A 53,857-nucleotide genomic window follows, 5' to 3' on the forward strand; every position below is an offset into this window, starting at 1 on the left:
CACCTGATCCCTTCCCGAACTCAGAAGTGAAACCTCTTAGCGCTGATGGTAGTGTGGGATTACCCATGTGAGAGTAAGTCATCGCCAGCTCATTATTCTAAAAAGCCCCCTCTAATGAGGGGGCTTTTTTTATGCGTGGAGTTTTATTAAAAAGAAGAATGATTTAAAAAGAACAATTCAATTTTACTTTCCTGGCCCCCAATTCAGCATTGTCAATTTAAAAATGGTTAAAAACTAAACTCAAGGGTCTAGAATTCTGGTCATTTTTAATACTTTAGTAGAGTGTTTACTCGAAAATGGCTGTGTTCAACTGAGTCTGTTACGAAAGCATACTGCTATAAATCATCGAAAATAATAAAAAGATTACAGATCATGTGCTGTGTCGTAGTAATAACAATTAATTAAAACTCACAATTGGAGGTGAGAAAAAAATGGCAGCAAACACGGTTAGTGTGAATGATGTGATTGATCAGGCAAAATTCACTAAATTTCACTTGAGCATTGTATTATGGTGTTTATTCATTGTTCTATTTGACGGATATGATTTAGCGATCAATGGTGTGGTTCTGCCTCTGCTGATGCAGGAGTGGGGCATGAGTGCTGTTCAAGCCGGTATGCTGGCAAGTACAGCACTCGCTGGCATGATGTTTGGAGCAATGCTGTTTGGTATGCTTGCAGACAAAATTGGTCGTAAAAAAGTTATTTTAATTTGCGTCTCTTTATTTAGTGGTTTTACATTTTTAGGTGGATTTGCAACGAATCCAACAGAGTTTGGTATTTTACGTTTTATTGCAGGTTTAGGGATTGGTGGCGTATTACCGAATCTCGTTGCTTTAACATCTGAATATGCGCCTAAACGTTTAAAAAGTACACTTGTAACCACAATGTTTAGTGGTTATGCCGTAGGCGGTATTATGGCTGCATTATGTGGTTCCTGGTTTGCACCAAGCTTTGGCTGGAAAATTATGTTCTTCATTGCAGGTATTCCATTACTTTTTGTGCCACTTTTTTGGAAATTCTTACCTGAGTCTTTAACTTTCCTGGTTAAAGAACAAAAAATGAATGAAGCACGTCGTTTTATCAAACGAGTTGAGCCAACTGCAGACGTACGAGCAGATACTGAACTCGTTCTAGCAACAGGCGATCAGACACACAGTGCATCTGTAAAAGCTTTATTTTCAGAAAATCGTGCAACAGGAACATTCTTATTTTGGGTTGCTTTCTTCATGTGCTTACTTATGCTTTACGCACTTGGAAGTTGGTTACCAAAACTGATGATGGCTGCAGGTTATTCTTTAGGCAGCAGTTTAATGTTCTTATTAGCACTGAATATTGGTGCAGTGATCGGAACGATTGGTGGTGGTATTTTAGCAGACCGTTTTGACTTTAAACCTGTTCTTATTGGCATGTTAATTGTCGGTGTACTGTCTTTGGTTGGTTTAGGCTTTAATTCTCCACAGCCTGTTATTTACTTACTTGTCAGCTTGGCAGGTGCATCATCGATTGGTACAAGTATCTTGTTATATAGCTTTGTTGCTCAATACTATCCTGTTGCAGTACGTTCTACTGGTATTGGTTGGGCTTCTGCTGTGGGACGTACCGGTGCAATTGTTGGTCCAATCGTGATTGGTATGCTGCTTGGTATGGAATTACCACATAAATGGAACTTTATCGCGGTTGCAATTCCAGGCATTATCGGCATGATCGCTATTTCAATGATTCGTCAACCAAAACCTGTTCGCGTTGTAGTGAAACAATTGAAAACAGCCAAAATTTAAACTGCCGTCATTGGTCCATCCAGTTAAAAAAGCCCCTTTGAATTAAGGGGCTTTTGCATATCTTTTGTACAAAATCAAACCCATCAAAAAAGATAATCGATCTAAAAGGCCTGAATAGCCCAATTTACTTATAAAAATGATCATAAATTAATCTAATAATAATGTGATATATCAATCAAATAAATGTTATTCCAGTGCTCATAGAAGAATATCAATTAGTCTTATTGTGCGTTAAATCCGGCTTGCGTATATTGCGTCGAATTAAATATTCAGCCGAATATTTAAAGGATGTTACGGACAAGTACTCATGGGAGATGAGAACGATGACAATGGAAACTGTAGATATAAATTCTGTAGTCGACAATGCGAAATTTACGCCTTTTCACTTCAATGTAGTTGCTTGGTGTTTACTGGTAATTTTATTTGATGGTTATGATTTGGCAATTAATGGTGTAACTTTACCACTATTAATGAAGGACTGGGGCTTAAGTGCCGTTCAAGCTGGAATGCTTGCCAGTACAGCTCTTGCAGGCATGATGTTTGGTGCGATGATCTTCGGTTCCTTGGCGGACAAGATTGGTCGTAAAAAAGTAATCATGATCTGTATTGTTTTATTTAGCGGTTTAACCTTTGCTGGTGGTTTTGCTTCTAACCCAACTGAATTTGGTATTTTACGCTTCCTGGCTGGTCTGGGTATTGGCGGTGTGATGCCAAACCTGGTGGCGCTGACTTCTGAATATGCCCCACAAAAAATGCGCAGCACACTTGTGACCACCATGTTTAGCGGTTATGCGGTTGGTGGTGTGATGGCGGCATTATTAGGTTCATGGTTTACGCCTGATTTTGGTTGGCAAATCATGTTCTTTATTGCCGGTATTCCTTTATTTTTACTGCCTGTAATCTGGAAATTCTTGCCTGAATCTTTATCGTTTATGGTAAAGCAAAACAAGCAGGCTGAAGCACGTCGTATTGTGCATCGCCTGTCTCCAAATACCAAGGTTACGGACCAGACCACATTTACTTTGCCACAGGAAAATGTACCTGAAGCGGCAAACGTAGTGAGCTTGTTCCGTCGTGGCCGTGCAACCAATACCTTATTGTTCTGGGTTGCATTCTTCACCTGCTTGCTGACCATGTATGCCTTGAGCAGCTGGTTACCGAAGCTGATGATGGCGGCTGGTTACTCGATGGATAACAGCCTGATGTTTATGATGGTCATGAACGTGGGTGCGGTTGTCGGTATTGTGGGCGGTGGTATTCTGGCTGACCGTTTCCACTTGAAACCGGTATTGATGGTTCTGGGTATGATGGGCGCGGTTGTGATGAGCTCAATGGGCTTTGCGTCTAACCAGTTCTTACTTTACATCTTGGTGTTCCTGGCGGGTGCAGCATCAATTGGTTCGCAAATGTTGCTATATAGCTATGTTGCGCAGTTCTACCCACTTGCAGTACGTTCAACGGGTATTGGCTGGTCGTCTGCGATTGGTCGTATGGGCGCGATTGTAGGGCCGATCCTGATTGGCGGCTTACTGGGCATGAACCTACCTGCACATTTCAACTTCATTGCAGTCGGCTTACCGGTGCTAATTACTGCGATTGCAGTTGCATTGATTATGCATGACGATGAGTCTGAAAAGATTGGTTCAGTTGAACCGGCGGTGTCTAAAGCTTAAAAGTTAAGTTTAAAAAAGAAGCCTCCGAAAGGGGGCTTTTTTTATTTTTTAATAGCTCTAAAATCTTTAAAATAATTAAATAACCAGAGTATAAAATGATTTCTGAGGAATGGCTAAATAACTTAAACGATGAATTTATTAAAAGAGGAATTCCTCATCGTACTAGAGCATCTGAAGCCTATAGACGTATGTGTTTGGAGATAGTTGATACAGATTTTAATTCTGTAGAGGCAAGATATGTCTATGAGTGGTTTGAGAAAGTAACAAAACCAGGAAGTCAGAATTTTATCATTAAAAATAGATTTCCTTTTTATTACGATGGTGAATTTTGGTTATTAAAAATTCCCTTTATAGCTGGTACACCTCTTTTAAACGATATAGAACAATATTTAGAAATACCTGAGGCTATAAAGAATCAGCTAGTGCAATCAAAAAAATCTTATCAAAAATTTCAGCAACATTTTATTTTAAGCCTTAATTATGTTTTGACTTTTGAGGAAGTTTTAAGTTTGATTGAAGATAATGAAGGATTAAAAAAATGGCTTGGTTCAGCTAATGATGAATTAAGAGCAGGAATTGAAATTTTATTAAGCGGTTATGGTATAAGCCGAGCAGCATTAAATTTTAGAAACTCATTCGAGAACTTTCTGAAAGCTTTAATTTTTTTCAAACTACGGTTAAATGATGACGAAATGAGAACAAAATTCAACCATAAGTTGGCAAGTGCTTTTGATCAGGTTATTAAAATAACTGATTACAAAAAATTAAATAGTTTAAGGAAAGTAATAGAAAAATTTCCTAAGGTTGAGGATCGTTATGATGTTAATAAATTTGATCATACTGTTATTTTAGAAATTTTAAATTGTACTCAGGTTATGGCACTTCATATTGTGACCTTTATAAAAACTGAATTGAAATCATGTAGTGAATAAGTTCAAATAAGTTAAACAAATATATTTAGGCTTTTATTTATGAAACTCAACTCATTCTCCCCCATCCCTGAAGATGACGATGAACTGCATCTTCCTGAACTGGTGTACTGGGCATCGCTAGGCGACATCGACCAGGTTGAACAGGCCTTACAGGAAGGTCTGGATGTCAACTCTGCCGATGAAGAAGGCTATAGCGCCTTACATGCAGCAGCTGAAAATGATCACTTAGAAGTCGTTAAACTATTGATCAGTAAAGGCGCAGATGTGGATCATCGCAGTACCTATACCGCTTTGGAGCTTGCTGAAATGGCAGGCAATAAAGAAGTCGTAGCTTACCTTAAAAGCTTAAAAGGATTATCCTGATAAAAAAGAAGCCCCATCATCCTGATAGGGCTTCTTTATATGGGTTGCCTAGGTATGACTCCTGTCGTACCTCACGTCCTGATGCTCAAACATTATTATTGTTGTTTTCTGTTTGGGAAACTTCCTGTCTCCTGATGAGTTCAGAATAAGAAATTTATCTTGAAGGAGATAGAGGCCAATAGAACCATTTTGTGTACGCTATGTCTTACATAACCCACCAGACCAAATGAAAGTTTGTTACCAATAAAAAATAGTGATTTTCAATATTGTACTTAAAATAAACCGGGTGAGCTCTTTGAATGGCAGAGGATAATCAGAATGAAAATATTCCGACAGCGTATGCTGAGCACCATCATATTGATCAGTACATCAGGTTTAACCGCATGCAATGCACAAACTGACGCTGTCAATCCGGCAGCCAAGTCAGCCGCAGAAACTGCATCTTCCAAACCTTCTTCAGGTTCAGTCAATCAAACGTATAAACTGACGCGCATCGTAGAATTTAATGAACCCTGGGCCATCGCAGGGCTGAAGGATGGCCGTTTACTGGTCACTGAAAGAAAGGGAAAGTTACAGTTATTTGACCCCAAAACCAGACAAAAAGTTGAAGTCAAAGGCATACCTAAAGTGGCTTATGGTGGGCAAGGCGGCTTGGGCGATATTGCTTTGCATCCACAATTTGAACAGAACCATATCATTTACTTTAGTTATGCTGAAGCAGGACAAGGCGGCTACGGGGCTGTGGTTGCCCGGGGTGAATTAGATTTATCTAATGTTCAGCAACCGCAAGTTAAAAATTTAAAAACCATATGGAAACAGGTACCTAAAGTACAAGGGCAGGGACATTATGCCCATCGGCTCCTGTTTGGTCAGGATGGAAAGTTATGGATTAGCTCGGGTGAACGCCAGAAGTTTGATCCGGCGCAAAATATGCAATCCAATTTAGGCAAAATATTGCGTCTTAATGAAGATGGAACGCCTGCTGCAGGTAATCCGTTTAGCCGTCAGGGCGAAATTGCAAAACAGGTCTGGTCGTTGGGGCATCGTAATCCATTAGGCATTGCATTTGATGCACAAGGCAAACTTTGGGTGGTCGAAATGGGTCCCAAAGGTGGCGATGAACTGAACCTGATTGTAAAAGGTGAAAATTACGGTTATCCGCTGGTTTCAAATGGCGATCATTATGATGGCCGAGATATTCCTGACCATCATACCCGCCCTGAATTTAAAGCACCTGAAATCAGCTGGACACCCGTCATCTCTCCATCCAGCCTGATTTTTTATCAGGGTTCCCAATTTCCTGCATGGAAAGATAAGGCCCTGATTAGCGGTCTATCTTCCAAATCCATTGTGGTGGTGGATACAGCGATGAAACCTGTGACTGAAGTACAGCGCGTAGATATGAAGCAACGTATCCGTGATGTGCTGGAAGCCCCGGATGGCTCTATTTGGGTGCTGGAAGATGGCCAAAATGCCAGATTGCTGAAAATGACTGCGAAATAATACGGCTTATACAATTGAAAAGCCCCGGGTGGGACTTTGGAAATAATGGATATTCAGGATTGCCTGGAATCAGGCGGCGTAGTGCTCATCTGCATTAAATGCATTGGCCTGTATCTGGATTAGGTTACGGTTGCCTTGTTCGCCATTCATGCGCCAATGGGCGATCTTGATATTATCCACAATGGCTACATCACCTTTCTGCCATTGTAGTAACAGGGCATCCCGGTACATGGCATCAAAAAAGGCCTGCTTGTCTTGATCGTTCCATTCCACTTGCTCACCTTGCTGGTTAAAAATTTCCCAGGTCAGCTGCATGCCATCAGCGGTTGAATCCAGCTGAATATCACCGCGATTTTCAAAGCAGTTTTGTGCCGCCTGATAGGCAAACGGATTGGTATTGTTGGCAAATGCCCAAGGTTGGACGGACTTTTTTCAGCAAGATCCGGTCAATAAAATTGACCTTGCGTGATGAAACATAAGAAAAATGATTCCAGGTTCCCAGGTATTTTTGTTTCACTGTTTCGGGAAAGTTTTCCCAAATCTGTTCCAGATTGTTAAAGCCTGTTTCTGCCAGATAAGTAGAAGGTTCCTGACAATATAAGGCAATATAGCGTGAGCGTTCCGAACGAACGCCACCTTCAACATGCGGACCACCCTATATGGAATTTTCTATAGGCCCGAGCTGAACGGTATTACGGTCGATATAACGCCGATAATCGCCCGCACCTAAAATGCTTTCACTGTATTTACGCATCCAGGAGGCGACTCAACTCGGTATATTGGGGTTAAAAGCATTCCAGGGCTGGAATTTAAATTGCTGTTCAATCAGGTGATGAAATTCGTCGGTATGTTGGATGTTAAATCCACGGAAAATCAAAATGCCGTATTGATGCAACTGGTGCATCAGCTGTTCAAGATTCCGTTCAATATATTGGGCCAGGTCAAGCGCTGTATTGCCGTTTTCAGGGGTAATAAACAATTTAGCGTAATTGTTCAGCAAGCGATGTTCTAATTGCATCTCTTTTCTCTCAAGCATTTTTATTGTTTTGTTCAGGACGGCTGAAATAATTCTGAGGATTATTCCTTTGATTCCTCATTTTTGCATGGGTGTAATTATAGAGTTTGAAATTTGCATCTCATGTAAATTTTGATCGTTTGGGTTCAAGTTTTCGATAAATGGTCAGTCAGATCACAATCATGTATAAAGAAAAAACCCCGACATCCTGTCGGGGTTTTTCATATTCATTCTAAGGTATAACTCCTGTCGTACCTTGCAGCATCCTGCTGTTATTTTCGCTTATCTTTTTAGTTTTAAGCTTAGAGACTTCCTGTCTCGGTATGAGTTAAATATATCGTGAAAAATAATGTGTGAAAAGGAGATATATTCTTCAAATCTTGTAAGCTTAAACGTACAACGTTTTCGAAAACATCAAGAACTTACGTATCGAATCAGTTTATTCAGCACGTCCTTTAAGGTTTTCTGGTCAAACTCATTCGGTTCAAATTCTTCGGTTTTATTACGTGAAAAAATATCGCGAATTTCAATGACCGCATTACTGTCGATTAAACCGAGTTGTGTGCCGACCTGGCGAATCTGGTCTATGGAACGGGAACCATTGGTTGCACCGTAGCCAATATAGGCAGCCGGTTTGCCTTGCCATTCTTTACCGACGTAATCGAGTGCATTTTTAAGCGCCGGACTGTAGCCATGATTATATTCAGGACTGATAAAAATAAAGGCATCGCCCGAAGCCACTTTATCTGCCCAGTCTTGTTGTTTGGGTTGATCATAAATGCCTGTTATGGGCGGATGGCTGCCGGCAAAAATCGGCAGATTCCATTCTTTTAAATCGACCAGTTCGGCCTGAACGGTACTAAAATTGGCCTGATCTATACTGCGCTTTACCCAGCGTGCCACTTTAATGGCGGTCCGCCCTTCACGCACGCTACCCACGACAATATATATTTTCATGTATGATCCCTAGTTTTTTGAATTTTCGTCTTTAACTTATTATGAATGTTATTTATTGAATATTAGGGATTTGTATCTTCTAGCCTGTGATAAAAACAGAAAATAAAAAGCTCCCGAAGGAGCTTTGAAAGGTATAGGGCTGAAACCTTACATAATTTTAATGCCTTGCTGACCCGCAGGCGTTACTTTAAAGATTTCCACTTCAAAAGTAATATCCTTACCGGCAAGCGGGTGGTTAAAGTCAATTTCGGTAATGTCTTCACCGACCGATTTCACCACACCAAACAGGCTTTGCTTGGCTTTATCTTCAAACTCAATCATATGACCCACAACAGGTGTCTGTTCGAATTTAACCGTGTCAAACTTTTGTACGTTTTCAGGATTCCATGGACCAAAAGCCTCTTCAGGAGGAAGGCTCACGGTACGACGGTCCCCGGCACGTAGACCAAACAGGGCTTTTTCGAAGCCCGGCAACAAACTGCCATCACCCATTACCAGGCTGACAGGCGTTTCACGGCTGCGGGTGTTGTCAATTTCCACGCCATTTTCAATAGCGACCGAAAAATGCAGCTCAACTTTAGAGCCTGCTGCAATTCGGGTTTCTTCATTAGGATTAATAATTTCAGTCATTTTGTTGCGCTTCCGCACGTTGAATACGGTGTTTTTCCAGGAAAAACGTATCGATCAGGAGCAAGATAGTTCCCACGGTAATGGCACTATCGGCAATATTAAAAGCAGGAAAGTGGCTGTTGTTGTAGTAAACGTGAATAAAATCGACCACATAACCCAAGGTGACCCGGTCAATCAGGTTACCGATGGCGCCACCTAAAATCAGGGCAATCGCCATAGGTAAAATCACGATTTTTTTCGGCATCCGCATCAGCCAAAATACAAAAATCACAGACACTAATGCTGCCAGTGAAGTAAAGAAATAACGTTGCCATCCACCGGCATCGGACAAGAAACTAAAGGCTGCGCCATAGTTATGTAGCAATGTCCAGTTTAAAAAGGGCAGTACAGGGACCGGATCTGCATAGTTCAGATGGGTCGTTGCAAACCATTTGGTCCATTGATCCAGAATAATCGCCACAATGGATAATCCGACCCACACAAGATTGTGCGGGTAGAACTGAAATAAGCCCTTTTTGTTTTGCGGATTAGGCATACTTTCTCTCTTCGCCTTGACCTGTAGGAAGGTTAATAATACAACGAGAACAAAGACCTGGATGTTCATGATGTGTATTCACATCAGGCAGGACATGCCAGCAGCGTGCACATTTTTCACCATCGGCCGCTGAAACTTTCACACGTAAACCTTCCAGATCGCTTGCTTCGCCTTGTGCTTCATCAAAGGCATTTACTGCCACTTGTGAAGTAATCAGGACAAAACGAAGTTCATCGTTTAACTGATCCAGTACCGCTTTCAATTCGGCATTGGCCCACAGTTCAACTTTGGCAGACAGGTTAGAACCAATCAGTTTGGCATTACGCGCTGCTTCAATTTGCTTGTTCACCGCAGACTTAACGCTAATTAAAGTCTGCCAGTCGGCTTCTGAAACCAGGTTCGCAGTTGAAGCCACCGGAATGTCATACCATTCCGCGGTGAATACGTATTTCTCGCTTTGACCTGGAATTAAAGGCCAAGCTTCTTGTGCGGTAAAGCTCAAGATTGGCGCCATCCAGCGTACAAAGGCCTGGACCAGGTGATACAGCGCAGTTTGGGCAGAATGACGTGCCTGTGAATCTGCCTTGGTGGTGTATTGACGGTCTTTGATGATGTCGAGATAGAAACCACCCAGGTCGTTAATACAGAAGTTGGTCAGCGCGTTCGTGACGATATGGAAGTTCATATCTTCATAAGCTTGCTGAATGGTTTTTTGTACGTCGCTTGCGCGTTGCAGGATGTATTGATCCAAGGCAATCAATTGATCGACTTGCAAAGCATCGGTTGCAGGCTGGAAGCCGTTCAGGTTTGCCAGCAAGAAACGCAAGGTATTACGGATACGGCGGTAACCGTCCGAAGCACGGCTAAAGATTTCCTTACCAGCCGTCATTTCATAACGGTAATCCGCAGATGCGATCCAGAAGCGTAAGCCGTCTGCACCCATGTCTTTAATGATGTCTTGTGGGGTGATGATGTTACCCAACGACTTCGACATCTTGCGGCCTTTTTCATCGACCACGAAGCCGTGTGTCAACAAGCCTTTGTACGGTGCGCGTTCGTTAATCGCAATTGAAGTCAGCAATGAAGACTGGAACCAGCCACGGTGCTGGTCTGAACCTTCCAGGTACAAATCCGCAGGGTCTTGCAGTTCTTCACGTTCACGAAGTACGGCGTAGTGGGTTGTACCCGAGTCGAACCACACGTCCAGCGTATCGCGTACCGCATTGTAGTGTTCTGCATCTATACCAATAAAGTCAGCAGCATCGCGGTTGTACCAGCCATCAATGCCTTCCTGTTCGATCAGTTTTGCAACTTCTTCAATCAGTTCAGGTGTACGTGGATGCAATTCGTTGGTGTCTTTGTGTACAAAGAATGGAATTGGCACGCCCCAGGTACGTTGACGTGAGATACACCAGTCCGGACGGCCTTCAATCATCGCCTGAATACGGTTTTTACCCCAATCCGGCACGAAGCTGATTTCATTTTCAATCGCGTTCAATGCGCCTTGGCGTAAACCTTTGGCATCCATGCTGATGAACCATTGCGGTGTTGCACGGAAGATAATCGGGGTTTTATGGCGCCAGCAGTGCGGGTAGCTGTGCTTGATTGGGTGATGTGCCCAAAGTTTGCCCGCTTCACTTAATGCTTCAATGATTTTGGGATTGGCTTTATAAATGTGTTCGCCGGCAAAAATAGGGGAAGTTGGCAGGTAAACACCATTACCACCGACTGGATTGTCAACTTTCAGGTTATATTGCAAGCCAACTTTATAGTCGTCCACACCGTGGCCAGGCGCCGTATGTACTGCACCGGTACCGCTAGTTGCAATGACGTGTTCACCCAAAATCACCGGTACTTGGCGATCATTAATTAACGGATGTTGTAGGACCAGATTCTCAAGTTTACTACCTGCAAAATCGGCAATCACTTCAACGGTTGTAAAGTCATAACGTTCAGTAGCAGATTCAACCAGATCTTTCGCCAAGATAAAGTTTTGAGGTTGTTTGTCTTCACCACGTGCTTTGACCAATTGATATTCAATTTCAGCATGCAGGGCAACCGCCTGGTTGGCAGGCAATGTCCAAGGTGTTGTGGTCCAGATCACGATGTCAGTGCGGTCAGTCACTTGAACGCCTAAACGTGCAGACAGGTCTGCCAAGTCAAGCACGCTGAAACCGACATCAATCGCATCCGACTTTTTATCTTCATATTCAACTTCAGCTTCTGCCAATGCCGAACCACAGTCCAGACACCAGTTCACCGGTTTTAAACCCGGTTCGATATGACCTGCTTTGGCAATGGCACCTAATGAACGCACGATGTCGGCTTCTTGCTTGAAGTTCATGGTGAGGTATGGATTGTCCCAGTCACCGAACACGCCCATACGCACGAAGTCTTTTTTCTGTAATTCAACCTGGGTGTAGGCATATTCACGGCAGTGCTTGCGGAAAGTTGCGGCATCGACTTTCACGCCGACCTTGCCGACTTTTTCTTCAACTTTCAGTTCGATTGGCAGACCGTGACAGTCCCAACCCGGCACATAAGGAGCATCATAGCCATCCATCACGCGGCTTTTGATGATGATGTCTTTTAAAACCTTGTTGACTGCGTGACCTAAATGGATTTGACCGTTGGCGTACGGAGGGCCGTCATGAAGCACATATTTTTTCTTGCCAATACGCGATGCACGAATCTGCTGATAAATGTTGTCGGCATACCACTCTTCTAACCATTTTGCTTCACGTACTGCCAGATTTGCTTTCATTGCAAATTCAGTACCTGGGAGGTTTAGCGTGGCTTTATAATCCACTGCATTTTCAGGAGTTTGCTTATCGCTCATGCAAGTTGTCTTCCAATTTAATCAGCCTTGGGCTGACGCGTTTTACAATAAAAAATCTGGGATTTAAAAGGGAAAATGGGGCGTGTTTTGTCGAAACTCAAGCAGTTTCTCAACATCATCATCAATTCCGGCTTTTAATGCTTCAAGCGAAGGGTAGTCCTTTTCGCCATGTAAATAGTGCAAGAATGTCACCCGCATTAACAGGCCATACAGATTAGCAGAAACATCAGGAAAATGTACTTCTAATCGCCATTCCGGATGGACTTGTTTGATGGCCGGTCGTGTGCCGACATGTCCAGCACCGAACAGGGCAGTAGGTTCATAGCCTGCAATGCCTGATTTTTCAGGATTGTCGGCTTTCACTTTATCTTTTAACGATGAGGTTTCACAGACCACTTCTACGCCGTAAATGCCTTTTAAGCACGGTTTATGACGGTTTAGCGCGACATTAATGGTGGGAAAATCAAGGGTTCGTCCAATCTGGTCACCGTATTGTACCCGACCGGTGATGCTATAGGGACGGCCGAGTAATTTGGCAGCAAGGGCTAAATCGCCTGCTTGCAGGGTCTGGCGAATACGGGTCGAACTGACGCGTTCACCGTCCAGTGCAACCGTGGTTAAGTTGGTGACCTGAAAACCATAGGCTCTTAAAAACTCACTATTGCCCTGACGGTTTTTGCCAAAGTGGAAGTCATCGCCCAATACGAGGCTGTGGGCATTCAGTTTGAGTTTTAACAGTTCAGCAAAGCTTTCAGCATTGAGACTGCGGAAATGGTTATCAAATTTTGCAACGGCAATGTAGTCCACGCCCAGTTCGGTCAGATATTCCACTTTTTCACGCAGTGAGGTGATGCGTGGAGGAGCGTCATAACCCTTAAAAAATTCCAGAGGTTGCGGCTCGAAAATCATCACCAGGGTTTTTAGATTTTCTGCGGCTGCCAGCTGTTTTAACTGGCTAATCATCGCCTGATGGCCTAAATGTACACCGTCAAAATTACCAATGGTTACGGCCGTTTTTGGCAATTGAAAATTGGGCGCTAAAGCATTCAGGCGGAGCAGCTTCATGGGCGAATCAATAAGTGAAAAATTATCAGGGCTATATATTGCCATAATCTTACGCTTTCGTCTTGTTGTTGTGTTTTCATACAAAAAAATATTAAATTTCTTGCAAAAATAGGATGTAAAAAAAACGCATACAGCAGATTCCTGGCATGGAATGGTTTTAAACTTGGTGATGCCAAGAAAAATAAATTCAAATATTCAAGTGAATGCGGGCTATTAAAATTTTGCACGCTAGCATGCTCACGATTTTAAATTTGCACTTGCTGGGTAATTCTTTTCTAATGTGCACAACTTTAAATTTGCACGTTACGAAGGTTTTGCTATGTCTGATCTGGCTTTAATTATGGCCTTGCCCAGTGAATCTAAAGGTCTGTTTGAGCAGGCAGGCATCGAAGTCCATTACAGCGGTATTGGCAAAGTCAATGCGGCCTTTAAAGCCTTTGAGGTGATTCACAAGACCGGTTGCAAGACCTTACTGAATTTGGGCACGGCGGGAAGTTCACATTTTAATGCACATGAACTGGTGGAAGTCACAACCTTTGTGCAACGGGATATGGATGTCTCTCCGCTCGGTTTTGCAGTCGGGGTGACCCCTATGGATGAGGACCATCCGGCAGAAATTCATTTGCAGTCCTATTTTCAGCATTTGCCTCAAGGCATCTGTGGAACGGGGGACAGCTTTGAAACAGGCCTGCCTAAAGTGCCATGCCATCTGGTCGATATGGAAGGCTATGCCATGGCCAAAGTGTGTAAAAAACTGGGGGTAAGATTTGTTTCAGTGAAATATATTACCGATGGGGCGAATGAAACTGCGCATCTGGATTGGGAAGAAAATTTATTGTTGGGTGCGCAAAAGCTATCAAAATTATATCAAACGATAAAAGAAGAACAGTGAAAGTGGCAATTCGGCGACCATAGAAAACTATGGTCGTATGCCAAAACTATCGTTGACGATAATTTAAGAGTTATGGACGGGGAATGACGCCATATAACATCATGTGTACCGTATGGTGAATACAACGTTGTTGCATACTGCGATTGCGTAAGGTTTTGCCGGTGACCATTTCCATCTGCACAGCAAAATCTGCATAGTTTTGGGTTAATGCCCAAATATTCAAAATCAGCAGTTCAGGGTCAATTTCCTTGGCAATTTTCCCCTGTTCTTGCCATGTGCTAATCACTTTAGCCTTGCGCTTGAACAGTTTCTTTAAAGGACCTTTTAGAATTGGCAAAATATGCGGAGCACCTTGAATCACTTCCAATGCAAACAGACGGGATGCTTTCGGTTGAGTACGCGATACTTCAATTTTTTGCAATAAATAATTGGTGATGGCTTCTTCAGGCTCTAGCTCTGATTCCAGCATTTGCAGTGGCGCAAGCCATTTCTGTAGAACGGTAGTGAGCACTTCTACATATAACGCTTCTTTATTTTCATAATAATAGAAAATATTTGATTTATGCATTTCAGCAATTTGAGCAATCTCGTCTAAGCTTGCCCCATTAAAACCGTAAAGGGAAAATACATCGAGTGCAGCATTCAGCAATTGATGTCTTTTTTGTGTACTCTTTTTTTGTTCCATTGGCAAATTTAAAAAATTAAAGGGGAAACATAAATTGTACGGCAAATCGTCAGATTTGTGCATAAGCAAAAGTTTTAATTTTATGAATAATGATGATTTATTTTGTAGATGAGCTATGAAATTACGATAAATTCAAAAAAGTAAAAAATTGAGGTAGAAAGATGGCTGTTTAGTATGCGATGCATATTCTCTAGTATTTCAGTCAGATTACAAATTAAAATATTGAGGCCCGGTAGGTGGTGCATTATTTGGGGAGAAGAGCCATCATTAAATAAAATTAAAGAATCTATTTATCTTGCCTTTACATCATCTTGAGATCAGCGCCAATCAACTCCGGATTGATAAGCGCTTATTTTAAATCCTGTTTCAAAAATAAAAATCAGGTCGCCAGTACGGCATTTAATACTTGTTGCTCGAGTTCACTAAACGCGTAATCTTTTTGTCGTGGTCGAGGCAAATCCACTTTAAACTGCTGGGCAATATGACCCTTATCTAACAGGATAATCCGGTCGGCCAGCTGCACGGCTTCGCTGACATCATGGGTTACCAGAATTGCGGTAAAACCCTGTTCGGTCCAGAGTTTTTCAATCAGGTTCTGCATGTCCAGACGGGTGAGTGCATCCAGTGCTCCTAAGGGCTCATCCAGCAGCAAGATACGGGGTTTATGCGATAAGGCCCGGGCCAGTGCCGTACGCTGACGCTGTCCCCCTGAAAGCTGCGATGGCCACAAGCCCGCTTTGTCTTTCAAGCCGACTTTTTCTAGCAGGGCAGAAGCATTGTCTTGCTGGTGTTTAGGTAAACCCAGCTGTACATTCTGCTCAATACTCCGCCATGGCAACAGTCGCGGGTCCTGGAACATGACCCGAATGTCATCGCTGGTAATGCCTTCGCGAATATGACGCGCTGATTTAAACTTGATTTCACCATAGCTCGGTTGTTCCAGATCGGCAATCAGACGCAGCAGGGTACTTTTACCGCAGCCACTGCGTCCGACAATGGCCAGGAATTCACCTGGCTGAATGTGCAGGTCCAGATCTTCCAGAACTTTGACTTCAGCATAGAATTTGTGCAGCTGTTCAATCAGAATTTCTGCACCGATTACAGCATGAGGATTGATATCGGTAGGGTCAGGTTGTTGCGGTATTGGGCGTTCTTCAGATGCATGACGCCCGATGCTTAAATCAGTCATGTCTTATTCCTTATTTTTGATAGCCAGCATGCCAACGGAGCAGGTATTTTTCTAAAGCGACAGCCAGTACATCAGCCAGTTTACCCAGCAGGGCATACAGTAAAATTCCTACCAGGACCACATCAGTCTGTAAAAACTCACGTGCATTCATGGTCATGTAACCAATCCCGGATTGTGCAGAAATGGTTTCGGCCACAATCAGCAGCACCCAGACCAGACCCAGTGCAAAACGTAAACCGACCAGAATCGAAGGCATCGCACCCGGTAAAATAATTTCTTTATACAACTGCCAGCGCGTTAAACCGTAACTTTTGCCCATCTCGATCAGCTGCGGATCGACTGAACGAATGCCATGATAGGTATTGATATAAAGCGGAAAGAATACCCCGACAGCAACCAGAAACAGCTTGGCAGATTCATCAATCCCGAACCATAAAATCACCAAAGGAATGAGTGCCAAAGCCGGGATATTACGGATCATCTGTAAGGTGGTATCCAGCAGGGTGGATGCCGTCTTGGAAGAACCATTCAGCAGGCCGAGCAGTAAACCTAAACCGCCACCAACCAATAAACCGAGCAGGGCTCGTCCGGCACTCACCTTCACGTGTTGCCAAAGTTCACCACTGACCAGCAGCTGCCAGAATGCAGCCACGACCGCCGTCGGTGCAGGTAAAATGTGGCTTTCTAACAGCCCGGTACTGGAGGCAATTTGCCAGACCAGAATCAGCGCAATCGGGAACAGCCAGGGCAGCAAACGCTGCCCCAATGGTGTTCCACGTGAAACCTTGGGTTTGGCCAAGGCTCCCGTAGAAATGCTTTTGCTCATTAAGCCGGCTCCTGATGTTTCACTTCCTTCTTGGCCTCATCTGCGACATAGTTATTTGCCACGATTTCGCCAAAAGGACCAGTCAAGTTCGGTTGAGCCAGTTTTTTACGGGTTTCTAAAGGCAGCAACGGGAACACCAGTTCGGCAAAACGGATGGACTCTTCCAGATGCGGGTAGCCTGAGAAAATGAAGGTATCAATGCCTAAATCGGCATATTCCTGAATGCGTGCAGCCACAGTTTTAGGGTCACCCACCAGTGCCGTACCTGCACCGCCACGAACCAGGCCTACGCCTGCCCAAAGGTTTGGAGATACTTCAAGTTTAGTACGGTCACCATTGTGCAGTTCAGCCATACGGCGTTGACCGACGGAATCCATCTGCTTGAATTTTTGTTGTGCAGCCGCAATGGTTGCATCATCCACATATTGAATCAGCTCTTCAGCAGCAGCCCATGCCTGTGCATTGGTTTCACGCACAATCACGTGTAAACGGATACCGTAACTTAAACTACGACCTTTAGCCGCAGCTTTGGCTCTGACATTTTCAATTTTTTCTTTCACGGCTGCCGGTGGTTCACCCCAAGTCAGGTAAGTATCGACCTGGTCGGTGGCCAATTCCACGGCTGCATCGGAAGAACCGCCAAACCAAAGCGGTGGATAAGGCTGCTGTACCGGTGGATAAAGCAGTTTTGCATCATCGACACTTAAATGTTCACCGTGGAAAGTGAAACTTTCACCAGTATGTGAACGTTTTAAAATTTCACGCCAGATGGTGGTGTATTCAGCTGCAGTTTTATAGCGCGTCGCGTGATCTTCATACACGCCGTCACCTTTCAGCTCTTGCTCATCACCACCGGTGACCAGGTTCAGCCGAACGCGACCGCCAGACAAACGGTCAAAGGTTGCTGCCATACGCGCAGCCAGTGCAGGCGTGGTCACGCCTGGACGTAATGCCACCAGGAATTTCAGGTTTTTGGTGGCATCGATCAGGCTGGCGGCGGTAATCCATGGATCTTCACATGAACGGCCGGTTGGAATCAGTACGCCTTCATACCCCAGGTTATCTACCGCGACCGCAATCTGTTTCATATAAGCATGATCGACCTGACGGGCGCCTTTGCTTGTGCCTAAATAACGACTGTCACCATGCGTAGGAATAAACCAGAAAATTTTCATTGCATTGATCCTTAGATTATTTGCCTGCCCAAACGGCTTGCTGAATATTGATAGATTTTGGAATGATCTTGAGTTCGCTAAAACGGTTGGCCAGTTCTTGCTGATCGGCAATCACTTTTTTGTTGAGCAGAGCAGCACCAGACGGGTTCGGACGGCGCTGGATAAAAGTCTGGCTGACCACCGGTTTCAGACCTGTGCTTTTCGCAAACAGGCTTGCGGTAGCGGCTTTATTGTGTTGTACCCATTTATCTGCAACGTTCACTTGCTGGATAATGCCTTTGAGTGCCTGAGGATGATTCTTCACCAAATTATTTGAAGCCAGATAGAACGTGTAATTTGGGCTTAAGCCTTTACCTGTAGTCAGTACCTTGGCTTTATCTTCCAGTTGTGCCGCAGCATAGTACGGATCCCAAATGGCCCAGGCATCAATCGCGCCTTTCTGGAACGCTGCTCGTGCATCAGCCGGGCTGAGCCAGATGGGTTGAACATCTGTCCATTGCAAACCAGCTTTGCGTACTGCCTGCACCAATAAATAATGCGAGCTTGAACCGCGATGCACCCCAATACGTTTGCCCTTCAACTGGCGGAGCTGGGTAATTTTGGAGTTGCTTGGCACTAAAATGGCAGAAGCCAAAGGTTTTGCCGTTTCATAGGCAAAATAATGCAGTGGCTTGTTGCCTGCCTGAGCGTACACAGGCGGCGTATCCCCTGTAGCACCGATATCAATCGAACCGACCGCCAGGGCTTCTAAGATTTGCGGACCACCTGGAAATTCATTCCAAGTGATTTTTGCATTAGGAAATTCCTGTTCAAACAGCTTTTGTTGCTGTGCAATCACCAGATTGACGGAAGATTTTTGATAACCGACGCGTAGCTGTTTTACTGAAGGATCCACAGCCCAGGCGGCGCTTGAACCCAACATCGCGCAAGCAACCAATAGGGCATTCATGCCATGAGTGGAGGTTTTGAACCATGTGTTTGCTTTTTTGTGTGGCTGATGCTGAGTCATGTTAAATCCCCTAAGTTTTATCTATGCTTTACTTCGCTAAAATTGCGGCTTGAATATTGAGTTTGTTTGGAATCAGTTTCTGGTTATAAAAGGCATCGGCAACATATTGCTGCTTTTGCACCACTTCAGCAGAAATCGGTTGTACCCCAAAGCCCATGCGGGAAATGGAGGTTTTCAGGATTTCGTTAGACAGTCCTGTTGGTTTTTCCAGCAGCTTGGCGGCTTCGTCCTGATGCTGGGATACCCATTGGGTGGTGGTGTTGAGTTCATTCACGACCGCTTTCAGCACATCCGGATGCTGCTCGGCAAATTTGCGGTCAGCCAGATAGAACTGATGGTTACTGACCAGGTTTTCACCGGTGGCAATGACACGGGCACCAATCTGCTTTTCTGCAGCAGCAAAGAACGGATCCCAAATTACCCAGGCATCGACCGCACCCCGTTCAAAGGCAGCGCGTGCGTCCGAAGGCGGCAAGTACACCACCTGGATGTCATTTAGAGTGAGCTTGTTGGCTTCTAACACTTTTAACAGTAGATAATGAACATTTGAGCCTTTGTTCAGGGCAACACGTTTGCCTTTTAAATCCTGGATGCTATGAATGGCTGAATCTTTTTGTACAATCAGGGCTTCAGCTTTAGGCGCTGCTGGCTGGTTGGCGATATACACCAGATTCGAATTGGCGGCCTGCGCGAAAATTGGCGGCGCTTCACCTGCTTCGCCTAATACAACACTGCCGACATTTAAGCCTTCAAGCAATTGAGGACCGGCAGGGAATTCCACCCATTTCACATTGACGCCCTGGTCTTTCAATGCCGTTTCTAAAGTGCCGCGTTCTTTAATAATCGGTAACAAGCCATATTTTTGAAAGCCGATATTTAAAGTGACCGTTTCAGCTTCTTTTTTTCCGCAACCTGACATCATCATTGCGCCAGCAACTACTGAAGAAAGGACCAGTGATTTCGCCCAGAATTTTGCTTGAATGGCGCTCATGTATGTGTGCTCCGCAATAAGGAAGTGTTGAATATTGAACACATACGCTAAAGCCTTTTCTTTTTCGAAAAAAATAAGAAAAGATAAATTTCTAATGAGGAAAAAAGATAAATAAAAAAAAGAAAAACTTATGCAGAAATGTGATTTATCAGGACAACTTAATATCCAGTTTTATTTTGTTAAGATATTGATATTAAATAATTTAAATTTTAAATCTTATGCGGGTATAACGTTATTTAAATACAGCATAAGAAAATCGTCAAAAATTTCGCAAAAGCATAGATAAAGATATAAAAAATAAAGCTATAGCAGGCATAAAAAAAGCCACTTCAAGTGCACTGCTGTCCCATAATTTGAATTTTATTTTAATACTGAACCAGCATGATGATTTGTTATCTTTAAATATTTGATATTTATATTTTTCATAGCCTTGTCTTTTCTTTAAAAGTTTAAGTGGCTCTGTGTAGGCTAAACCCTACTTTTGACAGACCAAAAGTAGGCAAAAGTCTTTATTCCTCATACACGACATCCTGTCGTGATGGGGAATGTGTGGCATCCCTGCCACACTCGCGAATCTAATACATGGACTTCAACTATGGGACCGTAGTGACTTAAAGTGACTTTTTAAAGACCAGGGAATTTCTTTGATAGTTGTACAGCGCCTGACGGGCATTGGGCAGGTCATCCACACTGGCTGCTTCAAAACCATGTTCGACAAACCAGTGTGCAGTACGTGTGGTCAGTACAAACAGCTGCTGAATGCCCAGGCTTTTGGCCTTGTCTTCCAGGTAATGCAGAATCTGGCTGCCGCGGTTGGATTTACGATAGGTTGGATCGACCGCGACACAGGCAATCTCGGCCGATTTAATTTCATTGGCTGAGGTGGGAATAGGGTACAGCGCGGCGCAGGCCAGAATCATGCCATCCCGTTCAATAACGGAAAACTGTTCAATTTCACTTTCTAATCGTTCACGTGAGCGATACACCAGAATGCCTTCAGCTTCCAGTGGACGGAGCAGATTCATCAAGCCGCCGACATCCTGAATGGTCGCCGTACGCACATCTTCATAATGGGCATCGGTCATCATGGTGCCTGCACCATCACGGGTAAACAGTTCTTCCAGCAAGGCACCATCGTAAGTATAAGAAATCAGATGCACACGATGTACCCCTTGCAGTGAGGCGTTTTTGGCACCGCGCAATTGCAGGGCAATATCGGGATTGGAATCCTGATATTGCAAGATCTGCCGATCCAGCTGATGCGGGGCTATTTCACGCTGCAATTGTCCAAATTCATTGACCAGACCTTGCTGTTTCCCCAAAAAGATCAGCTTGTCGGCTTTTAGCAGAATGGCGGTATTGGTCGCGACTTCTTCTGCCACCAGATTAAACACTTCACCGGTACTGGAATAGCCAGTTGGACCCAGCAACACAATATTGTGGTTTTTCAGATGTCTCTGAATGGCGTCGGTATCGACGGTACGAACTTCACCCGTCAGCTGGAAATCGATGCCGTCCCGAATGCCATAGGGTTTGGCAGTGACAAAATTGCCCGAGATTACATCAATACGGGCGCCGTACATGGGTGAGTTGGCGAGTCCCATGGAAAGCAGGGCTTCAATTTGCAGGCGAATAGATCCCACCGCATTCATGACGCAGCTTAAGGATTCTCGTGTGGTAATGCGGCGGTGATTATGGAAAGGGGTTTGAATACCGCTGGTTTTCAGGTTCTGGTTGATTTGCGAACGGGCACCATGCACCAGAATCAGACGAATACCTAAAGAATGCAGCAGGGCAATGTCGTGAATAATATGCTGGAAATTTTCATGCTGTACCGCTTCGCCATCAAACATGATGACAAAGGTTTTGTTGCGGTGGGCATTGATATAGGGCGCAGAATGTCGAAACCAATGCACATATTGCAAATTTGTGCTTTGTGAAGTTTCAGATGAATTCGTTTGCATACCTATCTCAAAATTAAAAAATTTCTTTCCTTGATTCTAATCAAAAAATGACGGGGGGGAAGCTAAAAAATAAAAAAACACCCGAATGGCGTTCAGGTGTTTTTTTTAGGGAAGAGGAAACTTGAACCGGTTTTAGTTGATGATGCGCACAATACGGTCGGTACGTTCATTCACTAATACATAGTCGCCATTGATTTTATACCACTGTTGATAACGATTGGCATTGGGTAAGCGGCGTGCTTCACGGTCGCTGACTTTATAACGTGATGAGTCGTAAAAACGTGGGAAACTCTGGCCAGCACGCCAGTCACGACTTGGGTTGAGCTTTTTATTGTCGTAACGGTTGTGGTCATAACGGTTATTATTATCCCAACGCTTGTCCTGATGTGATGGTGCATGGTTGTAACGATGATCGTCATAACGATGGTCCGGTGCGGCCATTGCAGAAGTTGCCATCAATGCAGATAAAGAAAGCGCAATTGTAGTCAGAACTTTTTTCATTACTTTCACCCTGAATCATTTAGGAAGATGTTTTCGATGATTCAAAATTAGAGGAAAAGTAGAGATAAACGATGTTGGAATCTTAGTTGAATTGTGAAATTGATGGAGAAAAAAAGAAGATTGTAAAGGTCTGAAAGTTATAGCATTAAAAAAGGGGAATTTGAAAATAAGAGCATAAAAGTAAAAAAAAGCCCAAACTGAAGTTTGGGCGTGGAGAATTAAAAGCGGCGTTTAGAACCCTTGAATACGTATAATATTATTGCTGTCCGTATCCACTAAAATATAGTCATTGTTGATTTTGTACCATTGCTGGTTACGCGACGGTTTGGGTAAGTCATGGCTTTTATAGTCAACCTTGTAGCCATTGCCACGATAATGCTGCGGCATCACATATCCCGGTTGCCATTTATGCTGTTGTAGACGCTTGAATCCGCGTTCTTCACGCATACGGCGTTTGTCCTGCATGTCATTATCATCTTCACGAAAATCACGGCCTTTATTGAATTTTGGATGATCGGATTGATCCCAGCCACGATTATCATGTTTTTCATGAGGTGCAGCAGTAGTGATACTGTTTGCCATCAATGCACTGAAAGAAATTGCCAGAATTGTCAAAATCTTTTTCATGTTGAACCCTCATAAAAAAAGTATTAATTTCATTGATGCTAATGTACGCAAAAATTGCAGAGAAACTGTGAAGATAAATCACTCATTTCTTAAAAAATGCAGAGATAATAAGGATATTACTGGAAAAATATCTCATCATTTAAAAATCTTCAGCAATTTTATAGGGCTATTAAATACTAAAAAACTTTGTGTTGATGAAAACTTTGTATCAAATTTTTGAGATCATGCTTATTCATTCAAAAATGTTCTCAGAAACTGGCTGAACAGCTGATCTGGTTTGACTGCTCAATATCATTTTACTTTTAGTTCCATTGTTCAACCAGGCCTTGTAGTGAGCTGACTGCCTCAGCAATGGCTTCTGCCTGTTTGGCATCCTCCAGACCGATGATTAAAGTATTTGAAAGCTGTAGTTTTTCAATACCACGAATCGTTTCAATTTTACGTTTTTGGTCTGCCATGTTGTACTTCCTCATGTTGAAGGTTTTTTCATGCTGTTCAGCATAGCGGTATTGTTATGATTTATAAAAACGAATATTTTTGTAAAAATTATCTAAAAATACGATTTAAAACTTAAATAGCGAAAGTACAGTTCTGAGTTTTTTAAAATTTAAGTTTGTAATAAAAAAGGAGCGGTATTCGCTCCCTTTTCATCTTTACAGATCAGTCTTGGGCATCAATGCTTTGACCATTCAGATGCAGGCTGTCATCTCCCATTAAATACAGGTAAGCCGGCATAATGCTTTCCGGTGTTGGCAAGGTTTTTGGATCTTCCTCAGGATAAGCCTTGGCACGCATGGCGGTACGGGTGGCACCCGGATTGATGCAGTTAAAACGCACATTCGGATAGACATTTTCCTTGGCAAAAATCTGGTTCACCGCTTCAATGGCAATTTTAGAGACCGAATAAGCGCCCCAGCGTTCCCGTGCTTCCCGTCCTACACCGGAACTGGCAAATACCACCGAAGCATGCTCGGATTTTGCCAGTAAGGGCAGCAGTTCCTGGGTCAAAATAAAGGGAGCACGCAGATTCACCGCCATTACATCATCCCAGGTATCCACCGGGTAATGCGCCAGTTCGGTACGTTCCCCCAATATGCCGGCATTGTGCAAAATGCCGTCCAGGCGGCCGAACTGTTGCGTTAAAGTATCGACCAGCAATTCATAGTCACGAGGAGAGGCGCTGGAGAGCTGCAAAGGCAGAATAGCCGGTTGTGGCGCACCCAGGCTTTCAATTTCATCATAAATGACTTCAAGCTTGTTTAGGGTACGTCCATGCAGCACTACAGTGGCACCATGCAGGGCATAGCTTATTGCAGCCGCACGGCCAATACCATCGCCCGCACCTGTAATCAGGATAATGCGATCTTTTAACAGATCGGGGCGAGGCTGATATTCTGAATATTTCATTGCATACCTCCTCGTTTATATTGTTATGTCGTTATGAAATGAGTGAATGATGATCTTGTTTTACGCCGACTAGTTGATTAATCACTTGATGTAATTCTGCAACTGTCTTCACTATACAATCCGCCTGCCATGCTGTTAAGTCATCTTTGTGTTGCAATGGTAAATAGCCATAACCCGCCAGGATGGTGTACATATGGGCATTGCGGCCTGCATCGATGTCACGTGGATGGTCACCGACATAAATGCAGTCTTCAGCTCTGACCTGAATTTGCCTGGCTGCCAAATACATTGGTTCCGGATCGGGTTTGGTATTGCTGACATCTTCCGGGCAAACCAGAACCGCACAGCGTTCAGTCAAATTCAGTGCCTGAAGCAAGGATTCACTGAGCCAGCGTGGCTTGTTGGTGACAATCCCCCAGGGAATATTCTGACTTTCCAGTTGCTCCAGCAAGGGATACATGCCTTCAAACAGGTCAGTCTCTACCGCAATATCTTCGCCATACAAATCCAGAAAGCGCTGGCGATGTGCAAGGAAAACAGGATCATCCACTTCCAGTTCCGGATAGACCAGTTTCACCATAGCGCGTGCGCCTTCAGACACCTGGGTACGAATTAAATCAGCCGCCACGATGTCACAGGGTTTATCGCGGCACATGTCCTGAATAATGCGAATGAAGTCGGCTGCCGTATCAATCAGGGTGCCATCCAGGTCAAACAGTACAGCTTTCATCAGACACCTTCTTTTACCGTATGAACCATGTAGTTCACATCGACATTCGGTGCCAGCCAGTAACGTTTGGTGAGCGGGTTGTAATGCAGACCGGTCATGTCTTTCAGTTTCAGATTTGCCGCACGGATATCATGTGCCAGCTCGGAAGGTTTAATAAACTTGCTGTAATCATGTGTGCCTTTGGCCAACATACGCAGGATGTATTCTGCACCAATAATGGCAAACAGATAGGATTTCGGATTACGGTTAATGGTCGAGAAGAACACATGACCGCCCGGTTTGACCAGGGTCTGGCAGGCCTGGATAATCGATGCCGGATCGGGCACATGTTCCAGCATTTCCATACAGGTGACCACGTCATATTGTCCGGCCTGTTCTTGCGCCAACTGTTCTACCGGAACCTGGCGATATTGAATGTTCTGTACGCCTTCCTGTTCGGCATGAATGCGTGCCACATTTAACGGTGCTTCACCCATGTCGATGCCCAAAACATCGGCTCCGCGACGCGCCATGCTTTCCGACAGAATACCGCCACCGCAACCGACATCGAGCACTTTTTTACCGCTGAGACCGCCGGCATGCTCATCAATCCAGTTTAAACGCAGCGGATTGATCATATGCAAGGGGCGGAACTCAGAATGCTGATCCCACCATATGGCAGCGAATGCTTCAAATTTGGCAATTTCTTGTGGATCAACATTCAATTGCGACATCGGTATCACCTTAATCAAGTCGTTATAATTTAAAAAAGTTACAGAAGCTTAGTGTAGCGTTAATTCTAAAAAAAGCGATAAATGCCGTAAAAAAGTTCACAGAATGAAAACGAAATCGGCATAATTGATTTATAGTGATCGCATAAATTAAGCATAATGATTTAGAGGACAATAAGGTCAATGAAAAAATTTCTTTTAGGTAGCGTAGCGACGGCTATTTTTGCCTTATCCGGCACCGCAATGGCAGCAAATTTTGTTGCAGGTAAAGATTACACCGTGGTGGCCAACCCGGGTAAAGTTCAGGTACCTGGAAAAATTGAAGTGCGCGAATTCTTCTGGTACGGCTGCCCGCACTGCTATCGCTTAGAGCCGCATATGCAGACCTGGCTGAAAAAAATGCCTAAAGATGTCAACTTTGTGCGTACTCCGGCTGCCATGAATCCGGTGTGGGAACAGGGTGCACGTGGCTACTTCGTATCTGAAGCATTAGGGGTACGCAAGAAAACTCACCTGCCGTTATTCCATGCCATTCATGCGGGTGGCCAGCAGATTTTTGATCAAAACTCCCAGGCCAAGTTCTTTGTAAAATATGGCGTGCCTGAAGCTAAATTTAACAGCATGTTTAATTCATTCGCAATTACCTCAAAAGTGGCACAAGCCAAGCAATTGGCACAGCAATATCAATTGAGCGGTGTGCCTGCGGTCGTGGTCAATGGTAAATATGTGGTACAAGGCGAAGATGCCAAAGTGACGCAAGTGATCAGCTACCTGGTCGAAAAAGAGCGTAAAGCCAAATAAGCAACAAGCTCTAAAAAAACCGCAATCATGGTTAATGCTGATCAGTTAAGGAGTTTAGAAATAAACTCCTTAATTTTTAGTAATTCATGACGGAGTCTTACCGTTTTAAATCAAACTTTTGCAGCTCATTTGTTACTTTGGTTTCGCCCAAAGTAACCAAAGGCATTTGTCATCCGCAAAACTCGTCAGCCACTATCAACTAGCAAATCTGTCGCAGAAACAATCATTTTTTTATGTAGTCCTGCCTCAAACAGTTGCAGATGACTTTCCCACATATTAAATACAATCATGAATTTAAAAAAGAAAATGCCAGTCAGTTTGTTAACTGACTGGCATTAGCCATTATGGCGGTTTTTTATATCGGGTCATCTTCAATTATGAAGAGGTAGAATCTTTGGATGGGTCCCAGTTGGAGATGCCACGGAAAATCAAATGCACTTGAGTCATGGTTTGCAGCTTAAACTGGTTTTGCTGTGTTGACCGTTCCGGACCCTGAAATTTCCGGCCAATGTCCATCCAGGTCATGGCCCAGGTAAAAGACAAGTTAATTAAAATATTGGAAAATACTTGCAGGTCTTGGGCATTACCAATGTGCTGCATGGTCTTAACTTGACCCAAATCGTTGGCCAGGTCTTCAATTAAAAAATTAATTTCCCGTGCAATGGCATGGCGGATCACTTCTGAGCCACCCCAACGCTCGGCAATCATAAAGACCCAAGGTTCAGGATGATGTTCAACCGCCTGAAAAAACAGGTCCAGGCTGATTTCGGTTTTGGTATTCGGTTGATAGATATAGGCCTGTCCCAGCTGATGCAAAATGCCTTTTAAATGCATGGCAACCTGATCAACCAGTTCCAGTCCCAGCTCGTTCATGTCCTGAAAATGACGATAGAACGCCGTCGGCACCAAGCCGACATGACGTGCGATTTCACGCAAACTGATGCTGCTAAAAGAACGCCCAGACGTGCTTAAAGCCAGCGCGGCATCTAAAAGTGCTTGGCGGCTCTGCTGTTTACGCTCATCCCGTATCGACATTCGACTACTCTAAAAAAATTCTGCATGAAGTCTATCAAAAAAAAACAAAATAAACGATGAATGTCAGTGAACAGGTGTTGACTGAATGAAAAAATGATTATAGTGTACAGGTGTTCACTATAAGAACAACTGTTCACTCAAATAAATAGCCAGCAATAAAAGAGGAACGTCATATGAGTCATGTGATGCAATATCAGCCGCAATGGATTCGAGAAGATTTTGTCGATTTTATTGCTGAAAAAATCAATCCGGTATGGGCCTGGAAAAAAGTCAAAGCCAGCATTGTTGATGTACACATGCTCAGTTCCGATTTTTATCAAATTGAGTTGCAGCCGAATCATAATTTTCGTGCTGATGTTTTTCGTGCCGGACAAAGTATTTTAGTGACTGTCGTGATTGCAGGTGTGCATGAGCAACGCAGTTATTCCATTGTCAAAATTGCCGCAAACGGTCATGTCGTGATTGCAGTGAAACGTCAGGGCAAAGTGTCCAATGTTTTAACCCGTTTGACGGCGGGCAGCGTGGTGGAAATCTCTCAGGCTCAAGGTGATTTCACTTTAAGTTCATCTCAAGCGCCTATTCTGTTGTTGGCTTCTGGAAGTGGTATCACCGCTATTTATGCCTTATTGCAACAGGCGATTCGTCAACAAGTCAGCCAGATTGATCTGATTTATTTCACGCGTGATGATGCTTTTCATAATGAATTGCAGCAATTGAGCGAGCATCATCCACAGTTTAAATATCATCATTTTAATACTCTGGCACATAAGCAACATTTAACCGCAGAACTGCTTGAAAGTACCGTGCCGGATTTTCAGCAACGTCAAAGTTATGCCTGTGGTGCCCAGGGCATGATGCAGAGTCTGAACCAGATTTATCGACAGCTAGGAATTGCCGATCTGCTCAGGCAGGAATATTTCCAGATCGTGGTTGATGAAACTGCAGCAGTACAACCGGTGGTCTTTTTACGTGCCCAACAAGAGTTTGAAGCCAGAACCAATTTGCTGGAAAGTGCTGAACAGGCAGGATTAAGACCTGCACATGGTTGCCGCATGGGCATCTGCAATACCTGTACCTGTACCAAAGTGAGCGGTTCGACCAAAAACCTGCTGACCGGTGAAATCGACCACGATAGCAATACCCAGATCAAATTGTGTATTAGCCAGGCTGTAAGTCCGGTCGTGATTAACCTTTAAAAAATAAAAACGCTTTAATAGCGCCGTTTAGTGAGTGATTGCACTTTTAAAAACAGGGTTCGATGCTCACTCAGGAGAAAAACAATGAATATGTCAGTGAAGTTTCAAGAAAACAGTAAATCGAAATATTTAAGCCCTGAACAAATTGCCGAATTTGGTGAAAAAGTCGATGCCATTCGCCGTGAAGTGATGGACAATATTGGCGAAAAAGATGCCGAATATATTTATAAAATCCGCGATTTTGTCCGTTATAGCGAAATTGCATCCCGCGGCATGTTGATGTTTGGCGGCTGGATTCCGCCAGTCTGGTTATTGGGCACGGGCTTGTTGGGTATTTCCAAAATTGTGGAAAATATGGAGCTGGGCCATAACGTGATGCACGGTCAGTTTGACTGGCTGAACGACCCGAATCTGAACGGTGCCAATTATGACTGGGATACCATGGCGACCGGAGATGACTGGAAATATACCCACAATTATATCCATCACACCTATACCAATATTATTGGCAAAGACCATGATGTGGGTTATGGCCTGATTCGGGTCAGTGAATCGCAAAAATGGGAACCGCGTTTTTTATTTAATATTCCTTTAACCATTCAGCTCATGCTGTTCTTTGAATGGTATGTCGGCGTACAGGGTTTACATCTGGAAGATGTGCTGGTTTATAAAACAAAAACCTGGAAAGAGGTGTGGAAAGAGTCGGCAAAATTCCGTAAAAAAGCCACCCGTCAGATTGCCAAAGATTATGTATTTTTCCCGTTAATTGCAGGTCCGAATGCACTGCCGGTCTTTGCCGGCAATGCCGTGGCCAATGTCATTCGGAGCCTCTGGGCATCCGCAGTGATTTTCAATGGACATTTCACGGAAGATGCTGAAACCTTTGAACCGGACAATACTGAAAATGAAACCCGCGCCGAATGGTACTTACGTCAGATTCGTGGATCGAGCAATTTTAGCGGCACAGAATGGCTGCACATTTTAAGTGGTAATTTGAGTCATCAAATTGAACATCATTTGTTCCCGGATATGCCGGCAAACCGTTACGCAGAAGTGGCGCCTAAAATTCGTGCCTTATGTGATGAATATGGCATTCACTATAACGAAGCCAGCTTTTTTAAACAGTTCGGCAGTGTCTGGGTACGTTTGGCTAAATGCTCATTGCCAAATTCATGGACCTCAACCCTTGAACAATCCAAACAGAAATTAAAAGGCTTATTGGGCTTTTAATATTCCCTCACAAGCTTAAGGACATGCAGGGCAGGTAGCGAATTTCATGAGAGCTTAAATGGACGCGTCTGGGCTTGATGGTTTTTGCCAATGGAGAATCTCCGGGCAAAACCTGAGAGCCCGCTTCTGTTATACTAGGCCGCAATGAATTTTAGCCAAAACAAGGACTCATTATGCGTATCGACCAACGTACATTAGATCAATTACGTGAGGTAAAAATTACCCGTAACTATACACGTTATGCGGAAGGTTCAGTGTTGATTGAATTTGGTCATACTAAAGTTCTTTGTACCGCAAGTATTGATAATTCGGTACCGCGTTTCTTGAAAGGGAAAGGACAAGGCTGGGTGACTGCGGAATACGGCATGTTGCCACGTTCTACCCATACCCGTAGTGACCGTGAAGCCGCGCGTGGTAAACAAAGTGGCCGTACTCAGGAAATCCAGCGTCTGATTGGTCGTAGCCTGCGTGCCATGGTCGATTTGAAAAAACTGGGTGAAAACACCATTACCATCGACTGTGATGTGATTCAGGCAGATGGCGGTACCCGTACAGCCTCTATTACCGGTGCAGCAGTGGCTTTAGTGGATGCCATGAATGTATTGCTTGAAACCAAGAAAATTAAGCAAGATCCGTTGAAAGGTCTGGTGGCCGCGATTTCTGTCGGCATGTATCAGGACAAAGCCTTACTGGATCTGTGTTATGAAGAAGATTCAAACTGCCAAACTGACTTAAACGTGGTGATGACTCAGGCAGGCGAGTTTATCGAGCTGCAGGGGACGGCTGAAGACAAGCCATTTACCCGTGCGCAATGTAACGAAATGCTGGAATTGGCAGAAAAAGGCATCCAGGAACTCATTAAAAAACAGCAAGAAGCTTTAGGCTGGTAAGTTGTTAGTTTAAACATCTCAGCAATAAAAAACGCACCCATCGGTGCGTTTTTATTGACTCAATCTTTATTGAATTGAGCGGGGGAGATCAAGCATTAAAACGCATGGATAAATCCACGGCTTTCACGTCTTTGGTCAACACACCCATCGAAATATAGTCCACACCTGACGTTGCCACTTCACGTAAGTTTGCAATGGTAATATTGCCAGATGCTTCCAGCTTGCAACGACCGGCAACATGCTTCACCGCATCAATCATTTGCTGTTGGCTAAAGTTATCCAGCATCACGATATCCGCTTTTGCTTCTAAAGCCTGGTTCAGCTCATCCCAGGTTTCCACTTCCACTTCCACCGGTTTACCCGGTGCGATGTTATGTGCTTTGGCTATCGCCTGAGCAATCCCACCCGCAGCCATAATATGGTTTTCTTTAATTAAGAAGGCATCGAATAAACCGAGGCGATGGTTCTGACCGCCACCAATCGCCACGGCATATTTTTGTGCAATACGTAAGCCCGGCAAGGTTTTACGAGTATCCAGCAATTTGGTATTCAAGCCGTCAAGTTCTTTGACATATAAAGCGGTTTTGGTCGCTACAGCAGATAAGGTCTGGATAAAATTCAGGGCAGGGCGTTCCACCGTGAGCAGGCTGCGTGCAGAGCCGGCCAGTTTTAAAAAGGCTTCATTGGCGTTTACGCGGTCACCATCATTTTTTAGCCAGGTCACCTGTACTTTTGGATCATAGGCCTGAATCAGGGCATTGACCCAAGGCTGACCGGCCAGCACCATGTCTTCACGGCTAATGATGGTTGCTGTAGCCTGTTCATCTTCAGGGGTTAATAAAGCGGTGATATCACCTTCGCCAATATCTTCTTGTAATGCTTGCTGAATGTTGATTTCGATTGATTGTTCAAGCAAAGATTGAGATATGCTCATCAGTATTTCCGTATCTTTTTTAACCCATGAAAGTTGCGCGTTATTTTAGCACTGTTCATTTAAAAGAACTGTTTTTTTGCAGCAATTTTATCTGGGGAATTTGAGATTTTAAGTTTAAAGTTTTAGGATTGCGCTAAAATCATCAGCTTATGTGAACAGGACTCAGGATCGGCATATGCAACAGGCACCCTTTTTTCAGGTCATCGACGGTCAGTTAATCGGTGCCAGGCAAGTAGCTTCCCCAAATTATAATCAGCGTCCCGAACAGACTGAAATTCAACTGGTGGTGGTACATAACATCAGTCTGCCACCGTCACAGTTTGGTGGGGGATATATTGAACAGTTTTTTCAGAACCAGCTGGACTGGTCACAGCATCCTTATTTTCAAAGCATTGAAGGCATGCAGGTTTCTGCGCATCTGCTGATTTTACGCAGTGGGGAAGTGCTGCAATTCGTGAATTTTAATGATCGGGCCTGGCATGCCGGACGTTCCACTTACCTGGGCAAAAAAGAATGTAATGACTATTCCATTGGCATTGAACTGGAAGGCAGTGATGATTTGCCTTTTGACGAGATTCAATATGCAGTGCTGGCGCAAGTGACGGCTGCATTGCAGGTGGCTTATCCAAAAATTTTACAACATTTGGCCGGCCACTCGGACATTGCACCTGGACGTAAAACCGACCCGGGCCCATTTTTTGACTGGGTCAAATTCAGAACTTTATTGCAGCAGCATAAAATCCATCAAGAATGAATGGGCTTTATGATTAAACAACGAAATTCCCTGTGGAGTTTCATTACAATAGCGACTTAATTTTTTCACTGGGTGGTTACGATGGCGCTTTGGCGATCGACCTTTATTGTTAGTACAATGACCATGTTGTCTCGGGTGCTGGGCTTGGTCCGAGATGTGGTGTTGCTGAATGTGTTTGGTGCGGGTAAAGATTTCGATACCTTTGTGGTGGCCTTTCGTATTCCGAACTTTTTCAGGCGCTTATTTGCCGAAGGGGCATTCTCGCAAGCGTTTATTCCGGTTCTAACCGAATATAAAACCACGCGCACTCATGCAGAAGTGCAAATTCTGATTAGTCGGGTCTTTGGCTGTCTGGCCACCTTTATGACCGCCCTGACCTTTATTGCCATGATTGCAGCGCCGGCCGTGCTATATATCTATGCACCCGGTTTCCATGACGACCCGGAAAAATTTGCCCTGGCGACGGACATGTTCCGCCTGACCATTCCCTATCTGCTGTTTATGTCTTTAACGGCTTTTGCCAGCAGTATCCTGAACAGTTACGGTTCTTTTTCAACACCGGCTTTTTCGCCGGTATTATTGAATATCACCATGATTGCAGGTGCGTGGTGGCTCACGCCCTATATGGCCGAACCGATTATGGCACTCGGCTGGGCGGTGGTGATTGCCGGTATCTTGCAGCTGGTGATTCAGATTCCAGAGCTGTGGCGCAAAAAACTGCTAATTCCACCTAAAGTGGATTTCAAGCACGAAGGTGTGGAACGCATCATGAAATTGATGCTCCCGGCACTGTTTGGTGTTTCGGTCACGCAAATTAACCTGCTGTTGAATACCATTTGGGCATCCTTCATGCAGGATGGTTCGGTATCGTGGCTATACAGTGCCGAGCGGATGACGGAATTGCCTTTAGGTTTAATTGGTGTGGCGATTGGTACCGTGATTTTACCTTCGCTGTCTGTACGTCATGCTGAACAGGATCAGGCCAAGTTCCGCAGCATGATTGACTGGGCTGCCAAGGTGATCATGCTGGTCGGTATTCCGGCCAGTATCGCCTTATTTATGCTGTCTACGCCAATTATTCAGGCCTTATTCCAGCGTGGGCAATTTACCTTTGAAGATACGCAAATGACGGCTTTGGCCCTGCAATGTATGAGTGCCGGGGTGATTTCCTTCATGCTGATTAAGGTCTTTGCCCCAGGTTTTTATGCCCAGCAAGATACCCGAACGCCGGTGCGTGTTGGCCTGATGGCAGTAGCCGCGAATGCCATTTTAAACGTGGTGTTTATTGGTTTCTTTAAGCTGATTGACTGGCATGCAGAGCATATGGCGTTGGCCCTGGCTTCTTCCGGTTCGGCACTGGTCAATGCTGGCATGCTGTATTTCTATTTGCATAAACGCAATATTTTCCGCTTTGCCGGACACTGGAAAAAGCTGTTTCTGCAATATGCGATTGCCAATGCCGCGATGGTTGCTGCACTTTGGTATGGCTTGACCTTGTACAATGGAGATGTATCGCAGTGGATGCGGATTCTGGAAGTGATTGGTTTGTGTGTCGCCGGTGTGGTGGCTTATGCCATTGGTTTATTGGCCACAGGTTTTAGACCCCGTCACTTACGCCCTTAATTTTGAGTTTACAACTCTCCACAGCCAGATAAGTTAGATAAAAAGATAGCTAACTTTGATTCGGTTTTTTTGAGAGGTAGATGATAGAAAGCTGAAGCAAAAAACGGATATAAAAAAGAGCCTGAACAGGCTCTTTTTTTGATTAAGTGAGATGTTTTTAACGGAGGTTATTCAACTAAACCCTTCCACGAGAGAGGAAGCCGACGATTGCCAGAATAACGGCAATGACGAGTAAAATAATTGCAAAATCCTTCGATAATCCTGCGACGCCAGCAAAACCGAATAGACTCGCAATCAGTGCAATCACTGCAAAAATAATCGCCCAACGGAACATAAGCTTTCTCCATGTGTTGTTATTTTCAAAGTAGATTCAGTATAGGGGGGGATAATTTCCAACAGTGTTATGCTTATGTTTAAAAAATGTTCACTTTGACAGCAAATATATGATTTGAAGTAAAAATCATATTCCTACATTGTGAACTTGAACACGTTATAATAAGCAGCTTCTTTTAATTTCTCACTGTTATGACTGAACAATTGCGTCCACAATTCTGGAAAAAATACGCTTTAACTGAACTTAATCCTGCCGAATGGGAGGCATTATGTGATGGTTGTGGTCTCTGCTGTTTAATCAAGCTGGAAGATGAAGAACTGCAAGAAGTCGCTTATACCAAGGTGGCTTGCAAACTTTTAGACTGCCAGACTGCACGTTGTAGCAATTATGAGCAGCGACTTGACCATGTGCCGGATTGCATTCAGCTGACACCAGAAAAGTTAGATACTATTCACTGGCTGCCGCCGAGCTGTGCTTATCGCCGTTTAAAAGAAGGCAAGACTTTACCTGCCTGGCATTATTTAAATACCGGAACACGTGACAGTGTGATCAAGGCGAGAAAATCGGCAGCCGGCCGCTGTATTTCCGAAATGCAAGTCAATGAAGACGATCTTGAAGAATATATTGTGCGCTGGGTGCGTTAATTGCCTGTTCATCCTCCTGTCAGCTTCGGCTGAAATCACCTGAAAACCTTAATCCTCGACAGCTAATAAAGCCATTGCCTGAGCCTGTAAAGTAGAGGAGGACTGCAAGCATGAATAAACTTGAATGGCTAAGCAGAAGAACTGAGGGGCTGAGCGGCATCAGCCACAGGATTTAATAAGGGAGTGGCTTCCTGAAAGATCAGGGGATGATAAAAATAATAACCTTGCCCGGTAGAACAGTCGCAAGCTTTCAGCACTTCAACCTGCTCTGAACGTTCAATGCCTTCGACCAGGATATCTAAGGCAATGCTTGCACCGATCTGGCTGATGGCCTTCACAATTGCCAAATCAGAAGGGTTGTCCGGTATATTTTTAATGAAATTTCGATCAATCTTTAGACAATCAATCGGATAATCCCTTAATCGGGTCAAGGAAGAATGACCGGTCCCAAAATCATCCAGTGAAATTTTCAGCCCGGATTGTTTTAACAGGTTCAAGGCACGGATGACATAGTCGGAACCATGCTCTGAAAGACTTTGTTCGGTAATTTCTATTTCAATCAGAGGGTGGGGAATCTTAAATTGAGCAAGCCGGTTTAACAGGGTTTCTGCATAATTGTCCCTTAAGAATTCAACCGGTGCCGCATTGATGGAAATGGGTAACAGTTTCAGGCCTGCTTCCTGCCACTGGCTCATATCCTGAAAGACTTTGAGCTGAATAATTTCGCTGATTCTCGTGGCCAGTTCATAATCCTGAAAAGCGCAAGAAATGTGCAAGGGGAGCTGGGTTTGATCTTCTGCATCCTGCCAGCGCAGCAACGCTTCAAAACTGGTAACTGTTCCGTCTGCGAGCTTGACCTTGGGCTGGTAGACCGGAAAAATTTTATCGTGCTGAATAATTGCCCGCGCCAGCGAAAGCTGTTTGGTGGTGACGGCGATGCTGTTAAACATGGTACTCGTGAACATTCGAATACCGCCACGGCCACTGATTTTAAGATCATTCAGCGCTACATCGGCACAGCGTAACAAGGTCGAGCTATTTTTTGCATCACGCGGGTATATGGCACAACCGATGCTCATTCCGCCATTAATATATTGCCCGGCATAACAGATCGGCTTATCCAGTTGCTGGCGTGCTATTTGTGCAATGTTCAGCAATTCAGCCTCATCACGCAGATGTGGCACGATAATCGCAAATTCATCACCGCCCAGACGTGACACCAAGACTTTTTCATTAAAACAGCCACTTAAGCGCTGACCAAGAATCTGGACTAAATAATCGCCTGCACTATGACCCAAGATATCATTGATATGCTTGAAATAGTCTAAATCAATCAGCAAAAAGCCAACAGATTCTTGTTGATGCTGGGCATTTTGAAGGGTCTTTTTAAAAATTTTATGGAATGCACGACGGTTATATAAGCCAGTCAATTCGTCAAGTTCAATCACCTGTTGCAGATTTTTTTCCGCCATCTTTTGTTGGGTGACATTCCGGGAAACACAAAGAATACTTTGGGTCGAACCATCCTCATTCAGTATGGGAGTTAACATGGTATCCCAATATTGTGGAGGCTGACCGGCAATGATGCTGATGCCATCAAAACGCGCATTTTTTCCCGTAGAGGCCTGTTTTAATGCGTGTTGTCCCGAATGCTGAATGGATTCGGGCAGTAAATTTAACCAGGACATACCCAACTTATTTTCATTGACCGGTACGCCTAAGGCGAGACAACTGGAACGGTTCATATGGGTCAACTGACCCTGGGGTGTTAAAAGCTTGATGCAGTCTACGCTGGCATCCAGCATTTTGCCCTGTACAAGCACTTGCTGATACAATTCGCTATGCTTTAAATAATGATCATGAATATCTGTGGCAGTGATCATCCATTCAATATTATCTAAATGTTGTGCCGCTTGAACGGAAACCCGGCAAACCCGGTAACCCTGTTGATGGTGTTGAATACGGCATTCGTGTTCGAAGCCTTGTTGAATGTGCAAGGCATTTTGCCAAAGTACCTTATAGTTCGGGTAATCTTCAGGATGAATGAAGCTTTGACATTCATCATTATGCGATAAATTGACAGGGCTACCGATGTAGTCACAAATTGCCTGATTATAATAATACCGGTTTTGTTTGTTCTTGACCCAGACCAGCTGGGGTAATTGATCAAGGATATTTTGGATAATAATGTTTTCGGCAGACAATTGATTTTGAGGGGTTTTAATGCACGGCTGATCGGGTGTTTGGCCATCCTGACTGAAAGGTTTTCGCTTGTTTTTGAAAATATATTCCATAAAGCTTACCCATTTAAATAATCAAAATGCTTAAAAGTGTGATTTATTTCACACAATAATTATATCCGTGAACATACAAAAGGAGAATGATTCAGTTTGTATCTCTGATGGCCTGCTTGTTTTGGATAAGCCACTTTACTCTATTTAAAAGTAATTCACGTAAAATATCCATCATGATGATGGATATTTTTTTTAAAATAACAGTATGATTTTTTGTAAATCACTTGATTTGAAATACGCGATATTAAAATTACATAGTAGACTTGTTTTAAGTACAGCAAAGAAATAACAAGATGTCCGAGAGCCATATCCCACTTCCTGAACGCCTTCGCCCACGTGACTTGTCCGAAATTATTGGTCAAGATCATCTCTTGGGAGCAGGTGCACCCTTACGTCAGATGATTGATCAGGGACATTTGCCATCCATTATTTTTTGGGGACCACCGGGAGTCGGAAAAACCACCATTGCTTTGCTTTTGGCTCAAGCGGTGGATCGGCCATTTATCAGTTTATCGGCACTCAATACCGGAGTAAAAGAACTACGTGAAGTAATTGCCGAAAGTGGCGATTTACTGACCCCGGTCGTGTTTATTGATGAAATTCATCGTTTTAACAAGTCACAGCAAGATGCCTTATTGAATGCGGTGGAAAAAGGCAAAATTACCTTAATTGGAGCGACCACAGAAAATCCCTCTTTTGAAGTGAACAATGCCTTGTTATCGCGTTGTCAGGTGTATACCTTAAATGTGCTGGATGACGAGGCGATTAAGACCTTGGTGAATAAGGCGATTCAGCAAGATGCATTTTTAAAAGAACGCTATATTCAAATTGAAGAATACGAAGCATTACTGCAATTTGCGGCTGGAGATGCACGTAAAGCACTTAATTTATTAGATTTAATTGCCAGTACCTTTGAGCCGGAACTGGAAAATAGCATTACCAATGCCATTGTTGTGAGAGTAGCCCAGCAGAACATTGCCCGCTATGACAAATCGGGTGAGCAGCATTATGACCTGGTCTCTGCCTTTATTAAATCCATCCGCGGCAGTGATCCGGACGCCGCCTTGTACTGGATGGCGCGCATGCTGAAAGGTGGAGAAGATCCGGTGTTTATTGCCCGCCGTATGCTGATCGCTGCTTCGGAAGACATTGGCAATTCCAACCCCAATGCCTTGCTGCTGGCAGGCGAATGTTTCCGCTCGGTGCAGGCGGTGGGCATGCCGGAGTGTCGTATTATTCTTGGCCAGTGTGCAGTGTATTTGGCCACCAGTGCCAAAAGTAACAGCACTTATCTGGCCATCAATAAGGCCTTAGATTTAGCAGAAAAAACGGCCAATCTGCCTGTGCCGCTACATTTACGTAATGCCCCAACCAAATTGATGAAAGAGCAGGGTTACGGGGTGGATTATTTATATCCGCATAATTACCCCGAGCATTTCGTACTGCAAGAGTATATGCCTCCTGAATTAAAAGGCACCAAGCTCTACGAATCTGCACGGAACAAGCGTGAAGTTGAAGGAGAAAAACTGCAACAGCGCCGCTGGATGCAACAGCAACAACAGCAATAACAGTCAAGATGATTCAAGACGCTGAGTTATCTTCTTTCATACTAAGTTTTTCAGATAAAAAACGTAAAAAAAGCCCAATCCAGAGCATGGATTGGGCTGAAAATAGGATGTCTTAGGGGAGATACATCCTGGAGGATAAACTAAAAATCTGGGTCGTTAAGCAGGAGTTTATAAAGCCATTGACTTCAATCGCTTGCTACCTGCTATGTAAGATAGATTAAGTAAAAAAACCAATATTGTAAAAACGATCATTTTTATTAACTAAATCTGTTTTTCCGATTTTTGAAGATATAAAAAACCGGGCAGTTTAGCCCGGTTTTTTAAAATTCGATGAACGAATTAGATATCAGAAAGGTCGATACCCAAACGTGCAGCAACTTCTTCATAAGCTTCAACAACACCGCCTAAACCTTGACGGAAACGGTCTTTGTCGAGTTTCTTCTTGGTGTCTTTGTCCCATAAACGGCAACCGTCTGGAGAGAATTCATCACCCAGCACAATACGGTCGTGGAACACACCGAATTCAAGTTTGAAGTCTACAAGTAACATGTTACCTGCATCGAACAGACCTTTAAGCACTTCGTTCACTTTGTAAGTGAGTTCTTTCATTTGAACCAATTGTTCAGCAGTTGCCCAACCCAAAGCAATCGCTTGAGATTCGTTCACCATTGGGTCGCCAAGCGCATCATCTTTGAAGAACAGTTCGAAAGTAGGTGGAACAAGTTCTTTCCCTTCTTCTACACCTAAGCGACGGCATAAAGAACCCGCTGCATAGTTACGCACTACACATTCAACCGGAATCATTTTTAATTTTTTCACTAAAACTTCAGTCGGAGAAAGAAGTTTTTCAAAGTGAGTTTCAATGCCGGCAGCAGCCAATTTTTCCATGATGAAGGCGTTAAAACGGTTGTTCACCTTGCCTTTACGATCCAGCTGTTCGATTTTTTCGCCGTTAAATGCAGAAGCATCGTCACGGAAAACCAGGATAAGGTGATCTGCACTGTCTGTTTCATAAACAGATTTGGCTTTACCAGTATAGAGCAAGGTTTGTTTCAACATGGGGGAACCTTTTTCAAAAAAAAATGCCTAGTACGACTAGGCTGGCCAATTTTGGTAAATCTGGGTTAACAGTTCTGCAGCTTTTTCTTTGTCTGCAAAGCTGTTATCGGCATTGAATACAGCTAGGTTGTTACTTGTGCCTACAGAACTTAGTCTTAATACATAAATCTGCTGATCAATCTTAATGGTTACTTCGTAACGATTTTTGCTTTGACCAACAATGCTATGGTTGAGGCTGCTGAGGGTGGCAAGTGTGTACTGCCAAATTGTAGCAGAATTTCCGTCTATTTTGAGCAGTGGATTTTGGTTTCCATCACGAACCAGCTGTGGACGACCGATATTTGTGCTGTCCTGTTGAGTATCAGCTGCAGTATTCTCCTGAGCCTTGTCAGGACGGGGCAGAGCAAAGCGGTTACCACGTTTGTTTTCAAGCGGGGGTGCATGCTCAATTGCCAGCGGGTCAATTGTTGGGGCAGGATACAACGGCGTTGCCGGGCGAACCATTGAACCTTCAGGATATTTCAGAGGCTCAAGGGTTGTTGTATTTTTATAGTCCAGTGAACCATTGCTGATTCCCATTGAACTACAACCCGCTAAACTGAATGCTGAAAGTGCAAGGGTTAAACCGAAACGTAATTGCATAGTGTTGTGCTCTTTATTTAATGACACCCGCAGCGTTGAGTGCTTCACGCAATGGGGTGCGATATTGTTCTGCAAGAGGAGTTAATGGTAAGCGAATACCGGTACCAATTAAGCCCATTTCATGGAGTGCCCATTTCACAGGAATTGGGTTAGATTCACAAAATAAAATATTGTGTAAATTTGCAACTTTATTATTTAAAGCTTCAGCACCTTCTGTATCACCTGCAAGTGCAGCAGCACAGATCAGGCTCATTTCTTTTGGTGCGACATTGGCAGTGACAGAAATGTTGCCTTTGGCACCCACACCCATGAGCTGGTATGCCGTAGCATCATCGCCAGAATAAACGGTCATGTCTTTGCCGGCTAATCCTTCAATAAGTTCTTTGCCACGAGCAACGTCGCCAGTCGCATCTTTAATGCCGACAATTTGCGGAATGTCAGCCAGACGGATCACGGTTTCATTCAGCATGTCCACGCCGGTACGGCCCGGAACATTATACAGAATTTGCGGCAAATCAACGGCTTCAGCAATCGCTTTGTAGTGCTGATATAAACCTTCCTGGGTAGGCTTGTTGTAATAAGGCGTAACCAGTAATGCGGCATCTGCACCGAGCTCTTTTGCTTCTCTGGTGAGCTCAATGGCTTCATGGGTCGAGTTTGCACCAGTGCCGGCAATAATCGGAATGCGTTTGTTGGCTACACGGATGATTTCTTTAATCACCCGGGTATGTTCAGCCATGCTTAGAGTTGATGCTTCGCCTGTGGTCCCTACAGCCACAATACTGTTGGTGCCTTGTTCTATATGCCACTCAACCAGCTTTTCTAGACCCTTCCAATCTACGCTGCCATCTTCAAACATCGGGGTGACGATTGCGACAATTGAACCTTGAATGATCTGTGCTTGCTGAGTCATTTTAAAAAATTATCCTATTTGGCCATCCGGTCAGGTAGAAAAACATCAATTTGGATGGTTACGTATTTTGATTTATAGCCAATTCAATGCAATTGAATAATGCTTATGCAAATTATGAACGAACAAGCGGTGAAGAACAATATGCTTTAGTCAAACCATCTAAAAACTTTATGAAAAGCAAGTGAAAAATCTAACAATTAAAAAGCCAGATAATTTTTTAAATGGATATGTCCTGAAATGCTTATCCGCTTTAATCGCTCAAGATCACTTTCGTGGACTGTAAAAATGGCAACTTATATTTCAAAAAACTATACTGAGCCCAATCAACTCGCCAATTCCGGGTAAAAACCTCAGAATTTAAGATTTATTAAAGATCAGTATAGACTTTAAAGCTATATAAAATAGGCATTTAATCTATCAAAATAATTATTCAAAACTACCAGAATAATTAATAAAAACTATTAATCTATTTTAACTCTTTTCGCATAAGATGATTTTCAGAATTGAAATGATAAGGGGCATGTTGATTTTTTGTGTGTTGATTAAACTTGATTAAGTGCTTTTGCGACTATGTGGGTTGGTATCGAAAAGTTTTAAATTTCCCGTATTTTTGTCAATAAACTGTAGATTCTTCCACTTATTGGTAGTTATTTGAATGTCCAGACTCATGGATGATGGCCTTCTTTTTAGTAACGCTGATTGAACAAGGATAATCCAATGGAAAAATCAGATAATAAGCATGCCATCGTCACGGTAGCGATCTGTTTTCTGATTGCTGTGATTGAAGGTCTGGATATTCAGGCAGCCGGCATCGCCGCTGCAGGTATTCGTGAACATTTTGGTCTCGACAGCTCTCAGTTGGGTGTGTTTTTTAGTGCAGGGATTCTGGGGTTATTACCAGGTGCACTGATCGGTGGCCGACTCGCTGACCGGATTGGTCGTAAAAAAGTGTTGATCTGGTCGACAGCAACATTTGCCGTATTTACTTTATGTACGGTTTGGGTGAACAGCTTTAACACGTTGCTGGCCGTGCGTTTCCTGGCGGGTGCCGGTCTGGGTGGTGCGATGCCAATTCTGATCACGCTGGCATCAGAAGCCGTGTCGCCAAAAAACCGTGGTCGTGCCGTGGGCCTGATGTACTGTGGTATGCCGGTCGGTGCAGCAATTTTGTCTTTAATTGCCGCCACTGAATTCGGTGCGAACTGGAAGAATGTGTTCTACTTGGGCGGTTTATTACCAATCTTGGTGATTCCACTGATGATGGTATTCCTGCCTGAATCGAAAGAATACCTGAAAGCGCAGAACAAAACTGCTGCTGAACTTGCTGCTGCACCGCAAGGTTCATTCAAGGATCTGTTTAACTCCGATAACCTGTTACGCACAATTTGCATCTGGGTGAGCTACTTCTTCACGCTGATGGTAGTTTACATCATGCTGAGCTGGTTGCCATCATTGTTTATGGAATTGGGCTTTACCCGTAAAGACGGTTCAACTGCACAGTTCTACTTCATGGTGACTGCGACCATCGGTACGATTATTCTGGGTATGTTGACCGACCGCTGGAAAAAAGCCTACGTGATTCTGTTGATGTACGGCGGTATTTTGGCAGGCCTATTGGCATTGAACGGTGCAAACTCGCTGAACCAGATGTATATGGCTGCAGCATTGGCGGGTGCCTTCGTGATTGGCTGTCAGGGTGTACTGTACGCTTTCGGTAGTATCGTGTATCCAACCGAAGTACGTGGTACCGGTGTAGGTGTTGCTTCTGCAGTAGGCCGTATCGGTGCCATGCTGGGTCCTGTCATTGCAGGTCAGTTACTGACTGCAGGCTTCGGTGCAGCAGGCGTTATTACCGCAGCGATTCCATGTATCATTATCTCGGCAGTATGTATGCTGATTCTGGTCAACCGCACCAAAGTGTAAAGATAAAAACATTTGAAAAAGCCTGCATTTGCAGGCTTTTTTGTTTTCATGCCCGCTCTGGATGGGGCAGCAAGAATGGCTCCCTGTTTCACTACCCGCTTTGAACAAGCCAAGTCAGCTGATAATTTTTATCCGAACCGGCAGTCATGCTATTTTTAGCCCCAAGGCTAAAAATCTGCTCCGCTTTTAGGCTATGCTTGCTCGCAAACTCAGATTGCAAGGGATGAAAATAATGCAGAATGCGGCTTTGATTGTTGTAGATGTACAAAATGGTTTTACCCCCGGTGGCAACTTGGCTGTGGCCAATGCGGATCAGATTATTCCGAACATTAACCAATTGGGGCAGCATTTTGACAATATTGTCATTACCCAGGACTGGCATCCACAGAATCATGTGTCATTTGCTGAAAATCATCCAGCAAAGCAACCGTTTGAAACGATTGAACTGGATTATGGCACTCAGGTGCTGTGGCCTACACATTGCGTACAAGGTACTGCTGATGCAGAACTCCATCCTGACCTCCATTTACCGAAGGCACAACTGGTTATCCGCAAGGGCGCGCATGCCCATATCGACAGCTATTCAGCCTTTTTGGAAGCAGATCAAAAAACCACAACCGGTTTGGCCGGCTATTTAAAAGAACGCGGCATTGATAGCGTTTTTATTGTCGGCATTGCCACTGATTTTTGTGTGGCCTGGACGGCAATAGATGCCAGCAGACTGGGATTTAAAACCTATGTAATTTCCGATGCCACCAAGGGCATTGATTTACACGGTTCATTGCAACATGCCTGGCAAGACATGCTGGCAGCCGGAGTAAAGCGTATTCTGGTTAAAGATATTATTCAGCCACAGGCAGCATCGACAGTTTAATCCGGGAAAATATCCGTTTTTGCTGCTGAATATGGTAAAAGCTCCTGCATCGGTTAGATACCGGAATAAATATCGGGGGATTAATCTTCATGCCTTATTTCTTGCGCTTTACGCAATTTATTCAGAAAACCTTTGCCCTATGGGTCGTACTATTTGCCGGTATTGCTTTAATTTTCCCGGAAGCCTTTGTCTGGCTGAAAGCCTATATCGCCTGGATGCTGGGAATCATCATGTTCGGTATGGGCATGACCATGACAGTCGATGATTTTAAAGGGGTGGTGCACAGTCCTAAAGCCGTGGTGATCGGGGTGGCTGCCCAATTTATTGTCATGCCGGGACTGGCCTATGGCTTATGTCAACTGTTTCAGTTGCCCCCTGAAATTGCCATAGGTGTGATTCTGGTGGGCTGTTGCCCAGGGGGGACAGCCTCCAATGTGATTACCTATATGGCCAAAGGGAATACGGCTTTGTCTGTGGCCTGTACTTCGGTTTCGACTCTTTTGGCGCCTGTATTGACCCCGGCCATTTTTTATCTTCTGGCCAGCCAGTGGATTGAGATGAATGCCCTGTCGATGCTGGGTTCGATTCTTCAGGTGGTGCTGTTTCCAATCATTCTGGGTTTAATTGTTCGGGCTGTACTGAAATCAAAAGTGGACTCTTATATTCAGCTGATGCCCTTAATTTCAGTGGTGGCGATTGTGGCCATTGTGGCGGCAATTATTGCAGGCAGTAAGACCCAAATTTTGCAATCCGGCTTATTGATTCTAGGGGTGGTGGCCTTGCACAATGGTTTAGGTTATTTGCTGGGCTTTTGGGCAAGCCGCCTGTTTAAACTGCCTTATGCAGACTGTAAAGCCGTTGCGGTAGAAGTCGGCATGCAAAACTCGGGTCTGGGCGTGGCCTTGGCGGCGGTACATTTTGCAGCCTCACCGATTACGGCGGTACCAAGTGCCATCTTTAGTTTATGGCATAACATTTCAGGGCCTGCATTAGCCAGTTATTGGGCAAGCAGGACAGATAAAATAGAAGAATGATCAGGAGATTTCTGCTGGGCACAGTGGTACTTCAACATAGAATCAGAAATAAAAAAGCCGAGTCCATGAACTCGGCTTTTTTTATTGAGTTATTTTTTAAGATGCTTTGGATTGTTTGGCTTTTAAAATTTCAGTTCTAAAGGTTTGTGCCAATTCGGCCACTTCGCTATCCATACCGTTCATCATAAAGGCATGACGGGTCAGCACATTGGTGGGATTCGGCAGGCTGACCAGCTGGTAACGGTCTGAAATGGCTTTCAGTAATTCATTCGGCAAATGAATGGCACTTTCTTTGGCTGCCAATTGTTGTACCAAACGTTCTGCCGCCTGGACAGGGCTGAGGTGCATAGCCTCAACATGGCTGGAAATGGCACTGCGGGTTTGCAACACGAAACGCTTTTCTTCACGATAACGTTTGTACAGCACATCCGACAAGAGCTGGAATACGGTACTGATCATCACCAGACATTGCACCGCATTGGGCGTTTCTACCGACATGCTGATGGTGGCGCCATGTTCATCAAATTTATGGATGGTGGCGATATCCGAACTGTTTAACTTATAGTGCTGGACACAGAGTTCAGCGGCTTTGTTCAGAAAAATCTGGCATAAATTGAAATAGGGAACAGAAACGGTTTTATTGACCGAATCCATCAGCTGTTTTGGATCATAAAACTGGATATTCAAGGCAATACAATTGTCATCCAGAACGACCGGTTTCGATTCTTTGACTTTAGCTTTTGTCTGCGCATTGTTCTGTGCCTGGGCAATCGCAACAGCGGCATTGTGCTGTTCCTGTTCCAAAGCCTGGGTCAGGGTTTGAATTTCATGTTTGAGGCGTGATTCATTGTTAATACGCGCCAGATATTCGGTACGGCTTGGACGGGCAATGGCACGATAGGCCAGCCATAACAAGCCATGAATCAGCAGCGATAGTAAAATCGCCAGCCATTGGGTACGTAAAATTTCCCCAATACTGGGCTGAATCAGGGTAATTTCAATGCTGCCGACTTTCTTTTCATTTTGCAGGGCTTCACGAACAAACACTTCGCCTTGGCGTGTCTTGGTTAATCCACCTGTTGCCAGTACCTGATTATTCGCATCCAAAATACGGATAGAGGCCACACTCGGGTTGGTGGCATAACGGTCGGCCAATAATGCCAATGACACCGTATTGGCCGGTTCCAGCTCGGACAGGCTGTCCGTGACCAGTTGCGAGGTCATCAGCTGTCCCTGACTGGCGCGGTTAGCATTCAGCTGATGCGTCGTCGCAAGTACCAGTAAAAAGGTGTGTAAAGCAAAACTTACAATCAGTAGGCTAGCAAATAGCCCTTGTCTAGGCGCATTCAACGTAAACTTCCAAGGCATTTATGTTCAAATTCGATTATGATTCTAACAATAGTTGTAGCTCAGATCCGAGTCAATTCATGCGAGAAATCATTCTTATATCATTTTTGGGACCCGACCAGCCTAATCAATTTACACGATTAATGCAGGTATTGTCCGTACATTCTTTACAAATTTTGGACGTTGGACAAGCCGTCATCCATAACCAACTGACTTTAGGTATTGTTGTTTCGTCAGATGACCAAACTGCTACAGCATTAGCCATGAAGGAGATCCTGATTCTAGCACATGATATTGGCTTAACAGTGCGCTTTAAGCCAATCACTGCATCAGAATATGATCAATGGGTGAGTGAAGGGGGGCAGACCCGGTATATCGTGACTGCTCTGGCACCTGAATTGACCGCTTCACATTTGCAGGCAGTGACCCAGATTGTCTCCAGTCAGGGCTTTAATATTGAAACTGTGACCCGTTTGTCGGGCCGTCCGGAACTCAATGGTGCAGTTGAAGGGCCAAAACGCTCTTGCGTGCAATTTGGCCTCAAAGGACAAATGCTGGATGCGACTGCCATGCGTGCAGCCTGCTTACGTTTATCGGCTGAACTGAGTGTCGATGTCGCGGTTCAGGAAGATAATGCTTACCGTCGTAACCGCCGTCTGGTCTGTTTCGACATGGATTCTACCTTAATTGAACAGGAAGTCATTGATGAGCTGGCCATTGAAGCCGGTGTCGGTGAGCAAGTGGCTGAAATCACTGAACGTGCCATGCAAGGCGAACTGGACTTCCAGCAAAGTTTCCGTGCCCGCGTGGCCTTGCTCAAAGGCATGGATGCATCTGTTTTACCCAAAATTGCCGAGCGTCTCACTGTGACCGAAGGGGCAGAGCGCCTGATTTCGACCTTGAAAGCATTGGGGTATAGAACGGCGATTCTTTCCGGTGGTTTCCAGTATTTTGCCGAATATCTGCAAGAAAAACTGGGGATTGATGAAGTACATGCCAATATTCTGGATGTCAAAGATGGTGTGGTCACCGGTGAAGTCAAAGGTCATATTGTGGATGGCGCTCGCAAAGCCTTATTGCTGCGTGAATTGGCGGACAAGATGGACATTTCACTGGAACAGGCCATTGCCGTCGGTGATGGGGCCAATGACTTGCCAATGCTGTCGATTGCCGGTTTAGGGGTGGCTTTCCGTGCCAAGCCTCTGGTACGCCAGAATGCCAATCAGGCGATTTCAAGTGTGGGCCTGGATGGGGTGTTATATCTTTTAGGTGTGCATGATAAAGACCTGAGCCGTGCTTAAGGATTAGGTCTAACTGTAGATGTGCATTGACAAAACGCGACATTGATGTCGCGTTTTTTTATGATAAAAAGAGTCAAATTACGATGAGCGGTTGACTTAAATGGCTGATAAAAACCACAATCTCTCCATTCGTAAAAAATATTTTTTTAATGTTTTTACTGCGTTGTTTTTTTGTAATGACACGGCAAGTCTGAGCCCATCGCACTTCCAGAAAAAGTTAAAAATAAAAAAATGTAATGACAAAATAATATTGCGACAAGGTGTGTCGCTTGCTGAAAATACAAGACTTTTTTTCTCAAAAAAACTCCGCATAATGCTTGCATAGAGATTGATATCAATATATTTCATCATTTATTCACGGTATCGGGGATTTGATTTAGACCCATATAAAAGTGTCAAAATCCTATTAGGACGGAGGTTTTTATGGTTACAGCGAATTTAGCAACCATCATAGGCTTAAGCTTGATTGCCGCTGCTTTGATAGCTGTTTTCTTCTCGCCTTATCGTCGTTTGTTAAGCTTTATGTTTGCAGGTATGCTGTTTTGGGGATTGATTGAAGCCATTCGCCTCAGTACTCAAGTGGTATTTGATTTACCTATGGGATACAGTTATCTGACTGCCTTAATGTCAGTCATGGCAATTTTAACCCTGCTGTTAATCCGCGAAGATCGTCGTGCAGAACGCGCTTTAGCCAAACGTCGCTATATTGAACATACCCCAGTCTATGACGATGAGCAGCAACATTATTCAAGCCGTTAATTCGAAAGACTTATAAATCAAAGAATTCAAAAGATGTGCTCCGGCACATCTTTTTTTATTGATTATTGTTATACAAAGCCTTACTTCAAAAAACCCAAGTTATGGTAGGATAACTCGTCAATTTTCCAACAATTACAATAGGCTTAAATGTCATGAAACTATCTTCGATTCCTGTCGTAAAATTACCGCTGGTCGATGTAAGCACGGATCCGCTTGATTTGTTAGTTGCGGGCTTAGCCTTGCGTATGAAGCAATTGGCGCGTACCAGTCCAAAATTTATTGAGCTGGTTCATGAACGTCAATTCCGTATTCAAATTGGTACCGACTTGGGTGTTGCACGTCAAATTATTGTAAACAATGGGCAAATTGACACAGTAGCAGGCGATGCAGAAAAAGCGGACTTCATTTTGCAGTTTGCAGACAGTGAACAGGGCGTAAAAACTTTAATGAAAGGTGATCCAAGTGCTTTCATGACTGGCATGCAAAATGGCACCATTAAGATGGAAGGCGATTTTGGCCTTTTGGTCTGGTTTAATAAAGTTGCCAAACTCATTCCGCCAAAATTACCTAAACCGGTCCAAGAAAAAGTCAAACTGGTACGTTCATTTATTCGTGAAAAAACAGGCAGATAGTTTTTAAATAAATACGCTAAAAATAAAAAGCCCTCAATCGAGGGCTTTTTTGTGATAACAATATTATCGCGTTATTCAACTTCCAGATTAAACGTCACTGGCCCATCATTGACCAAATGCACTTTCATGTCGGCGGCAAAAATACCGGTTTGCACATGCTCAAATTGGGATTGTGCATATTCTACTAATTGTTCATAAAGCGCTTTGGCTTCACTCGGTGGCATGGCTGGACCAAAGTCAGGACGTAAACCTTTTTGGGTTTGTGCCATCAAGGTAAATTGTGAAACCAGCAAGATTCCTCCACCGGCTTGGCTGACATTCCAGCCCATTTTGCCCTGTTCATCATCGAAAAAACGGTATTTTAATATCTTATCAATCAGCTTTTTACCTTTGTCCAGATTGTCTTCTTTGCCTAGACCCAGAAAAACCAGAATGCCTTTTTCAATTTGCCCGGTGGTTTCACCATCCACCACAACCTTTGCTTCCAGGACCCGTTGCAATAATGCACGCATAACTTAACCAATTTAAATCTTCAATTTATCTCCAGCATTGTAGCAAACAGGCAGAAATTTAAGCTTTAAAATACACATAATATCTCCACTGGATTATCAGGTTTGGTTAAAGATATTTTGCGCTATCTTTGCATGAATAAATTCAAGCAGGATTTCACGAAACTGGATATGAGTAAGTAAATGTGAGAGTCGTGACCCAAGGCACCTTATAGGAAATGAAATACGGCTCTATTGCTGAATAACAGTGAGGTTTAGCCCTTACGCTATGGGCTTGACGGGTACAGCTGTACGCAAAACTAGCAATATCAAGATAAAAAGTGTGTTTTAATGCAGTCAGCACAGCGAAATTTCATTAGATATGGCTCCAATCATTCAATCTTTGCTTGATACCGACTTGTATAAATTCACCATGCTACAGGTGGTACTGCATAAATTTCCTCAAACGCACAGTGTTTATCATTTCCGTTGCCGTAATTTAGAGGATACCGTTTATCCGCTGACGGATATTCTGGACGATTTGAATCAGCAACTCGACTCTTTATGCCAGCTTAAGTTTAAAGAAGATGAGCTGCTCTATCTCCGCAGTTTACGTTTTATCAAAAGTGACTTCGTCGATTATCTGGAACTGTTCCAGCTGAAACGCCGTTTTATTAAGGCCAGCATTGATGAGCAAGGCCGTCTGGACATCTGGATTGAGGGCCCGATGGTTCAGGCCATGATGTTTGAGATTTTTGTCCTGGCCATTGTCAATGAACTGTATTTCATGCGTATTCGCAGTAATGACGTTTTGGCAGAAGGTGAACGTCGCTTGCAGGCCAAAGTCGAACTGTTAAAGCATTATGAAAAAGAACAGAAGCCTCATGATCCGCCTTTCTTGGTGTCGGATTTTGGTACGCGTCGTCGTTATAGCTTTGCATGGCAAAAACATGTGATTGAAGTATTTAACCATGCTTCACCGGATATTTTCCGTGGTACCAGCAATGTGTTGATTGCCAAGGAATTGGGCATTACGCCGATTGGAACAATGGCGCATGAGTTTTTACAGGCCTTTCAGGCTCTGGATGTGCGTTTGCGTGATTTTCAGAAAGCGGCACTGGAAACCTGGGTACAGGAATATCGTGGCGATTTAGGGATTGCCCTGACGGATGTGGTGGGGATGGATGCATTCCTGCGTGACTTCGATTTGTATTTTGCCAAACTGTTTGACGGTCTGCGGCATGACAGTGGCGATCCCTATGCATGGGGTGACAAAGCCTATGCCCACTATAAGAAATTAAAAATTGACAGCAAAACCAAGATGCTGACCTTTAGTGATGGTCTGAATCTGGAAAAAGCCTGGGACTTGCATCAATACTTTAAAGACCGTTTTCAGGTCAGCTTTGGGATTGGCACTAATTTAACCAATGACTTGGGACAAGCACCACTCAATATTGTGTTAAAACTGGTGGAATGCAATGGTCAATCGGTGGCAAAAATTTCCGACAGCCCTGGAAAAACCATGACCGATAACGATACCTTTCTGGCCTATTTACGTCAGGTATTTAATCTTACCGAAACGGAATAATCATGATGGTTATAGCTGATTTTCTGCTAAATGAATGTAAAAAATCAGCATAATAGTGAAAATGACTTATGCTAAGATCGGCAATGTTGATCTAAATAAAACATGAAAAAGTATGACTGTATCTGCACTTAATTTTGGTCTGCTGATAGAAGCAGAAGAGCTGGTTCCATTTTTAGGCAATGAAAAATTACGCATTGTCGATTTAAGCCGTCGTTCTGTTTATGATCAATTGCATATTCCGCATGCCATTCATGTGCAACCCAAGCAGCTGGTACGCCAAGAAGAACAAGCATCAGGTTTATTGCCCGATGTAGAGGGTTTAAAAGCCCTGATCGAATACCTGAACATTTCGCCTGAACATCATGTGGTGGCTTATGATGATGAAGGGGGAGGCTGGGCAGGGCGCCTGATCTGGAACCTGCATTGTCTGGGTTTTGAAAATACCAGCCTGTTGAATGGCGGCATTCATGCCTGGCTGGCCGCCGGTTTGCCTACTTCTTCAGACGTGGAAAAATTAGTTCCCGTAGGGTCTCTAGTGGACATTAACCAGAGCAATATTGAAAAGTACCGTATTGAATATGCAGAGCTGTTAGAAAAAGTCCAGAACCATGACATTCAATTGTGGGATTGCCGTACCGAAGATGAATATACCGGTCTTCGACTCGCAGCGCGACGCGGCGGTCATATTCCAGATGCGCGACATTTTGAATGGAGCACTGCCCTAAATCGTGAAAATCATTTAAAATTGCATCCCCTAGAACGCACTCAGCAGCGCTTGGAACAACTGGGTTTCAATTTAAATGAACCTGTGGTGGTGTATTGTCAGTCACATCACCGTTCGGGTCTGGCCTATATTCTGGGTCGATTACTCGGTTGGAAGATACAGGCTTATGATGGTGCGTGGAGTGAATGGGGCAACCGCCTCGACAGTCCGATTATTACCGGAGAGTTACCGTCTTGAGTTTCACATCACGTTTAAAAAAACAATTATTTATTCAAGCTCAACGTGTTGTGCCCCAACACCAGTTATCACGTGTCGTGGGTAAACTCGCAGCGAGCGAAAACCCAATCATCAAAAATACCGTGATTCAGGCTTTCAAAGCCCAGTATGGGATTGATATGTCGATTGCTGAACAAAGCAATGCATTGAAATTCAAATCATTTAACGAATTTTTTACCCGCTCTTTAAAAGAGGGTGTGCGTCAAATCGATACGGATCCGCACAGTATTGTGTCGCCTGCAGATGGTGCCATTTCACAATTGGGTAAAATCGAAGAAGGCGATATTTTTCAGGCCAAGGGACAAAGCTTTTCGGTGGAAAAACTGATTGCCGATCCGCAATTGGCTGAACCCTTCAAAAATGGTCATTTTGCGACAGTGTATTTATCACCTAAAGATTATCACCGTGTGCATATGCCTTTTGCCGGAACTTTGACTGAAACCTTATATGTGCCAGGGGAATTGTTCTCGGTTAATCAAACTACGGCAGAAAATATTCCAGGCCTGTTTGCGCGCAATGAACGTATGGTCTGTCTGTTTGATACTGAACTGGGGCGTATGGCGGTGGTTCTAGTCGGTGCCATGATTGTTGCAGGCATTGAAACCGTGGCAACGGGTAAGGTAAAACCGAGTGGACATCTGGAACTCAACCAGCACAACCTGTTTCTGGAAAAAGGCGCAGAGCTAGGCCGTTTCTATTTGGGTTCAACCGCTGTGGTGCTATTTGAAAAAGATAAAATGCAATGGAACCCGATGTTTAAAGCCAATTCCGTTGTAGTGATGGGCGAGGCTTTGGGGCATACGGTTTAATAATATTCCTTCTCCCTATGGGAGGAGGTTAGGTGTAGGGGCTTTTAAGTATTACCTCTCCCTAACCCTCTCCTAGCAGGCATAGGTATCTACACAAATCCCGAGCTTTGCGTTAAATTGAAGAGCATGCTCTTCAATTTAACATCTCCGGTCTGGATCAGCGTCTGATTAAACGCTATAACAGCCTTG

The 53,857-nt window shown here is 44.0% G+C and carries 53 protein-coding genes and 1 rRNA gene; 24 read left to right on the forward strand and 30 right to left on the reverse strand.

Features of this window, described 5'->3' with window-relative positions; all coding sequences use genetic code 11:
• The 6 genes from rrf to ACPUEY_RS08930 form a co-directional block, all read left to right on the forward strand.
• Window positions 1-90, forward strand: a 5S ribosomal RNA gene (gene rrf, locus ACPUEY_RS08905); the annotation flags it as partial.
• A 341-nt stretch (window positions 91-431) separates the two neighbouring features.
• Window positions 432-1,778, forward strand: a complete 1,347-nt coding sequence (locus tag ACPUEY_RS08910) for an MFS transporter (RefSeq protein WP_092820555.1) — start codon at window positions 432-434, stop codon at window positions 1,776-1,778.
• Between the two features lie 323 nt (window positions 1,779-2,101).
• Window positions 2,102-3,451, forward strand: coding sequence for an aromatic acid/H+ symport family MFS transporter (locus ACPUEY_RS08915; protein ID WP_425121849.1), 1,350 nt, complete (start codon window positions 2,102-2,104; stop codon window positions 3,449-3,451).
• Between the two features lie 95 nt (window positions 3,452-3,546).
• Window positions 3,547-4,383 carry a hypothetical protein gene (locus ACPUEY_RS08920; RefSeq protein WP_425121850.1) on the forward strand — a complete coding sequence of 279 codons (837 nt, stop codon included), beginning with the start codon at window positions 3,547-3,549 and terminating at the stop codon, window positions 4,381-4,383.
• A gap of 39 nt (window positions 4,384-4,422) precedes the next feature.
• The gene (locus tag ACPUEY_RS08925; RefSeq protein WP_425121851.1) at window positions 4,423-4,746 is read left to right on the forward strand and encodes an ankyrin repeat domain-containing protein; all 324 of its coding nucleotides are present in this window, start codon (window positions 4,423-4,425) and stop codon (window positions 4,744-4,746) included.
• A gap of 318 nt (window positions 4,747-5,064) precedes the next feature.
• Complete coding sequence (locus ACPUEY_RS08930) at window positions 5,065-6,249, forward strand: PQQ-dependent sugar dehydrogenase (protein ID WP_425121852.1); 1,185 nt, start codon at window positions 5,065-5,067, stop codon at window positions 6,247-6,249.
• 69 nt (window positions 6,250-6,318) lie between these two features.
• On the opposite strand, the gene ACPUEY_RS08935 is transcribed toward ACPUEY_RS08930, so the two are convergent.
• The 8 genes from ACPUEY_RS08935 to ribF form a co-directional block, all read right to left on the reverse strand.
• A complete protein-coding gene (locus tag ACPUEY_RS08935) occupies window positions 6,319-6,564 on the reverse strand; it encodes a hypothetical protein (protein ID WP_425121853.1) in 246 nt (81 codons plus the stop codon).
• Window positions 6,565-6,604: 40 nt separating this feature from the next.
• Window positions 6,605-6,766 (reverse strand): hypothetical protein, encoded by a 162-nt coding sequence (locus ACPUEY_RS08940; protein ID WP_425121854.1) that lies wholly within the window; start codon window positions 6,764-6,766, stop codon window positions 6,605-6,607.
• A 249-nt stretch (window positions 6,767-7,015) separates the two neighbouring features.
• A complete protein-coding gene (locus ACPUEY_RS08945; protein ID WP_425121855.1) occupies window positions 7,016-7,267 on the reverse strand; it encodes a hypothetical protein in 252 nt (83 codons plus the stop codon).
• Between the two features lie 411 nt (window positions 7,268-7,678).
• Complete coding sequence (locus tag ACPUEY_RS08950; RefSeq protein WP_425121856.1) at window positions 7,679-8,221, reverse strand: NADPH-dependent FMN reductase; 543 nt, start codon at window positions 8,219-8,221, stop codon at window positions 7,679-7,681.
• Window positions 8,222-8,368: 147 nt separating this feature from the next.
• Complete coding sequence (locus tag ACPUEY_RS08955) at window positions 8,369-8,851, reverse strand: FKBP-type peptidyl-prolyl cis-trans isomerase (protein ID WP_092820565.1); 483 nt, start codon at window positions 8,849-8,851, stop codon at window positions 8,369-8,371.
• Window positions 8,844-9,386, reverse strand: a complete 543-nt coding sequence (lspA, locus tag ACPUEY_RS08960) for a signal peptidase II (RefSeq protein ID WP_086196606.1) — start codon at window positions 9,384-9,386, stop codon at window positions 8,844-8,846. Before lspA ends, ACPUEY_RS08955 begins: the two co-directional genes overlap by 8 nt.
• A complete protein-coding gene (gene ileS / locus ACPUEY_RS08965) occupies window positions 9,379-12,225 on the reverse strand; it encodes an isoleucine--tRNA ligase (RefSeq protein ID WP_425121857.1) in 2,847 nt (948 codons plus the stop codon). The genes lspA and ileS overlap by 8 nt, the downstream gene beginning before the upstream one ends.
• 63 nt (window positions 12,226-12,288) lie before the next feature.
• Window positions 12,289-13,290, reverse strand: a complete 1,002-nt coding sequence (gene ribF / locus ACPUEY_RS08970) for a riboflavin biosynthesis protein RibF (protein ID WP_425121858.1) — start codon at window positions 13,288-13,290, stop codon at window positions 12,289-12,291.
• A 319-nt stretch (window positions 13,291-13,609) separates the two neighbouring features.
• Between ribF and ACPUEY_RS08975 the strand changes: the two genes are divergently transcribed.
• On the forward strand, window positions 13,610-14,182 hold the full coding sequence (locus ACPUEY_RS08975) for a 5'-nucleosidase (RefSeq protein ID WP_131274243.1): 573 nt from the start codon (window positions 13,610-13,612) through the stop codon (window positions 14,180-14,182).
• A gap of 70 nt (window positions 14,183-14,252) precedes the next feature.
• Here ACPUEY_RS08975 and ACPUEY_RS08980 read toward each other — a convergent pair whose 3' ends face one another.
• The 13 genes from ACPUEY_RS08980 to ubiG all read right to left on the reverse strand — a co-directional run bounded on the left by ACPUEY_RS08980 (window position 14,253) and on the right by ubiG (window position 25,999).
• Window positions 14,253-14,867: a TetR/AcrR family transcriptional regulator gene (locus ACPUEY_RS08980; protein ID WP_092820571.1), complete on the reverse strand. Its 615-nt coding sequence runs from the start codon at window positions 14,865-14,867 to the stop codon at window positions 14,253-14,255.
• A 379-nt stretch (window positions 14,868-15,246) separates the two neighbouring features.
• Window positions 15,247-16,056 carry an ABC transporter ATP-binding protein gene (locus ACPUEY_RS08985; protein WP_425121859.1) on the reverse strand — a complete coding sequence of 270 codons (810 nt, stop codon included), beginning with the start codon at window positions 16,054-16,056 and terminating at the stop codon, window positions 15,247-15,249.
• A gap of 10 nt (window positions 16,057-16,066) precedes the next feature.
• Window positions 16,067-16,882: an aliphatic sulfonate ABC transporter permease SsuC gene (ssuC, locus tag ACPUEY_RS08990; RefSeq protein WP_425121860.1), complete on the reverse strand. Its 816-nt coding sequence runs from the start codon at window positions 16,880-16,882 to the stop codon at window positions 16,067-16,069.
• Window positions 16,882-18,057 carry an FMNH2-dependent alkanesulfonate monooxygenase gene (ssuD, locus tag ACPUEY_RS08995; RefSeq protein WP_425121861.1) on the reverse strand — a complete coding sequence of 392 codons (1,176 nt, stop codon included), beginning with the start codon at window positions 18,055-18,057 and terminating at the stop codon, window positions 16,882-16,884. The genes ssuC and ssuD overlap by 1 nt, the downstream gene beginning before the upstream one ends.
• Before the next feature lie 16 nt (window positions 18,058-18,073).
• Complete coding sequence (locus ACPUEY_RS09000) at window positions 18,074-19,006, reverse strand: sulfonate ABC transporter substrate-binding protein (protein WP_425121877.1); 933 nt, start codon at window positions 19,004-19,006, stop codon at window positions 18,074-18,076.
• An 88-nt stretch (window positions 19,007-19,094) separates the two neighbouring features.
• On the reverse strand, window positions 19,095-20,057 hold the full coding sequence (locus tag ACPUEY_RS09005; protein ID WP_092820581.1) for a sulfonate ABC transporter substrate-binding protein: 963 nt from the start codon (window positions 20,055-20,057) through the stop codon (window positions 19,095-19,097).
• A 611-nt stretch (window positions 20,058-20,668) separates the two neighbouring features.
• Window positions 20,669-22,021: an amino-acid N-acetyltransferase gene (argA, locus tag ACPUEY_RS09010; RefSeq protein ID WP_092820583.1), complete on the reverse strand. Its 1,353-nt coding sequence runs from the start codon at window positions 22,019-22,021 to the stop codon at window positions 20,669-20,671.
• Window positions 22,022-22,153: 132 nt separating this feature from the next.
• A complete protein-coding gene (locus tag ACPUEY_RS09015) occupies window positions 22,154-22,522 on the reverse strand; it encodes an RcnB family protein (RefSeq protein WP_131274238.1) in 369 nt (122 codons plus the stop codon).
• 231 nt (window positions 22,523-22,753) lie between these two features.
• The gene (locus tag ACPUEY_RS09020) at window positions 22,754-23,149 is read right to left on the reverse strand and encodes an RcnB family protein (protein WP_425121863.1); all 396 of its coding nucleotides are present in this window, start codon (window positions 23,147-23,149) and stop codon (window positions 22,754-22,756) included.
• A 302-nt stretch (window positions 23,150-23,451) separates the two neighbouring features.
• Window positions 23,452-23,607: a hypothetical protein gene (locus ACPUEY_RS09025; protein ID WP_261183470.1), complete on the reverse strand. Its 156-nt coding sequence runs from the start codon at window positions 23,605-23,607 to the stop codon at window positions 23,452-23,454.
• 202 nt (window positions 23,608-23,809) lie between these two features.
• Complete coding sequence (locus ACPUEY_RS09030) at window positions 23,810-24,556, reverse strand: YciK family oxidoreductase (RefSeq protein WP_131274236.1); 747 nt, start codon at window positions 24,554-24,556, stop codon at window positions 23,810-23,812.
• A 31-nt stretch (window positions 24,557-24,587) separates the two neighbouring features.
• Window positions 24,588-25,289 (reverse strand): HAD family hydrolase, encoded by a 702-nt coding sequence (locus ACPUEY_RS09035; RefSeq protein WP_261183487.1) that lies wholly within the window; start codon window positions 25,287-25,289, stop codon window positions 24,588-24,590.
• On the reverse strand, window positions 25,286-25,999 hold the full coding sequence (gene ubiG / locus ACPUEY_RS09040; RefSeq protein ID WP_425121864.1) for a bifunctional 2-polyprenyl-6-hydroxyphenol methylase/3-demethylubiquinol 3-O-methyltransferase UbiG: 714 nt from the start codon (window positions 25,997-25,999) through the stop codon (window positions 25,286-25,288). The genes ACPUEY_RS09035 and ubiG overlap by 4 nt, the downstream gene beginning before the upstream one ends.
• Window positions 26,000-26,179: 180 nt before the next feature.
• Here ubiG and ACPUEY_RS09045 point away from each other — a divergent pair, with 180 nt between their 5' ends.
• The gene (locus ACPUEY_RS09045; protein WP_092820597.1) at window positions 26,180-26,797 is read left to right on the forward strand and encodes a thiol:disulfide interchange protein DsbA/DsbL; all 618 of its coding nucleotides are present in this window, start codon (window positions 26,180-26,182) and stop codon (window positions 26,795-26,797) included.
• 375 nt (window positions 26,798-27,172) lie between these two features.
• Here ACPUEY_RS09045 and ACPUEY_RS09050 read toward each other — a convergent pair whose 3' ends face one another.
• Window positions 27,173-27,832 (reverse strand): TetR family transcriptional regulator, encoded by a 660-nt coding sequence (locus ACPUEY_RS09050; RefSeq protein ID WP_425121865.1) that lies wholly within the window; start codon window positions 27,830-27,832, stop codon window positions 27,173-27,175.
• 173 nt (window positions 27,833-28,005) lie between these two features.
• Here ACPUEY_RS09050 and ACPUEY_RS09055 point away from each other — a divergent pair, with 173 nt between their 5' ends.
• From ACPUEY_RS09055 to rph, 3 genes are all read left to right on the forward strand, one after another.
• Entirely contained in the window at window positions 28,006-29,028 is a 1,023-nt protein-coding gene (locus ACPUEY_RS09055; RefSeq protein ID WP_425121866.1) for a ferredoxin reductase, read from the forward strand.
• An 84-nt stretch (window positions 29,029-29,112) separates the two neighbouring features.
• On the forward strand, window positions 29,113-30,258 hold the full coding sequence (locus ACPUEY_RS09060; protein WP_409976765.1) for a fatty acid desaturase family protein: 1,146 nt from the start codon (window positions 29,113-29,115) through the stop codon (window positions 30,256-30,258).
• A gap of 173 nt (window positions 30,259-30,431) precedes the next feature.
• Window positions 30,432-31,148 (forward strand): ribonuclease PH, encoded by a 717-nt coding sequence (gene rph / locus ACPUEY_RS09065; protein WP_092820605.1) that lies wholly within the window; start codon window positions 30,432-30,434, stop codon window positions 31,146-31,148.
• Window positions 31,149-31,236: 88 nt separating this feature from the next.
• Here the strand turns inward: rph and nadC are convergent, their stop codons facing one another.
• Window positions 31,237-32,082 carry a carboxylating nicotinate-nucleotide diphosphorylase gene (nadC, locus tag ACPUEY_RS09070; protein WP_425121867.1) on the reverse strand — a complete coding sequence of 282 codons (846 nt, stop codon included), beginning with the start codon at window positions 32,080-32,082 and terminating at the stop codon, window positions 31,237-31,239.
• A gap of 175 nt (window positions 32,083-32,257) precedes the next feature.
• Between nadC and ampD the strand changes: the two genes are divergently transcribed.
• Together ampD and murJ are read left to right on the forward strand one after the other, a co-directional pair.
• Window positions 32,258-32,836 carry a 1,6-anhydro-N-acetylmuramyl-L-alanine amidase AmpD gene (gene ampD / locus ACPUEY_RS09075; protein WP_425121868.1) on the forward strand — a complete coding sequence of 193 codons (579 nt, stop codon included), beginning with the start codon at window positions 32,258-32,260 and terminating at the stop codon, window positions 32,834-32,836.
• Between the two features lie 72 nt (window positions 32,837-32,908).
• Window positions 32,909-34,459, forward strand: a complete 1,551-nt coding sequence (gene murJ / locus ACPUEY_RS09080; protein WP_425121869.1) for a murein biosynthesis integral membrane protein MurJ — start codon at window positions 32,909-32,911, stop codon at window positions 34,457-34,459.
• Between the two features lie 175 nt (window positions 34,460-34,634).
• Here murJ and ACPUEY_RS09085 read toward each other — a convergent pair whose 3' ends face one another.
• A complete protein-coding gene (locus ACPUEY_RS09085) occupies window positions 34,635-34,793 on the reverse strand; it encodes a DUF1328 domain-containing protein (protein WP_425121870.1) in 159 nt (52 codons plus the stop codon).
• Window positions 34,794-34,984: 191 nt separating this feature from the next.
• Between ACPUEY_RS09085 and ACPUEY_RS09090 the strand changes: the two genes are divergently transcribed.
• Entirely contained in the window at window positions 34,985-35,437 is a 453-nt protein-coding gene (locus ACPUEY_RS09090) for a YcgN family cysteine cluster protein (RefSeq protein WP_425121871.1), read from the forward strand.
• A gap of 128 nt (window positions 35,438-35,565) precedes the next feature.
• Here the strand turns inward: ACPUEY_RS09090 and ACPUEY_RS09095 are convergent, their stop codons facing one another.
• Complete coding sequence (locus ACPUEY_RS09095) at window positions 35,566-37,731, reverse strand: sensor domain-containing protein (RefSeq protein ID WP_425121872.1); 2,166 nt, start codon at window positions 37,729-37,731, stop codon at window positions 35,566-35,568.
• A gap of 293 nt (window positions 37,732-38,024) precedes the next feature.
• On the opposite strand from ACPUEY_RS09095, the gene ACPUEY_RS09100 reads away from it, so the two are divergent.
• On the forward strand, window positions 38,025-39,299 hold the full coding sequence (locus ACPUEY_RS09100) for a replication-associated recombination protein A (protein ID WP_092820620.1): 1,275 nt from the start codon (window positions 38,025-38,027) through the stop codon (window positions 39,297-39,299).
• 339 nt (window positions 39,300-39,638) lie between these two features.
• Here the strand turns inward: ACPUEY_RS09100 and purC are convergent, their stop codons facing one another.
• Genes purC through dapA form a run of 3 tightly spaced genes read right to left on the reverse strand, consistent with a single transcriptional unit; the run spans window position 39,639 to window position 41,913 of the window.
• Window positions 39,639-40,358, reverse strand: a complete 720-nt coding sequence (gene purC / locus ACPUEY_RS09105) for a phosphoribosylaminoimidazolesuccinocarboxamide synthase (RefSeq protein WP_261183461.1) — start codon at window positions 40,356-40,358, stop codon at window positions 39,639-39,641.
• 36 nt (window positions 40,359-40,394) lie between these two features.
• On the reverse strand, window positions 40,395-41,000 hold the full coding sequence (locus ACPUEY_RS09110) for a lipoprotein-34 precursor (NlpB) (protein ID WP_425121873.1): 606 nt from the start codon (window positions 40,998-41,000) through the stop codon (window positions 40,395-40,397).
• A gap of 13 nt (window positions 41,001-41,013) precedes the next feature.
• Window positions 41,014-41,913, reverse strand: a complete 900-nt coding sequence (gene dapA / locus ACPUEY_RS09115) for a 4-hydroxy-tetrahydrodipicolinate synthase (RefSeq protein WP_092820626.1) — start codon at window positions 41,911-41,913, stop codon at window positions 41,014-41,016.
• A 717-nt stretch (window positions 41,914-42,630) separates the two neighbouring features.
• Here dapA and mhpT point away from each other — a divergent pair.
• The 3 genes from mhpT (at window position 42,631) to ACPUEY_RS09130 (ending at window position 45,744) form a co-directional block, all read left to right on the forward strand.
• Window positions 42,631-43,836, forward strand: a complete 1,206-nt coding sequence (gene mhpT, locus ACPUEY_RS09120; protein ID WP_092820629.1) for a 3-(3-hydroxy-phenyl)propionate transporter MhpT — start codon at window positions 42,631-42,633, stop codon at window positions 43,834-43,836.
• A gap of 229 nt (window positions 43,837-44,065) precedes the next feature.
• Window positions 44,066-44,710 (forward strand): bifunctional nicotinamidase/pyrazinamidase, encoded by a 645-nt coding sequence (gene pncA, locus ACPUEY_RS09125; RefSeq protein WP_092820713.1) that lies wholly within the window; start codon window positions 44,066-44,068, stop codon window positions 44,708-44,710.
• Between the two features lie 89 nt (window positions 44,711-44,799).
• Window positions 44,800-45,744, forward strand: a complete 945-nt coding sequence (locus tag ACPUEY_RS09130; protein WP_425121874.1) for a bile acid:sodium symporter family protein — start codon at window positions 44,800-44,802, stop codon at window positions 45,742-45,744.
• 96 nt (window positions 45,745-45,840) lie between these two features.
• On the opposite strand, the gene ACPUEY_RS09135 is transcribed toward ACPUEY_RS09130, so the two are convergent.
• Complete coding sequence (locus ACPUEY_RS09135) at window positions 45,841-47,094, reverse strand: hypothetical protein (protein ID WP_092820715.1); 1,254 nt, start codon at window positions 47,092-47,094, stop codon at window positions 45,841-45,843.
• Between the two features lie 77 nt (window positions 47,095-47,171).
• Here ACPUEY_RS09135 and serB point away from each other — a divergent pair, with 77 nt between their 5' ends.
• The 3 genes from serB (at window position 47,172) to ACPUEY_RS09150 (ending at window position 49,783) form a co-directional block, all read left to right on the forward strand.
• Window positions 47,172-48,392 (forward strand): phosphoserine phosphatase SerB, encoded by a 1,221-nt coding sequence (gene serB / locus ACPUEY_RS09140; protein ID WP_092820717.1) that lies wholly within the window; start codon window positions 47,172-47,174, stop codon window positions 48,390-48,392.
• Window positions 48,393-48,815: 423 nt separating this feature from the next.
• Window positions 48,816-49,151: a ciprofloxacin tolerance protein AciT gene (aciT, locus tag ACPUEY_RS09145; RefSeq protein ID WP_092820635.1), complete on the forward strand. Its 336-nt coding sequence runs from the start codon at window positions 48,816-48,818 to the stop codon at window positions 49,149-49,151.
• A 152-nt stretch (window positions 49,152-49,303) separates the two neighbouring features.
• Window positions 49,304-49,783 (forward strand): SCP2 sterol-binding domain-containing protein, encoded by a 480-nt coding sequence (locus ACPUEY_RS09150; protein ID WP_092820637.1) that lies wholly within the window; start codon window positions 49,304-49,306, stop codon window positions 49,781-49,783.
• A gap of 71 nt (window positions 49,784-49,854) precedes the next feature.
• On the opposite strand, the gene dtd is transcribed toward ACPUEY_RS09150, so the two are convergent.
• Window positions 49,855-50,295: a D-aminoacyl-tRNA deacylase gene (dtd, locus tag ACPUEY_RS09155; protein WP_092820639.1), complete on the reverse strand. Its 441-nt coding sequence runs from the start codon at window positions 50,293-50,295 to the stop codon at window positions 49,855-49,857.
• Window positions 50,296-50,653: 358 nt separating this feature from the next.
• Between dtd and pncB the strand changes: the two genes are divergently transcribed.
• The 3 genes from pncB (at window position 50,654) to asd (ending at window position 53,668) form a co-directional block, all read left to right on the forward strand.
• The gene (pncB, locus tag ACPUEY_RS09160; RefSeq protein WP_425121875.1) at window positions 50,654-51,859 is read left to right on the forward strand and encodes a nicotinate phosphoribosyltransferase; all 1,206 of its coding nucleotides are present in this window, start codon (window positions 50,654-50,656) and stop codon (window positions 51,857-51,859) included.
• A gap of 112 nt (window positions 51,860-51,971) precedes the next feature.
• Entirely contained in the window at window positions 51,972-52,820 is an 849-nt protein-coding gene (locus ACPUEY_RS09165) for a sulfurtransferase (protein WP_425121876.1), read from the forward strand.
• Complete coding sequence (asd, locus tag ACPUEY_RS09170; protein WP_261183456.1) at window positions 52,817-53,668, forward strand: archaetidylserine decarboxylase; 852 nt, start codon at window positions 52,817-52,819, stop codon at window positions 53,666-53,668. Before ACPUEY_RS09165 ends, asd begins: the two co-directional genes overlap by 4 nt.
• The last annotated feature ends 189 nt before the right edge of the window (window positions 53,669-53,857 follow it).

Source organism: Acinetobacter sp. G11, from assembly GCF_049808495.1.
Classification (GTDB): Bacteria; Pseudomonadota; Gammaproteobacteria; order Pseudomonadales; family Moraxellaceae; genus Acinetobacter; species Acinetobacter kookii.

Excerpts from the sequence above, each read along its gene's own strand:
- ACPUEY_RS08910 (WP_092820555.1), top strand. The coding sequence starts at position 432 with ATGGCAGCAAACACGGTTAGTGTGAATGATGTGATTGATCAGGCAAAA.
- ACPUEY_RS09060 (WP_409976765.1), top strand. The coding sequence starts at position 29,113 with ATGAATATGTCAGTGAAGTTTCAAGAAAACAGTAAATCGAAATATTTA.
- ssuD (WP_425121861.1), bottom strand. The coding sequence starts at position 18,057 with ATGAAAATTTTCTGGTTTATTCCTACGCATGGTGACAGTCGTTATTTA.
- ACPUEY_RS09000 (WP_425121877.1), bottom strand. The coding sequence starts at position 19,006 with ATGAATGCCCTATTGGTTGCTTGCGCGATGTTGGGTTCAAGCGCCGCC.
- serB (WP_092820717.1), top strand. The coding sequence starts at position 47,172 with ATGCGAGAAATCATTCTTATATCATTTTTGGGACCCGACCAGCCTAAT.
- ACPUEY_RS09055 (WP_425121866.1), top strand. The coding sequence starts at position 28,006 with ATGAGTCATGTGATGCAATATCAGCCGCAATGGATTCGAGAAGATTTT.
- ACPUEY_RS08985 (WP_425121859.1), bottom strand. The coding sequence starts at position 16,056 with ATGACTGATTTAAGCATCGGGCGTCATGCATCTGAAGAACGCCCAATA.
- ACPUEY_RS08975 (WP_131274243.1), top strand. The coding sequence starts at position 13,610 with ATGTCTGATCTGGCTTTAATTATGGCCTTGCCCAGTGAATCTAAAGGT.
- ACPUEY_RS09095 (WP_425121872.1), bottom strand. The coding sequence starts at position 37,731 with ATGGAATATATTTTCAAAAACAAGCGAAAACCTTTCAGTCAGGATGGC.
- ACPUEY_RS09150 (WP_092820637.1), top strand. The coding sequence starts at position 49,304 with ATGAAACTATCTTCGATTCCTGTCGTAAAATTACCGCTGGTCGATGTA.
- purC (WP_261183461.1), bottom strand. The coding sequence starts at position 40,358 with ATGTTGAAACAAACCTTGCTCTATACTGGTAAAGCCAAATCTGTTTAT.
- nadC (WP_425121867.1), bottom strand. The coding sequence starts at position 32,082 with ATGAGCATATCTCAATCTTTGCTTGAACAATCAATCGAAATCAACATT.
- ACPUEY_RS08945 (WP_425121855.1), bottom strand. The coding sequence starts at position 7,267 with ATGCAATTAGAACATCGCTTGCTGAACAATTACGCTAAATTGTTTATT.
- mhpT (WP_092820629.1), top strand. The coding sequence starts at position 42,631 with ATGGAAAAATCAGATAATAAGCATGCCATCGTCACGGTAGCGATCTGT.
- lspA (WP_086196606.1), bottom strand. The coding sequence starts at position 9,386 with ATGCCTAATCCGCAAAACAAAAAGGGCTTATTTCAGTTCTACCCGCAC.
- ACPUEY_RS09050 (WP_425121865.1), bottom strand. The coding sequence starts at position 27,832 with ATGTCGATACGGGATGAGCGTAAACAGCAGAGCCGCCAAGCACTTTTA.
- ssuC (WP_425121860.1), bottom strand. The coding sequence starts at position 16,882 with ATGAGCAAAAGCATTTCTACGGGAGCCTTGGCCAAACCCAAGGTTTCA.
- ACPUEY_RS09020 (WP_425121863.1), bottom strand. The coding sequence starts at position 23,149 with ATGAAAAAGATTTTGACAATTCTGGCAATTTCTTTCAGTGCATTGATG.
- ACPUEY_RS09165 (WP_425121876.1), top strand. The coding sequence starts at position 51,972 with ATGACTGTATCTGCACTTAATTTTGGTCTGCTGATAGAAGCAGAAGAG.
- ACPUEY_RS08980 (WP_092820571.1), bottom strand. The coding sequence starts at position 14,867 with ATGGAACAAAAAAAGAGTACACAAAAAAGACATCAATTGCTGAATGCT.
- aciT (WP_092820635.1), top strand. The coding sequence starts at position 48,816 with ATGGTTACAGCGAATTTAGCAACCATCATAGGCTTAAGCTTGATTGCC.
- ACPUEY_RS09030 (WP_131274236.1), bottom strand. The coding sequence starts at position 24,556 with ATGAAATATTCAGAATATCAGCCTCGCCCCGATCTGTTAAAAGATCGC.
- ubiG (WP_425121864.1), bottom strand. The coding sequence starts at position 25,999 with ATGTCGCAATTGAATGTTGATCCACAAGAAATTGCCAAATTTGAAGCA.
- ribF (WP_425121858.1), bottom strand. The coding sequence starts at position 13,290 with ATGAAGCTGCTCCGCCTGAATGCTTTAGCGCCCAATTTTCAATTGCCA.
- argA (WP_092820583.1), bottom strand. The coding sequence starts at position 22,021 with ATGCAAACGAATTCATCTGAAACTTCACAAAGCACAAATTTGCAATAT.
- ileS (WP_425121857.1), bottom strand. The coding sequence starts at position 12,225 with ATGAGCGATAAGCAAACTCCTGAAAATGCAGTGGATTATAAAGCCACG.
- pncB (WP_425121875.1), top strand. The coding sequence starts at position 50,654 with ATGGCTCCAATCATTCAATCTTTGCTTGATACCGACTTGTATAAATTC.
- ACPUEY_RS08925 (WP_425121851.1), top strand. The coding sequence starts at position 4,423 with ATGAAACTCAACTCATTCTCCCCCATCCCTGAAGATGACGATGAACTG.
- ACPUEY_RS08930 (WP_425121852.1), top strand. The coding sequence starts at position 5,065 with ATGAAAATATTCCGACAGCGTATGCTGAGCACCATCATATTGATCAGT.
- ACPUEY_RS08950 (WP_425121856.1), bottom strand. The coding sequence starts at position 8,221 with ATGAAAATATATATTGTCGTGGGTAGCGTGCGTGAAGGGCGGACCGCC.
- ACPUEY_RS09045 (WP_092820597.1), top strand. The coding sequence starts at position 26,180 with ATGAAAAAATTTCTTTTAGGTAGCGTAGCGACGGCTATTTTTGCCTTA.
- ACPUEY_RS09015 (WP_131274238.1), bottom strand. The coding sequence starts at position 22,522 with ATGAAAAAAGTTCTGACTACAATTGCGCTTTCTTTATCTGCATTGATG.
- ACPUEY_RS09025 (WP_261183470.1), bottom strand. The coding sequence starts at position 23,607 with ATGGCAGACCAAAAACGTAAAATTGAAACGATTCGTGGTATTGAAAAA.
- ACPUEY_RS09130 (WP_425121874.1), top strand. The coding sequence starts at position 44,800 with ATGCCTTATTTCTTGCGCTTTACGCAATTTATTCAGAAAACCTTTGCC.
- ACPUEY_RS08920 (WP_425121850.1), top strand. The coding sequence starts at position 3,547 with ATGATTTCTGAGGAATGGCTAAATAACTTAAACGATGAATTTATTAAA.
- ACPUEY_RS08935 (WP_425121853.1), bottom strand. The coding sequence starts at position 6,564 with ATGCAGCTGACCTGGGAAATTTTTAACCAGCAAGGTGAGCAAGTGGAA.
- rph (WP_092820605.1), top strand. The coding sequence starts at position 30,432 with ATGCGTATCGACCAACGTACATTAGATCAATTACGTGAGGTAAAAATT.
- ampD (WP_425121868.1), top strand. The coding sequence starts at position 32,258 with ATGCAACAGGCACCCTTTTTTCAGGTCATCGACGGTCAGTTAATCGGT.
- ACPUEY_RS09100 (WP_092820620.1), top strand. The coding sequence starts at position 38,025 with ATGTCCGAGAGCCATATCCCACTTCCTGAACGCCTTCGCCCACGTGAC.
- ACPUEY_RS08915 (WP_425121849.1), top strand. The coding sequence starts at position 2,102 with ATGACAATGGAAACTGTAGATATAAATTCTGTAGTCGACAATGCGAAA.
- ACPUEY_RS09085 (WP_425121870.1), bottom strand. The coding sequence starts at position 34,793 with ATGTTCCGTTGGGCGATTATTTTTGCAGTGATTGCACTGATTGCGAGT.
- ACPUEY_RS09090 (WP_425121871.1), top strand. The coding sequence starts at position 34,985 with ATGACTGAACAATTGCGTCCACAATTCTGGAAAAAATACGCTTTAACT.
- ACPUEY_RS08955 (WP_092820565.1), bottom strand. The coding sequence starts at position 8,851 with ATGACTGAAATTATTAATCCTAATGAAGAAACCCGAATTGCAGCAGGC.
- dapA (WP_092820626.1), bottom strand. The coding sequence starts at position 41,913 with ATGACTCAGCAAGCACAGATCATTCAAGGTTCAATTGTCGCAATCGTC.
- dtd (WP_092820639.1), bottom strand. The coding sequence starts at position 50,295 with ATGCGTGCATTATTGCAACGGGTCCTGGAAGCAAAGGTTGTGGTGGAT.
- ACPUEY_RS09110 (WP_425121873.1), bottom strand. The coding sequence starts at position 41,000 with ATGCAATTACGTTTCGGTTTAACCCTTGCACTTTCAGCATTCAGTTTA.
- ACPUEY_RS09005 (WP_092820581.1), bottom strand. The coding sequence starts at position 20,057 with ATGAGCGCCATTCAAGCAAAATTCTGGGCGAAATCACTGGTCCTTTCT.